Here is a 57,671-nt window from a genome sequence, read left to right on the forward strand (position 1 = left end):
TAAGAGGCAGTATCGTTGAGAATAAGATGAATAGAGCGGAAGGATGTGAGACTCCTGCGGGAAAAGCGGAATAGATGAGACCCCGCAGGCGAGAAGCGCTGAGAAAGCTCAGCATTCGCCCGCGGAAAGCGAGCATCCTGGAGCGGAAATTAACCTCTTGATTCACGAAAAAACAATAAGTATCCAAGAATAACCGTTTAAAAAATTTTTACTTTTTAAGAGGCAGTATCGTTGAGAATAAGATGAATAGAGCGGAAGGATGTGAGACTCCTGCGGGAAAAGCGGAATAGATGAGACCCCGCAGGCGAGAAGCGCCGAGGAGGCTCAGCATTCGCCCGCGGAAAGCGAGCATCCTGGAGCGGAATCAATATGCCAGTAAAAAAGATTGGAAAGGATAGAAAATAGTTAATAAAAATAATATCTTAATGACACTTTTTTTGATAATATGCTATAATGTCATAGTGAATTTAAGCGAACTGTATATAAATCCGTATATGATACGGTAGAGGTTCTAGCTACCCTCTTTAAAAAACTAAGGAAAACAGTGCTGCTTTCTTAGTAGTGCTGTTTTTCCGTATAAAAGGAGATTATGAAATGAAAAAAGATAAAGCAATTGTTGTTTTTAGTGGCGGCCAAGATAGTACGACATGTTTATTCTGGGCAATGCAGCGATTTGAAGAAGTGATTGCCGTCACTTTTGATTATAATCAAAGACATAAACAAGAAATCGAATGTGCGCAAAACATCACGAAAGAACTAGGTATCAAGCATCATATATTAGATATGGGATTGTTGAACCAATTAGCGCCTAATGCACTAACAAGAAACGATATCGAAGTAAAAGCAGGAGAAAATGGCGATCTCCCCTCAACATTTGTATCTGGACGAAATCTATTATTCTTGTCTTTTGCAGGGGTATTAGCAAGCCAGGTCGGTGCCAAACATATTGTGACAGGTGTTTGTGAAACAGATTTTAGCGGCTATCCTGATTGCCGAGATATATTTATTAAATCATTAAATGTGACTTTGAACTTATCAATGGATGAGCAATTTGTCATTCATACTCCGCTTATGTGGCTAAACAAAGCGGAAACATGGAAGCTTGCAGATGAATTAAATGCATTCGACTTTGTTCGTGAAAAAACATTAACATGTTATAACGGGATTGTTGCTGATGGATGCGGAGAATGTCCAGCCTGTAAGCTTAGAAAAAGAGGGCTTGAGGAGTATTTAGAAGAAAAATATCAAGCGTAATTTTTGAATAGATTTGGAGTGAAAGAAATGCTACAACAATTTTATCCTCAACCACCTACACATCAATATTGCTATGAGTTGAATAAAGATATGAATTTTTCTGCTGCACATTTTATCCCAAATGAGAAAGCCGGAAAATGTGCAAATGTTCATGGGCATACTTATTTTGTTAATGTTACAATTGCAGGCAATCAATTAGATGAAATGGGAATGCTTGTGAATTTCAGTGATTTAAAGAAATTAGTTCACGGCAAATATGATCATCAATTATTAAATAACTTTCAAGAATTTAAACATACGGCACCTTCAACTGAGGTTGTTGCAAAAACGGTTTATGACATCATTCAAGAATATCTTGATACTTTAGCAAATCAGCCGAAATGTATTCAAGTGTTAGTAAGGGAAACGCCAACTGCTTATGTAATCTATCGCCCTAGCAATACCGGTAAGGAGCAATCCTTTAATGAGTAGGGGGAAAATTCCTGTAATCGAAACATTTGGACCGACGATTCAAGGTGAAGGAATGGTCATTGGCAGAAAAACGATGTTTGTGCGTACGGCAGGCTGTGACTATCGTTGTAAATGGTGTGATTCTGCCTTCACATGGGATGGTTCTGAAAAACATCGTATTCGCATGATGGAGCCTGCTGAGCTGTTTGAAGAACTGATACAGTTGGCAGGAAACAATTTTGACCATGTGACGATCAGTGGTGGTAATCCGGCTTTAATAGGCGAAGCGATGAATGATTTCATCATGCTGTTACAAGAACACGGCATGAAAATTGGCTTAGAAACGCAAGGGTCAAAATGGCAAGATTGGTTTTTACTCGTTGATGATTTAACGATTTCTCCTAAACCACCTAGCAGCGGAATGGAGACAAACTTCGAAATATTAGACGAGATCATTGCTCGTTTAAATCCGGCAGCATTTAGTCTTAAAGTTGTTGTGTTTGACGATCATGATTTTGCATATGCTAAAAAAGTCCATAAACGCTATCCTGCTGCAAATTTTTATTTATCTGTTGGGAATGCTAACCCGAATGAGAAGGGTGATATTTCTTCTAGATTACTAAAGTCACTTGACTGGTTATGGGGAAAGGTCATTGAAGATCCTGAAATGAATAATGTCAAGGCATTACCACAATTACATGCATTAGTATGGGCAAATAAGCGAGGAGTTTAAAATGAACAAAATAGTTGATATCCATGCAGATCAGAATGAACTACATGATTTAAAATTAAAAAAACAAAACATATCCAATTATTTTGCAAAAATATTAGCAGAATTAGGATTAGATTTGGATGATCCTTCTATAAAAGATACACCAAACAGAGTGGCGAAAATGCTTGTAGATGAAACATGCAATGGCTTATTTACGGAGCCGCCAGAAATTACGACCTTTCCTATAGATGAACATACGTCAAGAGACTTAATTGTCATTGAAGATATTCCTTTTAGTTCTCTATGTGAACATCATTTTCAGCCGTTTATCGGCAAAGCAACTGTTGCTTATCTTCCGAATGACCGTATTATGGGGCTTTCCAAAGCGGCTAGAGTGTTAGATTACTTTGCTGCACGACCACAAGTACAAGAGAGACTTACAGGAGAAGTGGCACAGTTTTTATATGAGCAATTAAATGCAAAAGGTGTGCTTGTTATCGTTCAGGCCGAACATTTCTGTATGAAGGTTCGTGGTGTAAAAAAACATGGTTCTTCTACCATTACTACCGCAATTCGAGGTGACATTGATAAACAAGAGGTCATATCATCTTTGAAATTAGCTGGAAAAGTATAACAAGTATTGGGGAACATTAATTGGGGAAATTGATGTTCCTTTTTTATGAATATGTAGGCAACGTGCATCTCTATTTTTCAAGTCAAAACTTTTTCTTCAGTTGTTGAATAAAAGCTTTTGACTTGGAAAATATGAACGTGCACCTATTGACAAATAAAACAAATGAGTATATAGTTACCTTTGTTAACTGTTTCTGAAGGTAACTGTTTTCTAGGAGGAAAACAACTATGCAAGGTTTCTTTTATCGATATGTAAGATTATACAGGCCGCTAATTACATCACTAAATGATTTGTTAAGCGATTATGATTTGTCTTATTCTCTTTGGCAAGTCGTTTTTTACGTAAGAAACTCAGGACCGTGTACGCTTGTGGAAATTTCAAAACATTTTAATATTGAAAAGCCAAGTGTAACAAGAATGGTTCATCGTTTAGAAGAGAAAGCGATGGTTCAGCAAATACCGGGAAAAGATAAACGTGAAAAAATCATTCAAATTACTGAAGTTGGTGAAGAGACGTATCAAACGTGCCGTAAGAAAATTACGGAATTAGAGTATAAGATTATGAAAGATATTCCAGAAGCTGATCAAATGGCAGTGTTTGAGACACTTCCGAAAATTAAAGAGAACATCATTGAACTAGAGGGGGAGAAGAATGAGTAGGCCGAAATTATGGACTAAAGATTTTTTGATTGTTTCAATTGCAAACTTTTTTCTATATTTTACGTTTTATTTATTAATGGCGACGATTACGGTTTATGCCACAAACAAATTTCATGCATCACCGAGTATGGCTGGGCTTGCATCGGGGATCTTTGTCGTCGGGACTTTAATTGCGCGTCTTTTCTCAGGTAGATCGATCGAGAGAATTGGCCGTAAAAAAATGCTCTATATTGGCTTTATTTTTATCTTAATTATTACGCTGCTATATTTTTTCGTTAACAGTTTAGCATTGTTATTGATCATTCGTTTCTTAAATGGTGCGGCTTTAGGAATCGCATCAACGGCAACAGGAACAATAGTCGCTAATATTATTCCAAAAGAGAGAAGAGGAGAAGGTACTGGATATTATGCACTCAGTGTTACACTTGCTGCTGCGGTCGGTCCTTTCTTAGGAATGTCAATTACGGAACATGCAAGTTTTAATATGAATTTTATTTTATGTCTTGTTCTGTTAGCAATTAGTTTTCTTGCTTCCTTCTTCTTAAAAGTTCCGAAAGTGACATTATCAATAGAAGAATTGGAGAAAATGAAAGGCTTTAAGCTAAGCAATTTCTTCGAGCCGAAAGTATTTCCAATTGCGATTATTAGTGCGTTTATCGGTCTTGGTTATTCTAGCATTCTTTCATTCCTTACTTCCTATGCTACCGAAATCAATTTAGTAGACATTGCAAGTTTTTTCTTTATTGTCTACGCTGTAACCATTTTAGTATCAAGACCATTCACTGGTCGCTGGTTTGATTCGAAAGGCGAAAATTTTGTCATGTATCCGGCCTTCTTATTGTTTGCCATTGGTTTACTAATCCTTAGTCAAGCGAATCAAGGGTATGCAATCTTATTGGCAGGGGTATTTGTCGGACTTGGATACGGAACTTATTCATCTAGTGGTCAAGCGATTGCCATTAAAGTGTCACCGAGTCACCGTATGGGGCTTGCTACCTCTACGTTCTTTATCTTTCTAGATGCCGGTGTCGGAATTGGGCCCTTCCTTTTAGGTTTATTAGTTCCGTTTTCAGGTTATCGCGGACTTTATGTAACGATGGCAGCTGTTATTTTTGTTTGTGCGTTCCTATATTATTTTGTATATGGAAGAAAAGTAATGTTAGCTAAAAAAACGCAATCAGCGGAAATAAATTAATATAAGAAAATGGATAGAAGCTGTTCACAGCCTTCTATCCATTTTTTATATCGCGTTTGCTTCATTCAGCATTGTGTTTAAAAGTTATTGAGGAGTCTCGTTATGTAAATGAAATTTAACAAGTACTTTTTCCACATTTAACGATAATTGATGCAGATTTTCTGATTCTCCTGTAACTTCATCCATAAAGGCGCTTTGTTCTTCGGCAGCGGCTGCAACATGTTCCGTGCTAGTCGAGAATTGTTTTGCAATTTCCGCGACTTCCTCAATACTTGCCATTTTTTCCCGCGTTTGTATATTCACTTGATCCACAATGTTTGATACATCTTCTGTTTCTTTTGATACAGCTTCAACTGCATGAGCAATTCCTTCGAAAGCTTCGTCTGTTTCATTCACTTTTGTAATACCTGTACTTAAAACATCTGAACTTTCCTTCATCGATATGACAGCTTTTTTCGTCTCCTCTTGGATTTTCCTAATAATGTCCTGGATTTGCATAGCAGCTGTTTTGGATTGATCTGCTAAAGATTGCACTTCTTGGGCAACAACTGTAAACCCTTTGCCGTGTTCACCTGCTCTTGCGGCTTCGATGGCAGCGTTTAAAGAGAGTAAATTCGTTTGCTGGGCAATTTGTTGGATCATGATGATAATCGACTCAATATGCTGTGATTGCTTTTGCAGCGAAAAAATAATGTCTGATGCGGATGTAACAGATTGCTGTACGAGCTCCATTTGCTGAACAGATTGTCTAACAAACTTACTTCCATGAATTGTTTTATTCAGGACAATCGTCATCGATGATTGCATATTTTTAATAGAGTTCGCCACACTTTCCATACTTGCAGAAATTTGTGAAATTTCTTCTACAGCAGTTACTGTTGCTTCTTGTTGCCGTTCTGATCCAGCTGCGACAGTTCCAATAGCTGTAGCAATTTGTTCCGAAGCTCTCCTGGATTCCATAGAAGATAATCTTAATTTATTCGAAGCAACTGTCATATGTTTCGAGCTTTGTTCAAGATGTTCAATTAACGATGATAGCCCGCTCGTCATAAGATTAAAGCCATGAACAAGAGCGGTGATCTCTTTAGAGGCAGAATTGATAACCATTTTCTTCGTAATATATCCATTTGCAACATGCTCCATCGCTTCTTTTAATTGGCTGAATGGCTTTGTAACCTTTTTAATAATGATAAAACCGCTAATACATGCAATTAACACGGTAAGAAAAGTGATAAGAATCATCATATTCCGGCTTTGATGGACAGATTGCAAATAATCATGATCTTGCAGTGCAATGATATATGTATCGTTATTATTTAATTCGCTATTATTGGAAAAAGCGATCGTGAGCCCATTCGTATGAATGATACCTGTTTTTTTATGTTGAATTTGTTTAATGACTTCAGGTGATAATTTCAGTAATGTACTCTTATAATTTGCAAATGATTCAATTTTTCCTTGTTGATTTACTTTAAATTGCAATAGATGCAAACCGTTATTATAAAAGCTATTTTCATTCATTTTTAATGCATATGCTAAATTTTGATCGAATTCTTCTTTCGGGACAGTAGACTTTAAAATGGTAATTTTTTGTTCCATCGTATTCAACGATGAGGTCAATTCTCTTTCTACCGATTGCACGGTGACCTGTTTGTTTTTTTCAAAACTGATAAAGGCAATTAATGTAGATGACAGCGTGATAATTAGAATAAAAGGTAAAATTAAGATCGTTGATAAACTGTAGCTCCGGGTAAATTCTTTGTTCTTCATATATATTCCCCTGTTCTTTTTCTATATGCTTTAACTTCTATTAAATCTATACAATATTAAGAAATGGTGAAGAATGTGTAAAAATTTTGTTTTAGTGCACATATTAGGGGACTTACGATGCATTTCTCTGTATCCATTTTTTACGTTTTAATCATAAATAGACTGGACAAAATAAAAAACAAAGGAGGGCAAAGAATGCGAACAATAATGGTGTTATTAATGAAGTATGTTGCATGCGTCATTGCATATGCAGTGGGCCTTGATTTATTTTTTGCAGCAAATATTGTAGAAATTCTTTCATTTAGTTTATTTACAACAGTTGCTTCCTACCTGCTTGGAGATATGGTCATATTACCGCAGATTGGAAAAAGGGCTGCTCTTGTAGTAGATTTTCTCTTGGCTTATACGATGGTTTGGATTTTCGGTAATATTTTATTGGACAACTATATGCAAATTGCTTGGGGAAGCATTATCTCAGCTTTTATTATTGCGGGTGCCGAGATTTTTGTTCATCGCTATATTTCCCACCATGCATCTGACTTTCCCTTTGAAAGAGCTTCAATGAAAATGGGGAGAAATATTGCTTACAGCACTGAATTTGCTGAAGAAGATATTCATGACAGAGATAGAAAATAATAGGTTTGTTCAGGGTGTCTTGAAAGGAAGAATAGATACGACATTCACATATATGTAATGAATGTAGATCTTACCGCCGGAAGAGACATCCTTTTTGTATGGATGAAAAGAATTTTAACTTTTTGTCAAAAAAACATCCTCATGCTAAACTTAGGACGAGAAATATAAAGGCGGTATGTTAGATGAAAAAAAGGAATCAAGATTCGCCAAAAAGTAATCTTCTTTTTTTTCCAAATTTAAAAGAACGGTTATTAAAAAAAGGGCTGGACTTTATTAATCAAAAGAAGTATATAGAAGCGTCAGAATTGCTTCTTCAAGCTGCTGAGATAGATGAGGAAGACGCAGAAGTTGGGACCGCCTTAATGATTGCCCTCTATCAATGTGCGGATTATAAGAAGGCAAAAGTGCAAGGAAAAAAGATGTTGAACGAAGGCATTGGGGATTATTTCGAAATCATGGATCTTTTTTTAATGACTTTAATTCAACTGGGAGATCATGAAGAAATGGTTACAATGATTCGGGCTTTAATAGATGAAAGAGAGCTTCCTCCAGATAAACTGCAGCATTATGAAAAGCTGCTCGAATTTGGTAAAAACAGATTATCGGCATCAGATTTAGGCATTTACATACAACAAGAAAAAAGAATGCTGTTTGAAACAGATGATCTGCAAGACCAAGTCATTAGAATTTCGCAATTGGTTCATGAAAATATTCAACCGTACATAGAAGAAATTCGTTCCTATATCCAAGATCCTGACCAGCATCCATTTATACAAACATTACTCATTTCTGTGTTGCGAGAGCACGAAATTGCGGATTCGTTCGCCATTCGAAAATTTTACTTTGAAGATACGATCATTCCGAAAGAAATCATCCCGATCTTTGAAACGCCTTTTTATAATGCACTATTAGATGTATTGACGAGAGAGGTAGAACAGCAAAACCCTACATTATTTATGTCGATTAAGGCGATGATCGACAGGCATTTCTTTCTTTTGTATCCATTTGAATTAGAACCTATTGATGTCAATCTTTGGGCGGCTGCTTATTATCGCTTAGGGCAGAGGTCATTAGGGCAAGAGAATGAAGAGGTTGAATATATAGCAGACATATTTGAAGTAGATTCACTAGATTTAACAAGAGCGCTTGCATATCTGGATCAATTAGATGAAATTTCTTTACCGAATATGTAGCTCAATGTTGAAAGACAACAAACGTATGTTATAATTAAATGGTTGTATTATGTCTTTTTTCAATTTCTTTATGTTGAAAAAAGTCAATAGAGATGGAATATTGGTTGTAACAGACCGAACTATTCATTTTGTGATTAATTATTATTTATAGATTGTTGGAGGGAAAGAAATGTCAGCAAAATGGGAAAAACAAGAAGGTAATCAAGGCGTTCTTACAGTTGAAGTAGACGCTGAAACTGTAGAAAAAGGCTTAGACGCTGCTTTCAAAAAAGTTGTAAAACAAGTTAATGTTCCAGGATTCCGTAAAGGTAAAATGCCGCGTGCATTTTTTGAAAAACGTTTTGGTGCAGAAGCATTATATCAAGATGCTTTAGATATTATTCTTCCAGACGCATATGCAAAAGCTGTTGAAGAAACAGGCATTGAACCTGTTGATACTCCAAATGTTGATGTTGAACAAATGGAAAAAGGCAAAGCATTAATTTTCAAAGCAACTGTTACAGTGAAACCTGAAGTAAAATTAGGCGAATATAAAGGCTTAGAAGTTGAAAAAGTTGATACAACTGTAACTGATGAAGATGTTGAAAATGAACTAAAATCACTTCAAGAGCGCTATGCAGAACTAGTTGTTAAAGAAGATGGAAAAGCAGAAAACGGCGACACTGTAGTAATCGACTTCGAAGGTTTCGTTGATGGTGAAGCATTTGAAGGTGGAGCTGCTGAAAACTATTCACTTGAATTAGGATCAAATAGTTTTATTCCTGGATTTGAAGAACAATTAGTAGGTGTTGCAACTGGCGAAGAAAAAGAAGTAGAAGTTACATTCCCAGAAGAATACCATGCAGCAGAGCTTGCTGGTAAACCTGCTACATTCAAAGTGAAAGTACACGAAATCAAAACAAAACAACTTCCTGAATTAGACGATGAATTCGCTAAAGATGCAGACGACGAAGTTGAAACACTTGCTGAATTAAAAGAAAAAATTAAAAAAGACTTAACACATTCTAAAGAACATGCAGCAGAACATGCTCTTGAAGATGCTGTTGTAGCAAAAGCTGCTGAGAATGCTGAAATGGACATTCCAGAAGCAATGATCAATACAGAAGTTAACCGCATGTTACAAGAGTTCGAACAAAACTTAGGAGCACAAGGTCTAAACCTTGAATTATACTATCAATTCTCTGGTCAAGATGAAGCAGCTCTTCGTGCACAAATGAAAGAAGATGCTGAAAAACGCGTTCGCTTCAACTTAACTCTTGAAGCTATTGCAAATGCAGAGAACTTAGAAGCTTCTGATGAAGATGTTGAAAAAGAATTAGCTCGTATGTCTGAACTTTACAATATGAAAGTTGAAGACATTAAAAAAGCACTTGGTTCACTTGAAGGAATCAAAGGTGACTTGAAAATTCGTAAAGCAATCGAATTTCTTGTGGAAAACAGCAAAACTGTTGCATAATAGATATACAGAAAAGCAAGGCACGGCATTCGCTCGTGTCTTGTTTTCTAAAACTGTTCAATGAGCCCAGACGTTATATAAAAATACATAAAAAAAGAATATAAAGAACAATTTAGGGAAAATCTTGAATAAGTAGGATTTTTACATAAGCATGTAGAATAAAATTAAATAAATAAGCATTATCTATATAGCATAATGTTTCCTGTCCAAGATTGTTTTGTGTTACAATCCATATACATAACGATTGGATGACTTTCGAAAAGAGTTTCTATGTAAGCAGGAATAGTATGGTAACGTTTCCTAGTGGTGAATTGATTGTTTGAAAAAAAGTTAGTCCATTTGTATGAAGTATATCTAAGGGGTGAAATGAATTGTTTAAATTCAGCGATGAAAAGCAACAACTAAAATGTTCTTTCTGCGGTAAATCACAGGATCAAGTTCGTAAACTAGTCGCTGGTCCTGGCGTATATATATGCGATGAATGTATTGAACTTTGCACCGAAATTGTTGAAGAAGAATTCGGTACAGAAGAAGAAGTGGAATTCAAAGATGTTCCAAAACCACAGGAAATTCGCGGCATTCTACAAGAATATGTAATTGGACAGGATCAAGCTAAAAAAGCATTGGCAGTAGCGGTTTATAACCATTACAAACGAATCAATTCAAACAGCAAAATTGATGAAGTCGAATTAGCAAAAAGTAATATTTGTTTAATCGGTCCTACTGGTAGTGGTAAAACATTGCTTGCGCAAACATTGGCAAGAATTTTAAATGTTCCTTTTGCAATTGCAGATGCAACATCATTGACAGAAGCTGGTTATGTTGGTGAAGATGTGGAAAACATTCTGCTTAAATTAATTCAAGCTGCTGACTATGATGTAGAGAAAGCAGAACGCGGGATTATTTATATCGATGAAATTGATAAAATTGCCCGTAAATCTGAAAATCCTTCTATTACACGAGATGTTTCAGGTGAAGGTGTACAACAAGCATTACTGAAAATTCTTGAAGGAACGGTTGCAAGTGTTCCGCCTCAAGGAGGACGTAAGCATCCACATCAAGAATTTATTCAAATTGATACAACAAATATTCTCTTTATTTGTGGCGGTGCTTTCGATGGCATTGATCAAATTATTAAACGCCGTCTTGGCAAGAAAGTCATTGGATTTGGTCAAGATCAAAAACATGATGATTTAGATGAAAAAACACTTCTAAAACATGTATTGCCTGAAGATTTGCTTCAATTTGGGTTAATTCCAGAATTTATTGGCCGTTTGCCAGTAATTGCAAGTCTTGAACAATTAGACGAAGAAGCACTTATTCAAATTTTAACGAAACCAAAAAATGCATTAGTAAAACAATATAAGAAAATGCTTGAATTGGATAATGTTGAACTAGAATTTGAAGAAGATGCACTTCAAGAAATTGCGAAAAAGGCAATTGAGAGAAAAACAGGTGCTCGTGGATTACGATCAATCATTGAGGGAATTATGCTCGATGTGATGTTTGATCTACCTTCGCGGGAAGATATTGAGAAGTGTATCATCACAAAAGATTCTGTTATCAATGATGCGTTTCCAAAACTTGTTCTAAAGGATGGAACAGTCATTGAAGGCAAGGATCAAACGAAATCTGCATAAGCTTTTTAGGAGCAGCGGCATCGCTTGCTCCTTTTTTCTTCCTTGAGATCCTCATCTAATAAAAAAACAGTTTATTCCAAGTTTCTACTGGAGATACTAGAAGATACTAATAAATCGTAAAACGATTAGTACATATTGAAGAGGAACTTGGAGGGTTTAGGATGAGTTTGACAGGGATTGCGTTAATTATACAACTATTTTTTGGAGTCATTATTGGCCTTTACTTTTGGAACTTGCTTAAAAACCAAAAATCACAAAAAGTTACGATTGATCGTGAATCAAAAAAAGAAATGGAACAATTGCGTAAAATGCGGGAAAAATCGTTATCTGAACCATTATCAGAACGAGTTCGTCCAATGACTTTCGATGATATTGTCGGGCAGTCAGATGGAATAAAAGCGCTGCAAGCTGCTCTTTGTGGACCGAATCCACAGCATGTGATCATTTACGGGCCTCCTGGAGTCGGGAAGACAGCCGCTGCGAGATTAGTATTGGAAGAGGCAAAGAAAAATGTTAAATCACCTTTCAAACAAGATGCTGTTTTTGTAGAGTTAGATGCTACGACTGCGAGGTTTGATGAAAGAGGGATTGCTGATCCGCTCATTGGTTCTGTCCATGATCCAATTTATCAGGGAGCTGGAGCAATGGGGCAAGCAGGTATACCTCAACCGAAACAAGGGGCTGTAACAAATGCACATGGTGGAGTATTATTCATAGATGAGATTGGGGAATTACATCCAATTCAGATGAATAAGCTTTTAAAAGTGCTAGAAGATAGAAAAGTATTTCTAGAGAGCGCCTATTATAGTTCTGAAAACCGTGATATTCCGAACCATATTCATGATATTTTTCAAAATGGTTTGCCAGCTGATTTCAGGTTAATCGGGGCAACAACAAGGACACCAAATGAAATTCCGGCAGCAATCCGTTCTCGTTGTATGGAAGTGTTTTTCAGAGAATTGGATCAACATGAAATTACACAAGTAGCGAAAAAGGCTGCTGAAAAAGTAAACTTAATGATTCATAAAAAAGGACTAGAGATTTTATCTTCTTACGCACGCAACGGCAGGGAAGCAGTGAACATGGTGCAAATAGCATCGGGAATTGCCATTCAAGCTGAACGCGATTTTATTTTAGATGAAGATATAGAATGGATTGTGCAATCAAGCCAGCTTTCGCCGCGATATGAGAGAACAATTTCCGAACAGTCTAAAGTTGGGTTTGTTAACGGATTAGCTGTCAGCGGTCCAAATACCGGTCTACTTCTCGAAATCGAGGTAACTGTCATTCCTGCTAAAGAAAAAGGGACGATCAATATTACCGGTATCGCTGAAGAAGAAAGTATAGGCGGACAAGGGAAATCAATTCGCAGAAAAAGTATGGCAAGAGGCTCCATTGAAAATGTCATTACCGTTTTGCGGACAATGGGTGTTCCTGCAGATCAATATGATATTCACGTCAATTTTCCTGGTGGGATTCCAATAGATGGACCATCTGCCGGAATTGCAATGGCAACAGGCATTTATTCAGCGATCTATAAAATCCCTGTAAATCATATGATTGCGATGACGGGGGAAATCAGTATTCATGGTCAAGTAAAGCCTGTCGGCGGTGTCTATACAAAAGTAAAAGCAGCCCAACGCGCAGGAGCAAAAACAGTCATCATTCCTGCTGAAAACATGCAGTCCATGTTAAATGACATCAAAGGAGTTACCATCATTCCAGTTCAGCAAATTGAAGAAGTGTTTGATATCGCTCTCGATGGTGAATCACGCATTAATTCTTTAAAGAGCTAAAGGGGTCAGGCACCTATAAATGGACACGTTTTTCTAAATAGGATAGAATGATTAAATGGTTAGGTATCAAAAGACATAACAATTTTGCTTATTGAGGGTAAAGTTCAAAAATAGATATGCAAAGAATTTTAAAATGGGGGTGCTTTATTTGAGTAATTCCACGTATACAGTTCCTCTTCTTCCGTTAAGAGGATTAATTGTATATCCTACGATGGTTTTACATCTTGATGTAGGAAGAGATTATTCCGTTCAGGCGTTGGAGAAAGCAATGATGAATGACCAGATGATTTTTTTAACAACGCAAAAAGATATGAACATTGATGATCCAAAGCAAGATGATCTTTATCAAATTGGGACATTAACAAAAGTAAACCAAATGCTTAAACTACCTAACGGAACATTCCGGGTGCTCGTTGAAGGATTACAGAGAGGAAAAATTGTTCAATTTGATGATGAGGGTACGTATTTTTCAGTAGAAATTGAAGCCTATGATGACGAATCGACGACCGTTGTAGATTCCGAAAATCGGGCATTAATGCGAATGATGCTTGATCGTTTTGAGCAATACATAAAGCTTTCGAAAAAGATATCCTCCGAGACATTTGCAACCGTCGCAGACATAGAAGAACCAGGAAGAATGGCAGATATTATCACATCGCATTTGCCGTTAAAATTAGTTCAAAAACAAGAGATTTTAGAAACGATTGATACGAAAGAACGCATTGAGAAAATTATTCAATTAATTGCTGATGAGCAAGAGATTTTAAATCTTGAAAAAGCGATTAGTCAACGTGTGAAAAAATCGATGGAAAGAACGCAAAAAGAGTATTATTTGCGGGAACAAATGAAGGCAATTCAGCAAGAATTAGGTGACAAAGAAGGTAAATCTGCTGAAATTCAAGATTTAAAGGAAAAAATATTAAATGCAGGCATGAGTGAACAAGTTGAGAAAACGGCTTTAAAAGAATTAGACCGTTACGAAAAAGTTCCTACTGCTTCTGCAGAAAGCTCGGTCATTCGCAATTATTTAGATTGGCTTATTTCTTTGCCATGGTCGAAAGAAACCCGTGATGATCTAGATATTTTAAAAGCGGAACGAATTTTAAATAAAGATCATTATGGCTTAGAAAAAGTAAAAGAAAGAATTCTTGAGTATTTAGCTGTACAACAATTAACGAATTCGATTAAAGGGCCAATCCTTTGTCTTGTTGGACCGCCAGGAGTCGGAAAAACAAGTTTGGCAAAATCCATTTCTAAATCGCTTGGCAGAAAATTTGTAAGAATTTCCCTTGGCGGCGTTCGTGATGAATCTGAAATCCGCGGACATCGCAGAACATACGTCGGGGCAATGCCAGGCCGCCTTATTCAAGGAATGAAAAAAGCAGGTACGATTAATCCCGTATTTTTGTTGGATGAAATTGATAAAATGTCCAATGATTTCCGGGGAGATCCTTCTTCTGCCATGTTAGAAGTGCTAGATCCTGAACAAAATCATACGTTTAGTGATCATTACATTGAAGAGCCTTATGACTTATCTAAAGTTTTATTTATTGCAACAGCCAATGATTTATCAACGATCCCTGGTCCATTAAGAGACCGGATGGAAATCATCTCTATTCCAGGCTATACAGAACTGGAAAAAATTGAAATTGCGAAAGCCCATCTACTTTCAAAGCAAATAAAAGAGAATGGGCTTAATGGCAATCAATTACGTGTTCGTGATGAAGCTATCCAGCAAATTGTACGTCGCTATACACGTGAAGCCGGTGTCCGCACTCTGGAAAGAATGCTTGCAACGATTTGCCGAAAAACAGCAAAATTGATTGTCTCCGGTGAAAAAAAACGTGTAACAGTAACAGATCAAAATGTACACGAATTTTTAGGAAAGCCCATTTTCCGCTTCGGACAAGCTGAACTAGAAGATCAAATAGGTGTTGCGACTGGTTTAGCTTATACTGTTGTTGGCGGAGATACATTACAAATTGAAGTTTCCCTTTCACCTGGAAGTGGAAAACTACTGCTGACAGGAAAACTTGGGGATGTGATGAAAGAGTCTGCCCAAACAGCGTTTAGCTACGTGCGCTCAAAGGCAGAAGAATTAAAGCTTCCTAAAAATTTCCATGAACAGTATGATGTCCATATTCATGTTCCTGAGGGAGCAGTACCAAAAGACGGTCCTTCTGCAGGCATTACCATTGCAACTGCGCTAATTTCTGCCTTAACAAAGCATGCTATTCGGAAAGAGGTTGGCATGACAGGTGAAATTACATTAAGGGGAAGAGTGTTGCCAATTGGTGGTTTAAAAGAAAAATCATTAGGCGCGCATAGAGCAGGATTAAAGAAAATTATTATACCAAAAGATAATGAAAAAGATTTAGATGATATTCCAACAAGTGTACGTGAAGATTTAACCTTCTACCCCGTTACAAGTATGGATGAAGTCATCAACATTGCCATAGTAGGTGAGGAGAAATGAAAGTTAACGAAGTGGAGCTTGTAATCAGTGCAGTTAGACAAGAACAATACCCAGATGATTACTTGCCGGAATTTGCCTTAGCAGGTAGATCAAATGTCGGAAAATCATCATTTATCAATAAAATGATTAATCGCAAAGCACTTGCTCGGACATCATCCAAACCTGGTAAAACACAGACACTCAATTTTTATAAAATTGAGCAGCAGCTTTATTTTGTCGATGTTCCGGGATATGGATTTGCCAAAGTCTCGAAAGTTGAACGTGAAAAATGGGGGAAAATGATTGAAACGTACATCACTTCGAGAGAGCAACTGAAAGCAGTATTATTAATCATTGATGTGCGGCATGCGCCAACAAAAGATGATCGTCTTATGTATGATTTTCTAAAGCATTACGATATTCCGTGTATTGTAATAGCAACAAAAGCAGATAAAATCCCTAAAGGTAAATGGGATAAACATTTAAAGATCGTCAAAGAAACGTTAAATTTAGATAAGCGGGATGAGATGATTCTATTTTCATCTGAAACTGGTGAAGGAAAGAATCAAGCTTGGGCTGCATTGACGAAGCGAATGAATGATTAATAGAAAAAGGACTGATCTCTGAATAATTATGAGTTCAGTCCTTTTCTCTATGTACAGAATAGGCTTTTCTTTATAGGAGCCGTTCAATATCTTGTTTTAGTTGCTCTGGCTTTGTAGAAGGAGCAAATCGGGCAACAACTTCTCCATTTCGATTGATTAAAAACTTTGTGAAATTCCATTTGATCGCTTTACTTCCTAATAAGCCTTTCTCTTGTTCTGTTAAATAAGTATACAGCGGGTGTGCATTTGGTCCTTTAACATCAACTTTAGCAAATAGCGGGAAAGAGATATGATACTGAAGTGAACAAAATTGCTTTATTTCTTCGTTAGTATTAAATTCTTGATTCATAAATTGTCCGCAAGGGAACGCCAAAATTTCAAAACCACGCTCACGATATGTATCATATAATTCTTGCAATGCTGCGTATTGAGGAGTAAATCCGCATTTACTTGCGACATTCACAATAAGCAACACTTTTCCGGTAAATTGGCTTAAAGAAATTTCTTCTTGATCAATCGTTTTTACAGTGAAATCTGTGATTTTCGTCATTTATCTTTTCCCTTTCCCTTTTCGTTTAATAATTAATAAATAAAAGCCAATAATAACTAAAATAGCCGGCCAAAAATTCCATAGCGATGATACATTGTTTTCAACGAGACCAAACCAGCTTAATGTTTTATCAGAGAATAACAGGACAACGGACAGCAATAAAAATAACAAACCGTACAGCAAGCCATCACCCGTTTTTTGATATCTTAGCAGAAAGCCTAGCGAAATGATCAAAATAAATATGCCAATATTGTCAGGCCATATGGCAATTTTGTGAACGATATGGAAATGGAGGCCGAAGCCGACGAGAATGACACCTGGTAAAATGGCTTCATAATCATTACCCCAATAGCCTTGTCCTAGAAATGCGAGCCCAACAATGATCAGCAAAGTCGGCCATGTAAAGTATTGTGCCATTCCTTCCAAGTGATATCGTTGTAAATAAAAATACAATCCAAACCCTATTAAAATAACAGCAGGGAAAATTTTTTGGTTCTTCATTTTATCACTACTTTCAATCTAGTTACTTGAACATATCCAATATTTTTGGTATTTTACTTTAGTAAGGTCAATAATTTATACAAAGAAAATGAATCATTGTTTTATTCATATCATAACACATGTAATATTTACATTTCATTTATTATAATGAATATAGATTAGAATTGTGGGGGTGCCAAAACTCATCATGAGAACTATCGTTGTAGGGTTAAATTATCGCACGGCCCCTGTGGAAATCCGTGAACGTTTATCATTCGATGAGAATGATCTTGCTCAGGCTATGATTGCATTGAAAAAGAAAAAAAGTATTCTTGAAAATGTAATTGTTTCAACTTGCAATCGAACGGAAATTTACGCAGTCGTCGATCAAGCACATACAGGACGTTATTACATTAAAGACTTTTTATCAGAATGGTTTCAGATTGACAAAGAGGAAATTGCATCGTACTTGTTTATTTATGAACAAGATGAAGCAATTAATCATTTATGCAAGGTGATTTGCGGACTAGATTCAATGGTTATCGGGGAAACACAAATATTAGGACAAGTAAAAGATAGCTTTTTGCTCGCACAGCAGTCTCATACGACAGGAACGATTTTTAATCGTTTATTTAAAGAGGCGATTACACTAGCGAAAAAGGCGCATTCGCAAACAGAAATTGGTGCTAATGCAGTTTCTATAAGTTATGCAGCTGTTGAACTAGCAAAGAAAATTTTTGGTAGTCTAGAAAATAAACATGTTTTGATTATTGGTGCAGGGAAAATGGGAGAACTTGCGCTGGAAAATCTTCAAGGCAGTGGCGCAACAAAAGTAACGGTTTTGAATCGGACATTTGAAAAAGCGCAAACATTAGCTGAACGTTTTCATGGACATGCAAAAACAATGAATGAGATGCAATGTGCAATTGTTGAAGCAGATATTTTAATCAGTTCAACTTCTGCAAAAGATTATATTATCACGAAAGAAATGATGGCTGAAGTTGAAAAGATGCGCCATAATCGTCCGTTGTTCATGGTTGATATTGCTGTTCCACGTGATATTGATGCAGCGGTGGGCGAATTAGAGAGTGTATTTCTTTATGATATCGACGATTTAGAAAATATCGTCGAAGCCAATTTAGCTGAGCGTAAAAAAGCGGCTGAAAAAATTATGGTGATGATTGCGGATACGATTTCAACCTTTAATGAATGGGTGAATATGCTCGGCGTTGTACCTGTTATTACTGAATTACGTGAAAAAGCATTGGCAATTCAAGCTGAAACGATGAAAAGTATTGAACGGAAAATGCCTAACTTAACAGAACGTGAACGAAAAGTAATAAGTAAGCATACGAAAAGTATTATTAACCAAATGTTAAAAGAACCTATTTTGCAAGCAAAAGAATTAGCAGGCCAACCAAATGCTGCTGAAAACCTCGAATTATTCAAGAAAATTTTTGGTTTGCAAGAGCCGTTTGAAACGGTGGAGGATGAAACGAAGGAAAAGAGGCCAGCAATCAGCGTTAAGATGCAGCCTTCCATTTCATCATGAGCGAGGAAATATACGATGTTCACGATTGAAATGACTCGATTACATGAAATTATGATCGTTTTATATGCATTCAGCATTTTATTATATTTCTTAGACTTTTTACATCAAAACCAGAAGGCGAATCGTTTTGCTTTCTGGTCACTTTCAATTGTTTGGTTATTACAAACAATTTTTTTCTGTTCATATATGTATCATACAGGGCATTTCCCTGTGCTTACACTATTTGAGGGACTTTATTTTTATGCGTGGATATTATTAACATTATCCCTCGTGATGAACCGCTTTTTACGAATAGATTTTACTGTTTTCTTCACAAATGTTATCGGCTTTTTAATAATGACGATCCATACATTTGCACCGGAGCAGACAGCAACAAGAGAAGTTGGCAATAAAATGATCTCTGAATTGCTGCTTATACATATTACAATGGCGATCGGATCCTATGTATTATTCTCGTTTTCCTTTGTTCTTTCGATTCTATATTTACTGCAATATAAATGGCTAAAGGAAAAGAAATGGAGTCATCGTTTGTGGAGATTACAAGATTTAAATAAATTAGAAAAAATATCAACGATTGTAAATGCGATCGGCGTTCCCATTTTGTTATTAAGTTTAATTTTAGGGCTACAATGGGCATATTTAAAATTAGCGAATGTTCATTGGTTTGACCCAAAAATTATCGGTTCCTTTATTGTATTTATTGAATATAGTGCTATTTTATATTTGCAAGAGCGTAAATATATTTTCGGCCGAACGTTAGCTTATTGGAATGTAGGCGCTTTTTTGTTTATATTTGTTAATTTCTTTTTAGTATCGCGTTTTTCACAATTTCATTTATATTTTTAGGAGGAAAAAATGAGAACAATTATTGTAGGATCTAGACGCAGCAAACTGGCGATAACACAGACGAAATGGGTAATTAACCAGCTTAAAGAGTTAGGCGTTCCTTTCAATTTTGAAACTAAAGAAATTGTAACAAAGGGAGATAAAGTGCTGGATGTAACGCTATCAAAAGTCGGGGGAAAGGGCTTGTTCGTTAAAGAGATAGAGTCTGCTCTCTTGAACAAAGAAATTGATATGGCAGTACATAGCATGAAGGACATGCCTGCAATGTTACCGGAAGGATTAACAATTGGCTGCATTCCGCCTCGTGAAGATTATCGTGATGTAGTTATTTCAAAAAATAATACAAAGTTTGCTGATCTTCCAAAAGGCGCAAAAATTGGAACAAGCAGTTTAAGACGCAGTTCCCAGCTGCTCGCTTTGCGCGATGATTTAGAAATGAAATGGATTCGAGGGAATATTGATACGCGTTTAGATAAATTAAAACATGAAAACTATGATGCCATCATTCTTGCAGCGGCAGGTTTAAAAAGAATGGGATGGAGCGAAGAAACTGTAACTGAATTTTTAGAGCCTAATGTTTGTTTGCCTGCAATTGGACAAGGGGCATTGTCTATCGAATGCCGTGAAGATGATTCCGCATTACTTCAGGAGCTTGCAAAATTGAATTGTGAAAAAACGGCGCGTACTGTCCAAACAGAAAGAGTTTTCCTTGATAAAATGGATGGTGGTTGCCAAGTGCCTATTGCAGGTTTAGCAAAACTAGAAGAGGACAATAGCATTTCTCTTACTGCATTGGTTGCTTCACCAGACGGAAAAACCGTTTATAAAGAAACAGTCGTTGGTCACAATCCGCAAGAAGTCGGGGAAAAGGCGGCAAACATTTTAAGTGAGCAAGGTGCAAAAACATTAATTGACCGTGTAAAAGCGGAGCTGGATCGATCATGACATCGGATCGCCCGCTTGCTGGTTATCATATACTTGTTACACGCGGGGGCACGAGCGGGCAGCGCTTGGCGGCTGAGATTCAATCACTTGGCGGCAAAGCGTTTATTGTGCCCCTTATTGATTTTAAACAATATATTGATCGCCAAGCTGCTCACTTTATCCAACAGTTGGATCACTATGATTGGCTCGTTTTTACAAGTCAAAACGGTGTGAAGTTTTTCCTTAAGCAATTAAAGGAATATGGCATTCATATTCAAGACTTACATATGAACATGGCGGCAGTTGGAAAAAAGACAAAGGAATATCTAGAAACATATGGGATTCAAGTCGACTTTGTTCCCTCCCGTTTTACAGCAAAAGCGTTTGCTGAAGAATTTTTTGAACAAATTGTGTCAATTAAGCGCATTTTGCTCCCAAAAGGCAATTTAGCAAGTGCAACGATTGCCGATTTTTTTCGAAAAAGAGGTATAATGGTAGATGAGTGGATTGTTTATGAGACCTATTTACCAGAGAAACAAAAAAAGATACTTGCAAAACTACTAAAATCGACAAACATTCATTTTGCATGTTTTACAAGTCCATCGTCGTTTCAACATTTTATGAAAGTGATTGAAGAATTTCATTTTGATTTAAATCAGTTAGCAATTAAATTTGTCAGCATTGGTCCAGTGACGGATCATACAATAGAAAACTACGGATTGAAAGCAGCAGTGAGTCCTGATGTGTATACGATCCCGACGATGTTGGATGCACTATGTCAATATATATGCAAGTAAAGTAAGACAGGAGGAAAAAGAAACATGAATGAACTACAATTTAAACGTCACCGCAGACTTCGTCAAAGTGCCAATATGCGTGCGTTAGTACGGGAGACTATCTTAAATGTTAATGATTTTATTTATCCGATTTTTGCTGTTGAAGGAGAAAATATTAAACAGGAAGTTTCATCAATGCCAGGTGTTTACCAATTTTCTCTTGATCGACTACAAGAAGAAATGGATGAAGTAGTTTCGCTCGGAATTAAATCCGTTCTTTTATTTGGCATTCCAGATCATAAAGATGCAGTCGGTACGGAAGCTTATCATAGCCATGGGATTGTTCAAGAAGCTACCCGTTTTATTAAACAACATTATCCGGATGTACTTGTTGTGGCGGACACTTGTTTATGCGAGTATACAGACCATGGTCATTGCGGTGTGATCGAAGGCGAAAAGGTTTTAAATGATGCGAGTCTAGACCTACTTGTGAAAACAGCTGTCAGTCAAGCAGAGGCAGGGGCAGATATTATTGCACCGTCTAATATGATGGATGGATTTGTTGTAGCTATTCGCAAAGGATTAGATGAAGCAGGTTTTGAAGATGTACCAATTATGAGCTATGCTGTCAAATATGCATCTGCCTTTTATGGTCCTTTCCGCGATGCAGCAGATAGTGCACCGCAATTTGGTGATCGTAAATCGTATCAAATGGATCCTGCCAATCGTTTAGAAGCGCTGCGTGAAGCAGAATCAGATGTTGAAGAAGGTGCTGATTTTCTTATCGTAAAACCAACGCTTTCTTATTTGGATATTGTCCGCGACGTCCGCAATGAATTCCGCTTGCCAGTTGTTGGCTATAATGTTAGTGGGGAATATTCATTAGTTAAAGCAGCTGCTTTAAATGGCTGGGTCGATGAAAAAACAATCGTATTGGAAATGCTAACAAGCATGAAACGTGCTGGCTGTGATTTAATTATCACTTATTTTGCAAAAGATGTAGCACGCTGGATTTCAAATAGTGATAAATAAGATCGGCTTTTTTTAAAGTCTTACAGAAAAGAAGTTGGAGGGTTAACATGCGTTCTTACGATCAATCAGTAGAAGCGTACAAAGAAGCAGTAACATTAATGCCAGGTGGTGTAAATAGCCCAGTTCGTGCTTTTAAAGCGGTGGATATGAACCCGATTTTTATGGAACGGGGTAAGGGCTCAAAAATATACGATATCGATGGCAATGAATATATCGATTACGTCTTGTCTTGGGGACCGCTCATTCTTGGACATGCAAATAATCAAGTTGTTGAAGCAATTAAAAAGGTTGCCGAAAATGGTACGAGTTTCGGAGCACCGACATTAATAGAAAATAAATTAGCAAAGCTTGTTCAAGAACGCGTGCCATCAATTGAAATTGTCCGCATGGTTTCATCCGGAACGGAAGCAACGATGAGTGCATTACGTTTAGCGAGAGGATATACTGGCCGCAATAAAATTTTGAAGTTTGAAGGCAGTTACCATGGTCATGGTGATTCATTGCTTATTAAAGCTGGTTCTGGAGTAGCAACATTAGGATTGCCAGATAGTCCAGGTGTACCGGTTAGCATTGCTCAAAACACGATAGCTGTTCCATACAATAATGTTGAAGCTGTTGAAGCTGCATTTAATGAATATGGAGATGACATCGCTTGTGTGATTATCGAGCCTGTAGCTGGTAATATGGGCGTTGTTCCGCCAAAGGAAGGATTTTTACAAATGTTGCGCGACATTACAAACAAATACGGCTCCTTGTTAATATTTGATGAAGTAATGACAGGCTTCCGTGTTGATTACAATTGTGCACAAGGGTATTTTAATGTGACGCCGGATTTAACTTGTCTTGGAAAAGTGATCGGTGGAGGTCTTCCAGTAGGCGCTTTTGGTGGAAAGGCAGAAATTATGGAAAAGATTGCGCCGACAGGTCCTGTTTACCAAGCAGGAACATTATCAGGAAATCCTATTGCGATGACAGCTGGATATGAAACGTTAAGTCAATTGACTCCAGATACGTATAAAGAGTTTATACGTAAGGCAGATCGTTTAGAAGAAGGATTTCATCAAGCTGCAATGAAATATGATATTCCTCATACTTTTAACCGTGCCGGGTCGATGATTGGTGTTTTCTTCACAAATGAGGAAGTTTACAACTTTGAAACTGCAAGAACATCTGATTTAGAGTTATTTGCAAAATATTATCGTGGTATGGCGGAGAATGGTGTATTTTTACCTCCTTCTCAATTTGAAGGCATCTTCTTATCAGCGGCACATACTGATGAGGATATTGAGAAAACCATTAAGGCGGTTGAAAAAACTTTTCGTAAGATTCGCAGCTGAATCAGTATATGTTAGTTAAGAGTCAAGAGTAATCATCTATGATGATGATCACTCCTGACTCTTTTTTATGTTTTCGTACATGCGGGAAGCATATTTATTCTTTCTCAATCATAAAGTGTAAATGACATATTGATTGATGTATTTGGAGGAATGAAGGGAGGAGCCCAACTTGTCGCAAAATCAATCGTCCATACGATTTTCACTAGAAGAAACGATTTGGTTCAAAAAAGGACAGGAAGTTGAGGAACTATTATCTATATCGTTAGATCCACATATAACAATACAGGAAAGTGACCAATATGTAGTCATCAAAGGTGATTTGCATTTATCAGGAGAATATATTGGTAACAGCGAAGATGGTGTGGGAGAGCAGGATCTTCTTAAAAATTATGTTCAATCGACGCAATTCCGTGAAGAAGACGGTGTGTTTGAATTTTATCAATCGATCCCTGTAGATGTAACAATTCCGATTGCAAGAATAACGAGTTTAGAAGAATTAGATGTGAATATTGATTCGTTTGATTATGAAATCCAAAGTAGTGAATGTATTAAGTTAAATACTGATTTGTCCATCAACGGAATTGTTGAATACGAACCGCAGATTTATAGACAAGAAGATATATTAGGTATCGGAGATCAAGAAGCACAAGCTGAGTTCGAAGCAGAGCCACGCGATGAGCAGCCATTTGCAAATGAGTTATTAGAAACAGCCGAATATGAGTATGATGAGGAAAGCCTAGAAGTTCCAGAAGAGGTCCGCTTTGAACATGAGGAGGAACAGCAAGACGTTGATCAACAATCCGCCTTGCATTCAGAATCGGAAGAAGAGTTGTATGAACCATTTAGTGTAGAAGCGCGTATAAGCTCAGAAGAAGTAGAGGTCCCGATTGATATTCAAGATGAGCACGATGATAATAGCGGTATACAGACACTTGAACCGGTTGATTTTGATTATTTAGATGAAGAAGATAATCATGAAGACGTTTATGATGCTGAAGATGAAATAGAAGAAGAGCCGACAATTCATTTTGTTCGTGGAGAAGAAGAAAAAGAAGCGGATGAAGATAATGCTGTATTCTCAAGTTTTGCAGTAAGAAATGACCCTGTAGATGAATACGAGTATGAGGAAGATCATGTTGAGGAAGAGCAGTATGATGTAGAACCGGTGATTCATTTTGCACGTTCAGAGAAAGCAGAAGATAAAAAACATAATTATGCATTTGAATCATCATCTTCTTTTGAGTCAGTGAACGAAACTGAAAGTGAAAAGGAGAGTCCTGTTGAAGCTCAATTTGAAGAAGAAACAGAAGAGGAGCAAATAGAGGTAAAGGAAGTGAAGAAGAAAAAGAAATCAAAATACGAGGCCATTTCCTTAACAGATTTTTTTGCCCGAAAGGAAGAAGAACAGCCAGCAAAATTAAAAGTATGCATTGTTCAAAATGGAGAAACATTGGATCTGCTAGCGGAAAAGTATGATATTCATGTGCAACAAATTATACGCATGAACCATCTTGAGGCGAATCAAGATGTATATGAAGGTCAAGTACTTTACGTGCCTTCTTATGCTTCAACACATAAAAAGGGCAACGATTAATCGAGGTGTGTGAATTTCAATCGTTTAAAAGCACCGCAAGCAGGTGGTTAAGTTGAATGAGTTGACGCAGCAAGAAATAGAAAACGTAATTCAAGTGTATGGCATCCATGCAAACTATGTGGATCAGTATGGAAAAACTTATAAGATTTATTCTGATCACGGAATATTTGCGCTGAAGAAAATTTTGCCAGCAAATGGGATGGACTTCATTAGACATGTGCAATTTTTATATCAGCGCGGTTATAACCGTATTATTCCGATTTATCCAGCACCAGATGGTCGCTACGGTGTTCTTTATAAAGGTTACTTATTTTATTTGATGCCGTGGCTTCCAAATGAAGAAAAAGAAGATCGTTCGGAAAAACATCAAAAAATGTTTAGAGAATTAGCTCGTCTTCATTCATTATCTGTAAAGGAAATAGCTGTTAGTACGGAAAGAAGACAGGAGCATTATGATGAAACAATTGATGAGTGGGATCGGCAACGCGACTTCCTAGAAGAGTTTATTGAACGCTGTGAACAGCAATGGTATATGTCTCCATTTGAACTTTTATTTTGTACTTTTTATAAGGAAATTACGCAAGCACTTGCTTTCTCTAAACGGCAGCTAGAAGAATGGCTTGAGGAATCAAAAGAAGTGGAGAAAGTGAGAACGGTTGTAGCGCACGGAAAAATATCGATTGAACATTTTTTATATGATGAGCGCGGTCGCGGCTATTTCGCTAACTTTGAGAAAGCGAAAATTGCGGCACCGTTCCATGATATATTGCCATTTCTAGCAAGGACGCTTCATACGTATCCGAAACGATTTGACGATTGTGTAGATTGGATTAAAACATATATGAGCTATTTTCCATTACGTGCAGAGGAAAAACATCTATTTTTCAGTTATTTAGCGCATCCAGGTCCAATTATAAAAGTCGTTGAAGATTATATGGGAAATCAGGAAAAACGCAATGAAATAAAATATGTTAAACGGTTGCAAGAAAAATATTGGCTTTTAAAAAATACTGAATATGTCGTGATGAATTTTGTTGAGCAAAATAATCAACAAACGAATTAGCAAAAACAGAGGTTGTTGACAAAGTAGCTACTTTGCAACAACCTCATTTTTTTATGCTCTTTTCTAAACAATTATTATATTTTTAGATTTGTTTTCATCAAATTGATTGGAGCTTGCAACGCGGAGTCTTTCTGACCGCCCGCGGAAATCAACCACTCTTTTTGACTAGCAACAAAGTTTAAGAAAAAAGCTTTTTTATAATAAGAGAATAAAAGTATGAGTCCGTCCGTAAATGTTAAAACCATTCATAATGAAAACCGAGTGCAATTAAAATAAAGATGGCTAATAAAAGAACATCGAGTGTCGTAGGGAAGAGAACCGTCCGTATGCCTTGAAAGATAGCAAAGGGGATAATAAGCTGGCGGCAAATTCCGCGAATATTTCTAAACCAAGATTGGACAGTGTACTTGTTAAACTTTTTATTCAAATCGATCACCACACTTGAGTAAAAAAGTATTTAGTTATTCGTAATATATGACGAGTTGTTCAATTCCGTTCGAAAGTGGAGAATATTTATTGTGAAATAAGGAAATCATATTGACGAAAATACATAAAATAGATACTATAATCTATAGTCAATGGAAAACTTTATGAGATTGAAATACTATGAATGGGAAGAGTATAATTCGTGTTCCTTTTAGAGAGGGAGATCATTAGCTGAAAGATTTCCTAAGTGAAGCGGTTAGAAGGTCGCCCATGAGTAGCTTCTATGAACATTTTGAGTAGTAGGAGCCGGTCTAGAACCGTTATCAGCATTTGAGAGCCGAGCAATGCTTTTTTAAGCTCGTGAAAAAAGGTGGTACCGCGAAATTCACTCCCTTCGTCCTTTTGACGGAGGGAGTTTTTTGCTTGTTTAGCACGTAGGAAAGGAAGGATAATAATGGATCAAAAAGAAATCAATATGCCAACAAAGTACGATCCAAATGCAATTGAAAAGGGACGTTATGAATGGTGGGTAAATGGGAAATTTTTCGAAGCGAAAGATGACCCTGCAAAACAGCCGTACACGATTGTTATTCCACCGCCAAATGTAACGGGAAAATTACATTTAGGACACGCGTGGGATACAACATTACAAGATATTTTGACAAGAATGAAAAGAATGCAAGGTTATGACGTATTATGGCTTCCGGGGATGGACCACGCAGGAATTGCAACACAGGCGAAAGTTGAAGCAAAACTTCGCAGCGAAGGTAAATCCCGCTATGACTTAGGCCGTGAAAATTTCTTGAAAGAAACTTGGAAATGGAAAGAAGAATATGCGGAATTTATTCGTAAGCAATGGTCAAAACTTGGCTTAGGTCTTGACTATTCCCGCGAACGCTTCACTTTAGATGAAGGATTATCAAAAGCTGTACGAGAAGTATTTGTTTCACTTTATAAAAAAGGCTTAATCTATCGCGGGGAGTATATTATTAACTGGGATCCGGCAACAAAAACGGCATTATCTGATATTGAAGTCATTTACAAAGATGTTCAAGGTGCATTCTATCATTTGGCCTATCCGTTAAGTGATGGATCAGGTGTTATTGAAATTGCGACAACAAGACCGGAAACATTATTAGGTGATACAGCAGTAGCAGTTAATCCGAAAGATGACCGATATAAACATTTAATTGGTAAAAAATTAATTTTGCCAATTGTTGGCCGTGAAATCCCGATTGTTGGTGATGACTATGTAGATATGGAATTTGGATCAGGTGCGGTAAAAATTACACCTGCCCACGATCCTAATGATTTTGAAGTAGGAAATCGCCATAATCTTGAAAGAATATTAGTAATGAATGAAGACGGCACAATGAATGAACGTGCAGGAAAATATAATGGAATGGATCGCTTTGAGTGCCGGAAACAAATTGTTGAAGATTTAAAAGAACTAGGCGTTTTAATAAAAATTGAAGAACATACTCATTCTGTCGGCCATTCCGAACGAAGCGGCGCCGTTGTTGAACCTTATCTATCAACACAATGGTTTGTTAAAATGCAGCCACTTGCAGACGCAGCGGTTGATTTACAACAAGCGGAAAATAAAGTGAATTTTGTTCCCGACCGTTTTGAAAAAACATATTTACATTGGATGGAAAATATTCGTGACTGGTGTATTTCAAGACAGCTTTGGTGGGGACACCGTATTCCTGCCTGGTATCATAAACAGACAGGAGAAATTTATGTTGGGACAGAAGCACCAGAAGATCTTGAAAACTGGGAACAAGACCCAGATGTTCTCGATACATGGTTTAGCTCTGCATTATGGCCGTTTTCAACAATGGGCTGGCCTGATACTGATGCAAAAGATTATGCACGATACTATCCAACAGCTGCGCTTGTTACAGGGTATGATATTATCTTTTTCTGGGTATCACGCATGATTTTTCAGGGATTGGAATTTACTGGAAAAAGACCATTTAAAGATGTACTCATTCACGGATTAGTTCGTGATGAACAAGGAAGAAAAATGAGTAAGTCGCTAGGAAACGGTGTAGATCCAATGGAAGTCATTGATCAATATGGGGCAGACTCTTTACGCTACTTCCTTGCAACAGGCAGCTCTCCGGGGCAAGATTTACGCTTCAGCTACGAAAAAGTTGAGTCAATCTGGAATTTTGCCAACAAAATTTGGAATGCTTCCCGCTTTGCTTTAATGAACATGGATGGCCTAACGTATGAAGAAATCGATTTAACAGGTAAAAAATCTGTTGCTGATAAATGGATTTTAACAAGATTAAACGAAACGATAGACACGGTAACAAAACTTGCTGATAAATATGAATTTGGTGAAGTTGGCCGTGCGTTATACAACTTCATTTGGGACGATTTCTGTGATTGGTACATTGAAATGGCTAAATTGCCGCTTTACGGTGATGATGAAGCAGCGAAGAAAACAACTCGCTCCATCCTTGCATATGTGCTTGATCAAACGATGAGATTATTACATCCGTTTATGCCATTTATTACCGAGGAAATATGGCAAAATCTTCCACATGAAGGCGAGTCCATTACGACTGCGAAATGGCCGGAAGTAAATCAAGCATTACATGATGAACAGGCAAGTGAAGAAATGAAATTACTTGTAGAAATTATTCGCTCTGTTCGTAATATACGTGCTGAAGTAAACACACCATTAAGCAAAAAAATTAAATTGCTGTTAAAAGCAAAAGATGAACAAATTTTACAAGCTTTAAAACGGAATGAGGCCTATATTGTTCGTTTCTGTAATCCTGAAGAATTAACATTAGACACTGATTTGGAAGCACCGGAAAAAGCAATGACAGCAGTTGTGTCAGGTGTTGAATTATTCTTGCCGCTTGAAGGATTAATTAATATTGAAGAAGAGCTTGCACGTTTACAAAAAGAATTAGAAAAATGGACGAAAGAAGTAGAACGTGTACAGAAAAAATTAAGCAATGAAAACTTCACGAAAAAAGCTCCTGAAAAAGTTGTCAATGAAGAGAGAGCAAAGGAAAAAGATTATTTAGAAAAACGTGATATCGTGCAAGCACGAATTAACGAATTGCAGAATTAATGTAACATCATATCAAAAAGTGAAAGACGAATCTTAATTCCAAACGATAGTTGTTTGGAAAATATAGATTCGTCTTCGCTATTCATGTCTGGCTGATCTGCTAATAAGAAGTATAATTGAAAACAGCGGAGCAGAATGCGCATTATGTAAACTATCAGAAAAACATGATATGAACAAGAACAGGACAATAGGCTAAATGCGCAGTTTTCATTTTTATGGGAGGAATCATCATGATCGAGACATATGAAGAAGCGATTGCTTGGGTACAAGGGAGATTAAAGTTGGGGATTAAACCTGGTCTTGAGCGAATGCAGTGGCTGATGGAAAAATGGAATCATCCGGAAGATAACATCAAAACCATTCATATTGCAGGGACAAATGGAAAAGGTTCAACGGTTTGTTATTTGCGCAATATTTTACAGCAGGCCAAATATGAAGTTGGGACGTTCACTTCTCCTTACTTGGAACAATTCAATGAAAGAATTAGCATTAATGGGGTTCCAATTCAAGATCATGAGTTAGTGCTGTTAGTAAATGCAATCAAGCCATTGGCGGAGGAGTTGGAAGAAACGGATCTTGGTTCTCCTACCGAGTTTGAAGTCATTACAGCAATGGCGATTTATTATTTTGCTGCCATTCATCCTGTAGACATCGTATTATTTGAAGTCGGTTTAGGAGGAAGGTTAGATTCTACTAATGTGATTTCTCCATTAATGAGCATTATTACAAATATCGGACATGACCATATGAATATACTTGGGAATTCGCTTGCTGAAATTGCCTATGAAAAAGCGGGGATTATTAAGCATAAAGTCCCTGTTATTACAGCTGTCGAACAGCAAGAAGCTTTACATGTAATTGAACAGAAGGCTTCTGAACAACGGTCGAGCCTTTACCGGGCAAATCAAGAATTTACGGTTGTACATAAGCAATCAACAGGAAACGGCGAAATGTTCTCTTTGATATCTCCGCTTATAAACGAAGAGAATATGCAAATTTCGATGAAAGGCCATCATCAAGTTTATAATGCTTCTTTAGCTGTAATTGCAGTGACATTGTTAAATCAGTTGGATGATTTCCATATTGATCAGCATGCAATTCAAACGGGTTTAATAAACAGCAGATGGAGCGGCAGGTTTGAACAGCTTTCCAAACATCCGCTCATTATTATTGACGGAGCACATAACCCTGAAGGAATCAAAAGCTTAGTAGAAACGATTCAAACACATCTTAAAGATAAAAACATACGAATTGTTTTTTCAGCGCTTGGTGATAAAAGCCTGCATGAGATGATTCCCCAATTAGATGACGTTGCAGACAGCATATTATTTACAACCTTTGATTTTCCTAGAGCCATCCCTGCAAAAGCACTGTTTGACATAAGCCATCATGAGCATAAAACGTATATAGAGGATTGGCGAGCTGGTATCCAGCAAATTGTGAAGGAATTACAGGAAACAGATGCATTAGTTATTACTGGTTCACTATATTTTATTGCCGAAGTAAGAAAATATTTATTAGAACAATAGCGAGAGCAGAATGAATTGTCGGACAGATCATCGCGGTCTGTCTTTTTTTGTGCCACAAAATGGATGTGTTAGTAGGGGTAAAGTCCTGAATAAAAAGTGATAGGAACGTGTTCGTATTGTGCTCGTATACACTTGATATGTTTGCCCATTTTATGGTTTCCCATTTAGAGCAATGCAGACTTTATCTAATTTAAAAATAATTTTTTCCATTTGATGAAAATGAGCTTTTTCTTTATTTTTTTTGGTAGAATGATTAAAGTAGTAGAAAAATAGGACTATATGCCTTTCTGGGGGTTGCAATGAATACATTATTAAACAAGAATCGAGGTTTTACGCTAGTAGAAGTGCTATTGTCGATTACGATCCTAAGTATTGTTATTCTTGTTGTAGGCTCTGTTCTAGCGAATAATGCTACATATACGAAAATGGCTGATAATAAGCTGCCCGCGATTCAAATTGCGAATAGTATATTGCAAGTCTACCAACAAAAGAGTTTTACCGATTTAGAACCAGAAATAGGAAAAAAAGAACAAGTAAATATTCAAGATGTGCTAGGATTAGATTCTTCTTCTGAAGTTTCGCAATATAAAGCATATGTAGAAATCTCAAAAAATGAAGATAGCCGCCTCACCAATCGCCTATTACTCGTAAAAGTGTCGGTAGAAACTAATGGAGATAGCGGCAATGCAACCGAGCTGGAAGGGTATGTAAAGCAATGAAGATACATAATGAAAAAGGGGTAACGTTAGTCGAGCTATTGGCGGCCATTTTAATTTCGACGATTATTATTGGTGTGATCTACTCAGTGTTTATAATGACGATTACAAAAACAAAAGAAGATATGAATCAAAAATCTTTTATTAAAGATCAAACAGCAATCCTCCAGTATATGGATAGGACAATGGAAAATGTTGATGATGTGGAAGTTGTTAGTGATACAGACGATAGTGGAAGATTTACAAGTTTTAATGCGATAAATATAAAAACGGTTGAAGGCGCGGATCATTCCTTTACACAGCAAGAGACAAGTGTACCAATTGCTATTGCGAATAATAATTTAGAGATTGACAATACAATGATAAACAATGATGGCATTTCATTGGATGGTACGACATTTGTCATTAAAAATGGCACTTTGCAATGTAATTTTGTCATGAAAGACACAAAAAACAATCTTACAAAGCAGTTTTTTGCTTCTTATAAATTAAGAGGGGAGGGGGATTAATACATGAAGCTTCGCCGTCGAGAAGAAGGTTATACACTTATTACAGTGTTATTGATTTTTACAGTCGTCACCATTATTGCGGTTACTTTAATGGCGGCATCTGTCAGTACATTTAAATTTGTAAAGTCATCGGAAAATAAAACGAAGGACAAGCTAAATGCAGAAATGGTGTTAGATGAAGCAACAGCACTAATTCAAAATGAACTAGATGGAATTAATTCGACATTAAGTACTGGCTCTATCCTCCCCAATCAATTGTTGACAATGATGCAAAATTCGCTCAATCGTGTTGCACAAGAAAAAAAGAACCAATGTACGATTACGTATGATACGTTGAAAGACGGCTCAGATGCGGATGGCGTTGTTCTAGAAAAAGTGACGATTACCGTGCCTGTTGGTGATTCTGGGAAAGTATTGAAAAAGGTTATAACGCTATCAACAGTATCGAATGCTTTACAATATACTGCTGTTACGCCTTCCAATTTATATTTATACGGCGCTCCATATATTGACGGGGATGTGAATGTTGGTGGTGACTTATTTACTTCAAATTATGGAACATACATTTTAGGACAAACTAATTATGTGCGGACTTCTTATCCAGCAATTAACGGGAGTCTAACAGTCAAGGGAAAATATTATTATTCGGATAGAGCTCCGTATATTTGGAAAAATTTTAATACAACGAATATGCAAAACTATTTTTCCGTTGTACCAAAAATAGCCGATCGAAATTTGTCAGTTGATACGATTGATGTGGGCGGGATTATTGATAAGAAAAAGCTTTCATGGCCGAATAATATACCGCCACAAATTCCAATTTTAGGGGATAAAGTTATTTATGGAAATCAATCAGATTCAACAAGTAAGTATTTTAGTAGTTTAACCCTTCAAACAAACAGCAGTTATACAGTAAATGGGAACCTATATATCAATAATCTTCTTAATTTCGGCGGAAATTTGACGATTGGAAAAAATAGCAGTTTAGTCGTCAACGGTGATTTATACATTGACAATGATTTAGTTTCGGTCGGAAATCTAAAAGTAAACGGAAATATATATGTTAGCGGTAATGCTGATATAAGCGGAAATTTAACCATTACGGGTAATAATCATTATATTTATATTGACAATAGCACGAAAACATTACTTGGCATTTCATTGGATCCTATCCAATCAGATGTAACGCTGCACGACTTAACATTAGATGGAGTGATGTATATAAATAGAAAGGCATATCTTCGGGATGATGTTAATACAAACGGCAGCATTTACGTACGCAATAGTATTGATGTACAAAACTTATCTAATAATGATGGAACACTCGTATTATTATGTGATGGTGATATTCAGCTCGCTAATAATAATGAATTTAATGATAACCCTAAAGTGATAGATGCCTTTTTTTATTCAAACGAAGAACTATTTATTTATGGAATTGGTTCTAATTTGAAAATTAATGGAGGCATATACGGTAATCCAATAAAATTAAGTGCGTCAAAAGGTACAACCTATGAAAACTGGAACAGCTTAACTTTTCAAAAGCAACAGGAAACAATAGATCCGACAAAGTCTAGACTGTCCATTTATTTCAAACCGGACTTAATTTTAAACTTGCCAAAAGGAGTACCGACTGTTAATAAGGTTACTTTAAAAGAGATAGATACGTCATTTGATGATAAATAATGCTGGAAATTTCTAAAAAAATTTAGCACTATCTTCCCATTCTGATTTATTTATAATACAATTACTTTAGTTGAATTTCGACAATAATAGCGTTTTTTTTGAGACCTTATTCTTACAAAAATATTATAACTAAGGAAAGGGGTGAGAATTTGGACTTACTCACTCTAGCAGTTTCCATAATCGCTTTTGCGATTGCATGTGCCGTCTTTTTTATTTTTCCTTTCGGATTTTCCAAAAAGGGTATTACCATCATTGTGATTACTGCATTTTTATTATCATTATTTAGCTTTCTGACAACGACGTTATTTTCAATATCGCTTAGTCTAATGATTACATTTTTATTAGTATTATGTATATCCTATATCGTCGGAAAACGACTAAACCGCGTTATATTTACAGAGGACGAAAACGATGCAGAAGCAGATGTTGCAGTAGAGTATCAGTCTTTCTATCATAAACAATCTGAAGGAATAGAAGACATCCAAAGCAATACAATCCAATCGATTCAAACTGAATCAAGCATTCAAACAACTGATAAGGAACATATGCAGCCTGATATAATAGCTAGCAATGAACAAGATGAAGATAAAGTTCAGCATCAAGACGAAAAATTGGTTGAGGATATGGAAGATTGGGAAGAATTACTAGATCAATCATCTCAGCACGAACAACTAGAACAGGAAGTTATTGCAGAGCAGTCGGTTGAACATGCAATAGTAACAAGTCCATCTTCCAACATTGATGATGAAAGTGAAACAAGCTTTTTAGACAATCGAATTTCATCGCTTGAATGGCAAGATGAAATAGAAGTTTCTAATGAAGAAAAGCAAGCTGAGAGTGAAATCGCTGCACATGTGGAAGACTGGATCATAGAGGTTGAACAACCGCTACCACCTACTGAAGAAAATATTGAGGAGATTCATGATCTTCCGCAAGAAGAATCACTATCTTCAAAGGAAGATAGTATTATTTCTTTATCGCAGTCAAATGATGATGCGGATGATCACGAAGAAAGGCATGATCAGCCTGCAATAGAATTAAAGACTGTAGAAGTACAGCAATATGTTCATGAAGATGATGAAATGTCCAAGGAAGATGCAGCACTTTCAAGTGAAGACGGATGGACACAAATGGCTGAAGAAGACAGTTCTTTACTCGAGGATATGGGGCAACCGTTGGAGAATGATGCACAACCATTAGTAGAGAATAACGAGGAGCAAAGCCAAGATGAATTGCCTGTGGACGAAGACGGGCATCAAGACAATCAATTGCTTGCTTCACAAACAGAAGAACATTCGAGATTGCAGAAGCAGCTTATCAAAACACTTCTTGAACAGCTACATATATATAAGAGTGCATTGCCTGCACACGAATATGAGCAATTAGTAATAGATCATCTCAAACCCGCACTTTCGAAACAAGACTATTTTACGTTTGCAAGCTTGTTAATTGAACATTATATTACGAGTCATAATCGTGAGAAGCTATCGAAATTATTAGATGATTTATTAAGTAAATATGTACAATTCCCAGTGATTCAAGAAGAACTTTTATTTATAAAGAATAAATATTGTTAGATTGACTGCTTATTTTAGCTAATGAAATACATGAAGACAGAATATGAAGATTACAGGTGTGGTGAACAAAATGAAAAAGAGCTTACAAATTTTAGGACAACCGATTATTAGTATTTTAGATGGTACGGAAATAGGAAAGGTGAAATCTCTAGTCATTAATCCGGATAAGGGGGCTATTGATTTTTTAACAATTGAACACGAGGATTGGCAAGTAAGCGTCAAGGCGATTCCATTTAAAAAGGTAATTGGAATTGGCGCATACGCCGTAACAGTCGATAGCGACAGAGCAGTTATTGATTTAAATGAAATTCCGATTGCTAATCAGCTCGTCAATAAAAAAATTAAAATTATTGCGACGAAAGTAATGACGCGTAAAGGTGAACTTCTTGGCGAAGTGAAAGAATATTATGTTGATGATGAAACAGGCAATCTTCTCGGACTTGTTTTACAAATTCATGAACAAGAAGTGGTAATGTCTTCTGAGTTTGTGCTGACGTATGGAAAAGATATTATCATCGTTCAAGAAGAGGCAGCTTCGCATTTCTTAAATTCAGCTGAACAGTTGATTCAACTGGAAAGTGAGGAAGCGAGTGAACTACACCATGAAGCTGACCAAGTAGAGAATGGCGAACTCAATTTGTTTAAAGAGAAACAAGTTCAGCTTTTGAAAGGAAAAAAAGTAAAAGAAGACATTTTGAATCATGATGGTGATGTGATCATTGCAGCTGGTACCATTTTGACAGCTGAAGATGTGGTACGGGCGCAAAATGCGGGGGCCGGTGTGGTTGTTGAATTATCGATGAACGTAGAAGAATAAAGAGAGGTGGGGGTGAAGTGTGGGAAACAAACATTTTTTCAAAATATTTCTGGCGTTGTTTTTCAGCACGTTCTTCATTTTTAGTTTCTCACATTTCGGGGTTTTCGCAGTGAAAAAAGGATTTGGAATGAATGATCAATTTGCAGACGGCACATCCATCGGAGGTGTCGATATCTCTGGCATGACGAAAAACGAGGCGCAGCAAAAACTAGAAAAATCTGTACAGTCATGGGAAAAGTCGAGTCATATTACGATTAATTATTTAGATCAGTCTATCAAACTACCAACAAGTAAACTGCAATTTAACATTGATGAAAGTTTGAATCAAGCGAGGGACGGGAAAGCATCACCCCTTACCGTTACTTTAGACAGCAGTAACCTGATGGATGAAATTTCAAACACTTTTAAATCGATAAACCTCGAAGATTGGAATATTGCTAGATTAAATGAAAATATATGCAAAGTGGCTTCGAATTTACAAACAGGCAATCACGATTACCATCTAGTTGATTATGCCATCGACGGCGACAAAAAGAGTAAAATTGTTGCAAAGGCTGAATTAACTAGTATACCTGAAGACGCTCAATATGATATTGCAGCTTGGGTTAAGCAATTCAAGCAGATTAAAATCCCTGCGCAATCGGCTTTTTCTTTATTAGATGTTACAAAAATGGATCCAGCAGTGACCTATTCTGAAAATGATCTTAGTATGATTGCAACGACGATTTATCAAGCCATTTTACCGACAAATTTTGAAATAATCGATCGCTATATAAGCAGTGAACTTCCTTCCTATGCAGTGCTTGGCGAGGAAGCAAAAGTTGTGCCAAATAAGCTTGATTTTGTCTTTATCAATCCGAATACATCTGCTTATAAGCTTCATTTTGCATATAGCAATCATACATTGTCCGTTTCTGTGGTCGGAACTCCTTTTTTGGAAAAATATAAGATTTTGAAAAAGAATTACAAGACGTTTTCTCCAAAAACGGTCGTTCATTATAATAAGACGTTAAAAGCGAGCCAATCGGTCGTTTTACAGGCGGGAAAAGCAGGGCAGTATGTGAAATTGTATCGGAAAATATATGATCAAAATCATGCATTGCTAAAATCGGAACTCATCTCAGAAGATTTTTATCCGTCTGTCCCAAAAATTATTTCTAAAGCATATCCAGAAGAAACAACAACAGATACAGCTGGAACGGACCAGCAATCAACGGACGGCAATAGTGAAGCACAAAATACAGTTACAGATTCGGCACAGACAAACCAGCAGCAACATTCAGATGAAAAGACATCAAGCAATGATTCATCAAGTCAAAAGGATAAAAGTGCAGATTCAGCATCAACAGATTCTGCTAAATCTGCAAGCGTAAAAGCTGACAACTCGAAAGATGATAAAAGTGGGGAATGATGATGAAGGTACAACGTAAACGGCTAGGAGATTTATTGATTGAATCAGGTCTTATTACCTCTGAACAGTTGGAAATGGCGCTTCAGGAAAAAGGGGAGGGTCAAAAATTAGGTGATGTCCTTTTGCAGCGCGGATATATCACAGAACAGCAGCTTATAGAAGCGTTGGAGTTTCAGCTCGGAATACCGCATGTCAGTCTTTTCCGCTATCCTTTTGACCAAAAATTAATGAATCTCGTTCCTAAAGAAGAAGCGAAACGGAATTTACTTATCCCGCTAAAAAAAGAGGGGGATAAGCTATTCGTTGCGATGGCCGATCCAATGGATTTTTATGCAATTGATGACTTACGGTTATCTACCGGTTTTCACATTGAACCGGTGATTGCCTCAAAAGACGATATTCTTCGGGCAATTGGAAAGTACTACGATTTAGATGACAGCATGGAAGAGATGCTGAATGAAATGCTGGCCAATGAGGATGCCCCGGATGATCAAACGGGTGAGGAAGATTCCCCGGTTGTTCAGCTAGTAAACCAAATATTACAACTTGCAATTCAACAACGAGCCAGTGATATTCATTTAGATCCGCAGGAAACAAAATTAATTGTCCGCTATCGGATCGACGGTATATTACGGACCGAGAGAGTTTTGCCGAAACATATGCAAAGCGTCCTAACGGCACGGATTAAAATTATGGCGAATCTTGATATTACTGAGCATCGCGTCCCACAAGATGGGCGCATCAAAATTGATTTTGATTTTCATCCGGTGGATATTCGCGTTTCCACTTTACCGACGATTTACGGGGAAAAGATCGTTTTACGTATTCTTGACTTAACGAGTGCCGTGAACGATATTCATAATTTAGGCTTTAACAAGCTAAATTTAAAACGGTTTTCAAAACTAATTGAGCGTCCAAACGGCATTATTTTAATTACAGGACCGACTGGTTCTGGAAAATCATCAACTTTATATGCGGCACTTAATCAATTAAATAATGAAAAAGTAAACATCATTACCGTTGAAGATCCAGTAGAATATCAGCTTGAAGGTGTGAATCAAATTCAAGTGAATCCAGCAATAGGCATGACTTTTGGACAAGGTTTGCGCGCGATTTTACGTCAAGATCCAAATATTATTATGATTGGTGAAATTAGGGATAAAGAAACAGCTGAGATTGCCGTACGTGCCTCGCTTACTGGACATTTAGTCTTAAGCACGTTACATACGAACGATGCTCTAGGAACGATTACACGTTTAATCGATATGGGAGTGGAGCCATTCCTTGTTGCCTCTTCGCTTAGTGGTATCGTATCACAGCGTTTAGTACGGAAAGTTTGCCGCGATTGTGCAGAAGAACAGCCGCCTAGTCAACGGGAAATCGAAATCTTTGCAAACCGTGGGATGAAAATAGATAAAATCGTTCGAGGACGCGGCTGCGGCAATTGCAATATGACGGGCTACAAAGGTCGAATTGCGATTCAAGAGTTGCTTACAATCGATGAAAATATTCGGCGTGGGATTATGAATGCAGAACCAGGTTCAAAGCTTAAGGAATATGCGATTCTCAATAAAACGATTTTTTTAATTGATGATGGATTATTAAAGGTAAAGCAAGGTTTAACAACAACAGAAGAAATTTTACGTGTTGCTTTACCAGAGTAGGTGAAAAGATTGAAGGAAAAAATTGAGTATTTATTGCGAGTTTCCTTTGAATTAAAGGCATCAGATCTTCATTTAACAGTTGGTGTTCCGCCGATTATGCGCTTGAACGGTCAGTTAAAAAAATATGGGAAAGAACCGTTAACACCGCAATTGACAGAGGCGATGGCAAAAGCGATTATATCAGAGTCAATGTGGTCGGTCTTTGAAGAACGCGGTGAACTCGATTTTTCTTATGGCATTCCAGGCGTTTCCCGCTTTCGTATCAATGCATATCGGCAAAGATCATGCATTTCATTAGCAATCAGGATTGTTCCAACAAAAATTCCGACAATAGATGAGCTGCAGTTGCCGGCGATATTGCATTCGATTGCTGAAAAACCTCAAGGACTCATATTAGTGACAGGACCGACAGGAAGCGGAAAATCGACAACGCTTGCTGCCATGATTGATTATATGAATAAAACGGTTCACAAACATATCATCACATTAGAAGATCCGATTGAGTATCTTCATAAACATGGCAATTGCATTATTGACCAGCGAGAAGTTGGCTTCGACACGAAAAATTTTGCGAATGGCTTGCGGGCAGCACTACGTCAAGATCCTGATGTCATCTTAGTTGGAGAGATGCGTGATTTAGAAACGATTCATACCGCAATTACAGCGGCAGAAACAGGGCATTTAGTATTCGGAACGTTGCATACATCAAGTGCGCCTTCAACGATCGACCGTATTATTGATGTCTTTCCACCTGCCCAGCAGCCGCAAATTCGTATTCAATTAGCATCCGTGTTAGTAAGTATTATTTCACAACGCTTATTCCCTACTGCTGATCGTAAAGGAAGGCGGGCAGCGACAGAAATTTTAATAAATAATTCGGCGATTTCTAATTTAATTCGCAATGAAAAAATCCACCAAATTGTGAATGTCCTACAGACGAGTCGTTCACAAGGCATGCATACACTCGAAACAAATATTAAAGAATTATTGCAGCAAGGTGTGATTACGCGGGAAGCGGCAGAACCTTATTTACAGGAGATCGTGCAAAATGCCAAGATTTAAATATCAAGGAAGAGATAAATCAGGGAAAAAGAATGGAACAATTACGGCATCGTCAAAACGGGAAGCGCTGATGAAGCTTCGCGAGCAAGGCATTCGCGTTGCGCAAATGGATGAACTTCCTGAGACATTGATGACAAAAGAAATTACATTTGGCAGTAGAGTTAAATTGCAAGACTTTGTCATTTTCTTGCGTCAATTTTCAACGTTATTAAAGGCCGGCGTCACTGTAGTAGATTCGACAAGGATATTGGCGAGTCAAACGAGCAGCAAAACATTGAAAAAGGTGCTGCTAGAGGTTGAGGAAGATTTGCGGGCTGGGAATGCCCTATCAGCTGTAACGGCTAAGCATAAAAAAATCTTTACACCGATGTTTGTGAATATGGTGCGCGCTGGTGAAGCCGGGGGAAATTTAGACGACACGTTGGAGAGGCTAGCAACCTATTACGAAAAGCAGCATCGTACACATCAAAAGGTGCGTTCTGCGCTGACGTATCCAGCTTTCGTTGCCATTATGGCAATCGTCGTAGTCATTTTCTTGCTCGTCAAAATTGTACCAACTTTTGTATCGATGCTCGATAGCTTTAATACAAAACTGCCGGCGATTACCCGCTTCGTTCTATCGGCAAGTAGTTTTATGCAAACATATTGGTGGCTTGTCGTACTAGTATTTATTGGACTTTATGTCTTGCTGATTATGGTGCGCAAAAATAAAACGAGCAAATATTATTTAGATTACGTTCTATTAAAAATGCCGATTTTCGGTAAACTTGTGCAAAAATCGATCATCGCGCGCATGACAAGGACGTTGAGCTCGCTGTTTTCAAGCTCTGTACCGATCCTACAGGCGTTATCAATCGTAGAAAAAATCGTAGAAAATGAGATTATGGCAAAGGTCATTCGCGAATCGCGTGATGCTTTAGAGCGCGGGCAATCGATGACAGAGCCGATGCGGCGCCATTGGGTGTTCCCGCCGCTCGTTACACAAATGATTGCGATCGGTGAAGAAACAGGTGCTTTAGATGGCATGCTTGCAAAAGTTGCCGATTTCTATGAGGCTGAAGTGGAAGCAGCGACAGATCAGCTGAAATCTTTGATAGAGCCTTTTCTAATCGTCTTTTTGGCAGGAATAGTCGGAACAATTGTAGCAAGTATAATGGTGCCAATGTTCGATATTTATAATAATGTGCAATAATTGTCAAAAAAAACACTATTTTTATAGATTGGATATGTAGTATAATGTAGTCTGATTGTACTATTACTTAAGGAGGAGAAAGAATGTTAAGAAAGAAGCGTAAACTATTAAAAAGTGAAAAAGGATTTACACTCATTGAATTGCTTGCTGTTATCGTTATTTTAGCGATTATCGCAGCAATCGCAATTCCGGCAATTGGAAATATTATAAAAAATTCTCGGATTGATGCAATTAAATCAGATGCGACTCAAGTGTTGGAAGCTGCTAAGTTATATGAGGCTAGCAATAACGATGCAGGTTCAGCAACGAATAATACTACAACTTTGGACAAGGATAAATTAAGCTCATATTTAGATGATAACGATGTGAGTAAACTTCAAGATGGTTATTCGGTTACTGTGACAGAAGATTCTACTTCTCACAAACTAACTTATAAAATTACTGCTACAGGTAAGGATGGTAGTGTAACAGTGAACTTTAAGGATGCTACTTTAAACGATATTAACAGCGCTAAAAAAGGTGCTACAGATATTCCAGCTCAGTAATTTTTAAATTTATATAGAACAATTTTATTATTAAAAGGAAGTATGCCATTTGGACATCTTTCACAATCTTTATTTGATTTTGATTGCTATTTACGGACTGATCCTCGGTTCTTTCTATAATGTTGTTGGGCTTAGGGTTCCGGCAGGGGAGTCGATTGTTTCTCCCCGCTCGGCATGTCCAAAATGCCATCATACATTAACAGCAGCGGAGCTGATCCCTGTTGTTTCTTTTATGCTGCAACGGGGAAAATGCCGCAGCTGCGGGGCCAAAATATCTCCGCTATATCCAGCATTCGAACTGTTGACAGCTTTTCTTTTTACAATTTCACCTCTCTTGCTAGGTTGGTCCAAAGAATTAATCGTTGCGTGGACGCTTATTTCTCTATGCATGATTATTTTTGTATCAGATATGACCTATATGATCATTCCAGATAAGGTTTTACTCGTCTTTTTACCATTATTTATCATTGAAAGAATATGGGTACCCGCTTCGCCAATATTTGATCCGCTTTTCGGTGCGCTTGCAGGTTTTGCCGTTCTATATGGTATTGCGTGGATTACAAATGGCGGTATGGGGGGCGGCGATATTAAACTTTTTGCCGTTCTAGGTATTCCGCTTGGCTGGAAGCTTGTACTGCTTGCTTTTTTGCTTGCTACTTTTTTCGGCGCGGCATTTGGCGCAATCGGAATGATGATCGGAAAGGTGAAAAAAGGTGTGCCTTTTCCTTTTGGACCATACATTGTATTAGGAACGCTTATTGCCTATTATTTTGGATATGATTTGTTGCATTGGTATATTTCTATTTTAAAAGGATTTTAATTTAAGGGGTTTTCTCTATGACTCTTTCGTTTTTTCCAACTTCAAAGAAAATCGGTAATATCATTATGAAAGACCATGTTATTCGCTATCTTGAGTTAAAGCAAACAGAACCACCAATCATTCAAAAATGCGGGGAGCGCTATCTTCCAGAAGGAATTATTCGTGATGGGAGAATAATCGATATCGAAACATTATCTATGATTGTTGAAGAATGTATGGGTGATTGGGGCTTGAAAGGGAAGCGCCTAGTCCGATTTACAATTCCAGACAATTTTGTAGTGGTGCGTAAAATTTCGATTCCAACCGAGGTGGAAAGCGATGAAATCGAAGGGTATATTTATTTAGAAATCGGTTCATCCATTCATTTGCCTTTCGAGGATCCAGTTTTTGATTATGTTGAATTGCCTTCAGAAACTACTGAAAAGGAAATTCTCCTATTTGCTGCACCTAAAGACATCGTATTAGATTACGTGGAATTTTTTAAAGAGATGAAATTAAATCCAGCTGCGGCTGATATATCTCCATTATGTTTATATCGTTCGTTTTTTTACTTAAATCACGTTAATCCACAGGATCATCATTTATTGCTGCAATTTGATTTAACGATGATCAATGCAGCTATTATTTACCAGCATCGACCTGTTTTTATTCGAGAAGTAGAGATGGATATTCCTTTTTCAAAATGGGAAGAGGAGATAAATTCGCAAGGTGAAAAAAACTTTAAATGGCCAACGGAAGAACCACCGATTTCATTTGATTTTATATTGAAAGAGTTGGAAAGGGTAATGAGCTACTACCGATTTTCAATGAACCAAGGCAAAGCAGGCGTAACGAAAATTCTTCTAAACGGTGATCATCCGTTATTAGAAGAGATTGAGAAAACGCTCACCGAACAATTTGATCTCCCTGTCATCACGATTCAGTCGCAGCAAAACTCACGGCTAGCTTATCCAACATTTCATGCTCGCTTTGCTCCTGTTTTAGGGCTTGCATTGAAAGAGGTGAAATAAATGCTAGTAGAGATTAATCTGTTACCAAAAAAAGAACCTAAAAATATCGCCCTTCTTTTTTGGGGCGGAATAATATTTGTAGTAATCATCGTATTTGTTATGTTCTTTTTCTTCACCCTGCAAGATTCTAAGCAGCAATTAACTCATATCGATCAAAAGATTAAGCATGTACAGGCATTGCAAGCAACCGAGCAAGCAAAGAAAAATAGCGACAATACTTATCAAGATTCACAAAAATTACAATCTGTCGTTGATTGGGCGAATCAATATCCAATTAAAACGGTGCCAATCTTGCAGAAGCTAACAAACTTACTTCCAAAATATGGGTATATGCAATCATTCTCTTATACAGACAAAGCAGTGTCGGTTGTTGTTCAATTTGATACAAATGAAGAAACAGCTTATTATTTGAAACGTCTTGTTGATAGTAAGTATTTTAATAATGTAACGCTTGTAAGTGTAAAAACAGCGAGTATTCAAGTTGGGAATGACCAAACAACAACAAATAATGCTAACACAGCGAATCAAGCAAATGCAGAAGATAGCTCCAATACAACGAGTGATTCAGAAATGAGCAAACAAGCGGATGAGGCAAAGCAAACAGATACGACAAATCAAACAAGTACTGAAAATAATGAAGACGTTACAGATACATCGGGTACAGTGAGTGCTTCGAAAACAGCCGATACGACAGATTCAGGAGATGAAAGCGGGGATTCTAGCGATCTGTTACGTTATACGGCTACTTATACATTACAGTTAAATCAATCTACACTAAAAGAATTGTCGAAGGAGGAGAAAAAATGAGCCTCCGATTAAATAAGAAACAGCTGATCGTCTTTATTATTCTTTTATGTATTTGTGCTATTGGTTTTGCCTTAGCCTATTACCTCTTATTAAAGCCGATGCAAGCGGACATTGCAGGAAAAAAGGAAAGTTTAAAAACAGAAGAAGTACTGTTGAGCTCTTTACAGTCTTCGCAAAATAAGCATTCTGATTTACAAATCGGGAACATTGTACAGTTGCTGAAAAAAGTCCCGACAGAGCCTCTAACTGAACAGTTTTTGCTCGATTTTCAAAAGGCTGAGGCATTATCAAATAGTTCTATTTCTGATGTAGAATATCAAGATGAAAATAAAGCGGACAATCAGACTTCTACTAATAGTTCCAATAATACGGATAGTACCAAATCGGAACAGCAATCATCAAATTCAACTGCAAGTAATAATCAAGAAAGCTTTCCTGCTGGTGTAAATACAGTCACTTATACGTTGACTGTCCAGTCCCCAACATATGAAGATATGAAAACTTTCTTAACAACAATCGAGAACCTATCGAGGATTACGATGATCGATGCCATAGAGTTTGATGTTTCTAATGAGTCAGGAACTGATTCGACGAATTCAACGGATACTGCTTTGAAATATACAGTGACCGTTTCATCTTTCTATTATCCAGAGCTAAAGAATTTTACAGCTAGCTTGCCAAAAATTGATGTTCCATCGCCTAGCAATAAAACAAACCCGCTCTCAAGTGAAAATAGTGATAGCCAATGAACAAGTCAAAAAAAATGACGAAATTCTTTCTGAACAAGACGACAAAAGTCTTGTTCTTTTTTTTCTAAATTATGTTAGGATATAACAAATTGCGAGGGCAAAAGAGGTGGGGAAAGTGGACAAGCAAGATGGACAATCAACAATTAAAGTGAAAATAAATGGAGAAGAACCGAAAAGCCAACAAGAGGTAGCTGTTCATGATTGGGAAATTGTAGATCAGGAAGTTGCAGCAGCTGCTGATGAGAAACAGGATGATGAATCCTTTGATTGGGTTTTACCAGAAATCGACGAAATCGAAGTAAAAGAATTTAAGCCAAATTACTATGCGCCAGTTACTGAAAAGAAGAAATTTCAGTTTCAATTTAAGAGGCCTTCAAAAGGCTACGGATTGACAGTTGTGATTTCAGCAATTATCGCCATTTTCGTAGGGGTCTTTTTCGGTTTTAGTATATTAAAGTTTATTGTGAGTGAGGAAGATCATTTATCAAGCAGGGCAACGGGTGCGGCATCAGGAACTTCATCAGTTGCGAGCAATGCGGCTGCCTCCTTACCTTCATTAAAATTTGGCGTTGTGCAAGCAGGTGTTTTTAATAGTAAGGATACTGCACAGACAGTACTTGATCAGCTTGATCAGAAAAACCTTCCATCTGCACTCGTTCCTTTAGATGGACAGGACTATATTTTTATCGGTATTACAAGCAATACAACTGATGCAAGTGCATTAGCCGCAAAATATAAGAAAAAAAATGTTGATGTATACGTGAAAGAATTGACACTTTCTAGCAGTCAGCTTCAAAATCTTACGAAAGATGAACAAACTTTTACGACCTTGACCACATCTTTATTTCAATCACTTTCTTCTGAAGTTTCTAATGGAATCCTAACAGGACAAATATCATCCACCAATATGAAATCCATTGAAGCAAATGTAAAAAAATTGAATGCACTCGTTCAAATTAAGCAAACAAAATTAGTAAATTTAAAAAAAGATCAGCTAAGCTGCTACCAATCACTTCTTAATTTCCAAAAAAATAAACAAACATCCGATTTGGTGAAAGCAGAACAATCGATGCTTTCCTATATTCAAACGTATAGCAGTAAGTAAATATGGTAAAAAGCTTCTCCTTCTTAAAGAAATTATATAGGAAGGAGAAGCTTTTTAATGAATACTTTCTTGTACAAAATTTGCTTCCATTCATGTCGAACTTTCATTGTTTAATCCGTTTTCTTTTGGTAATATACAAATGTATCCCCTTTAAAAATGGAAAGGAAGATGTCGAATGTCTAACCTCATATTAGCTTCAAGCTCTCCTCGTAGAAAGGAACTTCTCCAAACATTACAAATTCCCTTCGATATTGTAACAAGCAACGTAGATGAAAGCTTTCAACCAAAGACAGCACCAGAAACAGTCGTTATGGACCTTGCATGCAGAAAAGCAGAAGCGGTAGCAAAGCATCATCCAGAAAGTGTAGTTGTCGGTGCGGATACACTTGTAGTATTTGAAGAGCAATTTCTTGGAAAACCGAAAGATCGTGAACATGCGCTCCATATGTTGCAAACATTATCTGGCCGTACCCACTCTGTCTATACAGGTGTTGCGGTTTATTTTCAACATGAGATGGAAACTTTTTATGAGCTAACAGAAGTAACCTTCTGGAATCTTTCTCTTCACGAAATCGAACACTATTTGAATAGTGGTGAATCGTTTGATAAAGCAGGAGCATATGCCATTCAAGGTTTAGGTTCTTTATTTGTCCGAAACATACACGGTGATTACTATAATGTTGTTGGCTTACCGATCTCTCGTCTGAATCGTTTGTTAGCAAATCCCCGCTATTCATGTCTTCATAAGCCTTTCACCTCCTGAATCAAATAAGATAAGGAGGAGTTTTGTTGGAGCATTTAATGATCAGCGATTTTCCGATTGAAGATCGCCCGCGTGAAAGATTTATTCAATATGGTGCTACAAGTCTTTCTAATCAGGAATTGCTTGCAATTTTACTCAGAACAGGTACAAAAAAAGAATCTGTAATACAGTTAGCAAACCGTTTATTACAATATTTTGAAGGACTAAATTTATTGAAAGACGCCTCGATTGAAGAAATGACTGCTATTAAAGGGATAGGAACAGCTAAGGCAGTGCAGGTATTAGCAGCCATTGAATTAGGAAGAAGAATTAGTAATTTAAAATATAATGATCGTTATGTCATTCGAAGTCCTCAAGATGGGGCAAACTATGTCATGAACGATATGCGTTTTCTCACACAGGAGCATTTTGTCTGTCTTTACCTCAATGTAAAAAATCAAGTCATTCATCAGCAAACGATTTTTATCGGAAGTTTAAATGCATCGATTGTTCATCCGCGGGAAGTATTTAAAGAAGCATTTAGACGTTCTGCCGCCTCAATTATTTGTTTTCATAATCATCCGTCTGGAGATCCCTCTCCATCACGAGAAGATATTGAAGTGACGAAACGCTTAGTTGAATGTGGAAAAATAATGGGAATTGAAGTGCTAGATCATATGATTATCGGTGATAAAAAATATATCAGTTTGAAAGAAAAAGGATACTTGTAAGTCTTTGATTTTCTGTATTTGTACGATATAATATTAGTTATGATTTTTACTAAAAAATTTGTGGCAAACAACTATGAACGATGAACAGGGAAACGTGTATGAAAAGAGGAGAATGACATTACATTAAAATAGAGGAATCTAGTATATTCAAATATGACATCAAAACCATTGTAGAAAGGGAGATACTTGAATGTTCGGAAGTAAAGATCTTGGCATTGATCTCGGTACGGCTAATACACTCGTATTTATGAAAGGAAAAGGAATTGTTGTTCGTGAACCTTCAGTGGTAGCCGTTCAAACAAATACAAAACAAATAGTAGCAGTTGGAAATGACGCTAAAAAAATGATCGGACGTACGCCAGGAAATATCGTGGCAACACGCCCAATGAAAGATGGAGTCATTGCTGATTATGAAACAACTGCTACAATGATGAAATATTATATTCAACAAGCTGGAAGTAAAAAGGGACTTTTTTCAAGAAATCCATATGTAATGGTTTGTGTTCCGTCTGGTATTACAGCTGTTGAAGAAAGAGCTGTCATTGATGCGACTCGTCAAGCAGGTGCACGTGATGCCTTCACGATTGAAGAACCTTTTGCCGCTGCGATTGGTGCAGAACTTCCAGTATGGGAGCCAACAGGCAGTATGGTTGTTGACATTGGCGGCGGAACAACTGAAGTTGCTATTATTTCCTTAGGTGGAATTGTTACAAGTCAGTCCATTCGCGTTGCGGGGGATGAAATGGACGAAGCCATTATCAGTTATATTCGTAAGAAGTATAATCTGTTAATTGGTGACCGCACAGCTGAAACAATTAAAATGGAAATTGGTTCAGCAGGTGAACCTGAAGGTATTGAACCAATGGATATTCGCGGCCGTGATTTGCTGACAGGTTTGCCAAAAACGATTTCAATTACTGCAGAAGAAATTTCAACAGCATTGCGTGATACAGTATATGCTATTGTCGATGCTGTTAAATTTACGTTGGAACAGACGCCTCCTGAATTGGCAGCAGATATTATGGATCGTGGTATCGTGCTGACAGGCGGTGGTGCTTTACTTCGTAACTTAGACAAAGTGATCAGTAAAGAAACAGAAATGCCTGTGTTAATTGCTGAAAATCCTTTAGACTGTGTTGCAATTGGAACAGGACGAGCTTTAGAACATATTGAATTATTTAAAAACAAAGCGAAAGAATCAAGATAGAGTTCTTTTTCTCCTGCTTTTAAAGTCTTGTTAAGATGAATGACAGCAGGAGAAAAAGCTCATAATTGAATGATTACTGTAAAATAATGTAGAGTTTTATAAAATAGGAGTGGACCTTATGCCACAATTTTTTCTGAATAAACGTTTAATTGTTTTGTTAATCAGCGTCATTTTGTTAGTGGCGTTAATTGGTTTTTCCCTGAGAGAGCGTGATCGTATTTCAAAGCCTGAGCAATTCGTAAGGGATATTGTTGGATTTGGACAATCGATCATTGCTAAGCCTGCTACTGGTATTGCTGGATTTTTCGATGATGTAAAGGATTTAAAGCATACATATGAAGAAAATCAAAAGCTAAAATCACATTTAGATAGCATGGCAAGTCTTGAAGCAGAAAATCATGATTTGAAAAAAGAAAACGAAAGCCTTAGAGCAGTTCTAAAGAAGAAAAATAGTCTTCGAGATTCTCAATCCATTCAAGCACAAGTAATTGCTCGAAACCCAGATCAATGGTACGAACAAATTGTCATTGATAAAGGTGAAGTGAACGGTGTAGCAAAAAATATGGCCGTTATCACCTCGACTGGGTTTTTAGGTAAAATTACCCAAGTTGACAAATTTTCTTCAACTGTTGAATTGTTAAGCTCACCAGATACGACGAATCGTGTTTCTGCCAAAATACAAAGCAGCAAAGATGTATTTGGGCTTATTGAAGGCTACGATGAAAAAACAAAAATGCTGATGCTAAAAGGTTTAGACTATAATATTAAAGTGAAAAAAGGCGACAAAGTTGTCACTTCAGGATTAAGCGGACTTTTCCCAAGCGATTTATTAATTGGAAAAGTATCGAAAATTGTCCCAGATGATAATGGGCTTACACAAACGGCTTATGTGAAGCCAGCAGCTGATTTCTATAATGTTTCTGATGTAATTGTTGTCAATCGTCTTGCACAAAAAGTCAGCTCTAGTAACAATGGGGGGTGAAAGTGATGAAACGAGTATTGATCCCCCTTATTTTAAGTTTATGCTATATAGCTGATAGTTTATTTGTACAATTTTTTTCACTTGAATCTTTTGGGGGCACGTATATTCTTGTTCCCCACTTTCTATTAGTTGTTTTAGTATTAATGGGAATCTTTTATCGGCCAAAAACATCGATTATGTATGCTTTTATATTTGGTATGTTGTATGATGCATTTTATACAGGGGTGCTAGGGATTTATTTGTTTTTCTTCCCGCTTGCTGTATATATTACTACGAAAATGATGAAAGTCCTGCAATCAAACTTAGTAATTTCTGGAATTGTTGTCTTATTTAACATTACGATTGTAGAGTTTCTTGTATACGGTGTTAATTTATTAATAAATCATGATTTAATGAATTTAGCTGATTTCTTGAACTTACGGCTATGGCCAACGCTTGTATTAAACTTAGCCTTTTTTATTGTGATTGGTTTACCAATGAGAAATTTCCTTACTCGGCGTGTTCGAGAAGAAATGATTGATTAAAGAACAGGCATGTATCATGAATGGTGGAGTAAAGAAAAGAGGGAAATTGCATGTCATTGTTGAATTAAATAGCCACTGAGGTGAGCACTGAAAGATGAAAAAAATGCAAAATGTCATGATTAAAGGGACTAAGGACGGATTAACGCTGCATTTAAATGATCAATGTGCGTATGATGACCTTTTAAAAGAACTAGAAAATAAATTATCTGGACATAAATCTATTCACGATGAAGAAAGTCCATTGATTTCAGTTAAAATTCAAATAGGGAACCGTTATTTAACAGAAGAACAAGAAGAAGAAATTAAAGCGTTCATTCGTCATCAACGGAATCTTGTTGTTGATGAAATTATTAGCAACGTCGTTACAAAAGAAGAGGCATTGAAAGAACGTAAGGAGAATGAAATTGTCTCCGTTACGGCTATTGTTCGCTCGGGACAAGTACTAGAAGTACCTGGAGACTTACTTTTAGTAGGTGATGTCAATCCTGGCGGAACGGTTATTGCAAATGGCAATATTTTCGTTTTAGGGAATCTAAAAGGAGTGGCACATGCTGGCTTCAGCGGTAAGCGAGATGCCATCATTGTCGCTTCGAATATGATGCCGACCCAATTAAGGATAGCTGATTGTTTAAATCGGGCACCTGATCAATATGCAAAAGAAGATCGTCACGAAATGGAATGTGCGTACATAGATTCATCCAATCAAATGATTATAGATAGATTACAAGTTTTAAAATCAATTAGGCCGAATATTACTAGATTACAAGGAGGATTTTGACATGGGTGAAGCAATTGTCATTACATCCGGTAAAGGAGGAGTCGGTAAAACGACAACCTCTGCCAATCTAGGGACAGCTCTTGCTCTTCAGGGGAAAAAAGTATGTCTTGTTGATACAGATATTGGACTTCGAAATCTAGACGTTGTATTAGGTTTAGAAAACCGGATTATTTATGATTTAGTTGATGTAGTAGAGGGAAGATGTAAGATCCATCAGGCGATTGTAAAAGATAAACGTTTTGATGATAAGTTATTTCTTCTGCCAGCTGCGCAAACAAGTGATAAAACAGCTGTAGCTCCTGATCAAATGAAGAAATTGATCAATGAGTTAAAGCAAGACTTTGATTATATTTTAATTGATTGTCCAGCAGGGATTGAACAAGGCTATAAAAATGCTGTCGCTGGTGCGGATAAAGCAGTTGTCGTGACGACACCAGAAATTTCAGCTGTCCGTGACGCTGATCGAATCATTGGGTTGCTTGAGAGTGAAGAACATATTGACTCACCAAGATTAATTATCAATCGTATTCGCAATCATATGATGAAAAATGGTGATATGCTAGATATTGATGAAGTGACAACACAGTTATCGATTGATTTATTAGGCATTGTGATAGACGATGATGAAGTGATTCGTGCTTCAAATCAAGGGGAGCCGATTGCGTTAAATCCGAATAATCGTGCATCTATTGCTTATCGTAATATTGCACGAAGAATTTTAGGAGAATCTGTTCCGTTGCAGCCATTGGACATGCCTAAAAAAGGAATGTTCGCGAAATTCAAGCAATTGTTTGGAGCAAAATAGTATGCATTATGAAGAAATTGGCGCTTGCCAGTTTCTTTTTTTAGTCTTTTTCAAAAACTTTTAACTTGATATCGTAACAGATATTTTCCATTCTTATTGAAAATTGATTGACTTGTAGATTAAAGCGGGGTAGGACTCCTGCGGGATCAGCATGTCAATGGGAGACCCCGCAGGCTTGAAGTGTAGCCGAGAAGGACTCCCGACCGCCCGCGGAAAGCGAACCCCTGAAGCGAAAAAACTTACTCCTTCTTGAAGCGGAAATTGCCATCTGTTAACTAGTAGTAAGTTAGATTTCTATTTAAATCTAACTGATAAGCTTGTCATATCCATATCGGACTAGTCATACATTAGTAGCAAACGAGTCTTCGAGCTGACGAAGGGGGCAAGCTGTCTTGAGCAATCGCGCAGATGAAATAAGAAAACAAATTGAAAAGCGACGAAAAACGAAGAAAATCCCTGTAACCTCAATTAAAGAAATGATGGAGCCTAATGTGTATGAAGACGAATCAATGATTTTTGAATCTCCTCCACCAAAGCAAACACATCCGCTTTTTAAAAAAGAAACGATTTTGCTAAAGATTTTAATTTCGGCTGTCATGGTTTTAGCTGTTGCGATTATTTTTAAGTCGACAAATCCGATGTTACACAAGACAAAATCAGTGATTTCGCAAACGATGAAGCAGGAATATCAATTTGCAACTGTTGCGAATTGGTATGAAGATAAGTTTGGCAAGCCTTTAGCGATTTTGCCTATTAAACCCGAAAAGGAACAGTCTGCAACAGTGAATAAGCAATCATATGCACTGCCTGTTTCAGGAAAAATTTTAACAAATTTCTCTGCTGATGGCCGCGGTGTGATGATTGAAACAAAGTCTGATTCTGCTGTAAAAGCAATGAATGGCGGGACTGTCATTTTTGCTGGGAAAAAGAAAAACATTGGGAACACAGTCATTATTCAGCATTCAGATTCATCAGAATCATGGTATGGAAATTTAGCCTCGATTGACGTGAAAGAATACGATCAAGTAAAGACAGGCAAACAGGTTGGAACTGTAAAAAATGAAGAAAACGGGGATAAGGGAGAATTTTATTTTGCACTTAAAAAAGGTAATGGTTTTATAGATCCTATCCAGGTGATTAAATTTGAATAATTGGTTCCAGCTGTTTATGAAAATTCGCATTCATCCACTTTTTTGGTTGATTGCTGGTATTTCAATATTAACCGCCCGTTTTCAAGAATTATTAATATTGTTCAGTATCATTTTTATCCATGAAATGGGTCATGGAATAATGGCTCATTTTTTTTCATGGCGTATAAAAAAAATCTTACTTTTACCGTTTGGTGGCGTTGCAGAAATGGATGAACATGGCAATCGCCCATTTAAGGAAGAATTGCTTGTTGTTTTAGCAGGACCGCTACAGCATGTGTGGATTGCTTGTCTTGCCGTTCTTTTATATCATGGTCATCTAATTGAAGTGGATCAATACGAGATGATGATGGGCTGGAATATGATGATTTTGCTATTTAATTTATTACCGATTTGGCCACTGGACGGCGGCAAGCTCATTAATTTATTGTTTTCCCGAAAGTATCCTTTTTTAAATGCATTTCGAATGACGATTGTAAGTTCTATCGTTTTCCTCATTGTGTTTCATTGTATTTCACTTATTTTGACGCCATTTAACATAAACATTTGGGCCATTGTACTGTATTTGTATGTTGCGCTTTGGAAAGAATGGAAACAGCTGTACTATGTATTTATGAGATTCTTATTGGAAAGATATTATGGAAAGAAGCGTATACTTAAAGGGCTAACACCGCTTAAAGTCGATGGAAACACATATTTATATGAAGTGCTGGAAAAATTTAAGCGTGATTGTAAACATCCGCTCATTGTAGTTGAAAAGGGAGAAAAAATTGGAGAATTAGATGAAAATGAATTATTATTTGCCTATTTTGCGGAAAAACAAACAAATGCGAAAGTGAAGGATATCTTGTATAGTTATGAATAAGAGCAATGAAGTTTATTGGTGGTGTTAAAGTGTCAAATTCTATTATTGTGAATGCAAAAACGAGAGAAAAGCGATATGCTGTGATCCAACATGAAAAAGTGAGTAAAATTATTATTCAACAGCCTCAAGATATTACAAAAGTTGGGAATGTTTATATCGGGAAAGTAATGTCAATAAAACCAGGTATTAATGCTGCTTTTATTGATATTGGTGAAGGACGACATGGCTATTTACACCGTGACCAGCTGCCAAGTTTTCTTCATCAAGATGATGACCGTAAACATTCCTATCCTATTTCAAAATATGTAACAGTAGGACAAAAAATCATTGTACAAGTAAAGAAGGATGAAACATCTTTTAAAGGTCCTTTGCTGACGGCAATTATTGAAATACAAGGAGATAGATTGATTTATTTGCCAGAGGGAAAGTATATCGCAGTATCTAAAAAGAGTGATGAAACAACTAGAAAGGAATGGCGTAAACGGGCTAATCAATTTATAAAAGATCCAGAGGGATTAATTATTCGTACAGCTGCGTTTCAAAGTTCACAATCGGAATGGGAGCAAGAGCTTGAAAAATTACGAAATACATATTCGAATTTGCTGAAGCAGGCGGCGACAAAGAAAGTGCCGTCTTTGCTTTTTGAAAATAATAATTTGGAAACAGCGGTATTTCAAGAAATGGTAAGGTTAAAATCAGGAGAAATCATTGGTGATGATACTGGGTTTATACAAAGATTAGAAACAAGGATTCAAACACATCCTCATTTGAGTTGGTCGTTTCAATATTATAATGAGCGCCAAAATATTTTTTCATCGTATCATATTGATGGTGAGATCCAGCATGCACTAAAACGGATTGTTTGGCTGGAAAATGGTGCATATCTTGTGATTGACGAAACAGAGGCATTGATTAGTATTGATGTGAATACAGGAAAATTTACAGGCAAACAGAATCAAAAAGAAACGGTTCTAAAGACGAATATTCTTGCTGCTAAAGCAATTGGTACCCAATTGAAATTACGTGATTATGGCGGTATGATTTTAATAGATTTCATAGACATGCAAGTTGATTCGTACCGTGAAGAAGTACGGCGGGTTTTACAGGAAGAATTAAAAAAAGATCCGAGGCAGACAAAAATAATCGGATTCACGCCGCTTGGAATTCTTGAAATGACAAGGAAAAAAACAAGAAAATCTCTAGCTGAAACATTACTAATGCCTTGTCCGGTTTGTAAAGGGAGCGGCAAAATTGAAAGTCCTGAGACTCTTGCATTTCGATTGGAACGTGAATTATGGGAAATGCTTTCTTCTGAATATGATGCTGTTTTAATTGAATGTACGGAAGATGTGAAGGATTGTTTTTGTGGAGACAATCAAATTCATTTGCAGCGCTTAGAGACGTTTCTTCATATGAAACTGTTATTTCATGTGAAACAGGATGCACACCCGTTCTACTCTATTCGTCAATTCGGTCGCTATGAAGATTTAAGAGGAAAATTAAAACTCAGTCATGCTGATTGACAGATTGTATGCAGCATGTTAGAATCTATATGTTGTATTTGTAGCGCCTATGCTACAACCGCACAAGTACAGGCTCTATCATAAGTGTTTACATATGTAAAACGCCTGTCTTTGGCGAGTCTTAGACTTGAGGAGGTGCAGAGATGTACGCAATTATTGAAACTGGTGGAAAACAAATCAAAGTTGAAGAAGGCCAAGCAATTTACGTTGAAAAACTAAATGCTGCTGAAGGTGAAGTTGTTACTTTTGATAAAGTTCTTTTCGTTGGTGGCGAATCTGTAAAAGTAGGAAGCCCTGTTGTTAAAGGTGCTACTGTTACAGCTAAAGTTGAAAAACAAGGCCGTGCGAAAAAATTAGTTGTATTCAAATACAAAGCTAAAAAGAACTATCATAAAAAACAAGGTCATCGTCAACCATACACAAAAGTTGTTGTTGAAAAAATCAATGCTTAAGGTTGATAAAACATGATTGATGTTCGTATACATCGGCGGAAATCTGATGGCAACATTTTATCTTTCAAGATGAAAGGCCATGCGGATTTTGCTGAATACGGTCAAGACATTGTTTGTGCAGGGGCATCTGCGGTTTCTTTCGGTACCATTAATGCCATTATGGAATTAACCGAAGTGGAGCCAATTATTCGCCAATCTGATAGCGGTTTGTTGGAATGTATGTTTCCAACTGATTTGCCTAAAGAAGTGAATGATAAGATTCAAACCTTGCTTCAAGGAATGATCGTTTCATTGCAAACAATTGAACGAGATTATGGAAAATATATTAAAATAACCTTCCAATAGGAGGTGAATCAAATGCTAAGACTAGATCTTCAATTTTTCGCATCTAAAAAAGGGGTAGGTTCTACAAAGAACGGTCGTGATTCAATCGCGAAACGCCTTGGTGCTAAACGTGCAGACGGTCAATTTGTAACTGGTGGTTCTATTCTTTACCGTCAACGCGGTACAAAAATTTTACCAGGTACAAATGTTGGTCGTGGCGGTGATGACACTCTTTTCGCTAAAGTTGATGGTGTTGTTC

General features: G+C 37.1%; 55 protein-coding genes, 1 riboswitch and 2 other annotated features (1 of these 58 running past the window's edge). Of the genes, 51 read left to right on the forward strand and 4 right to left on the reverse strand.

What is annotated here, in order from left to right; genetic code table 11:
• Nucleotides 1-499 precede the first annotated feature (499 nt).
• Nucleotides 500-542: riboswitch (PreQ1 riboswitch) on the forward strand.
• A gap of 52 nt (nucleotides 543-594) precedes the next feature.
• The 6 genes from queC (at nucleotide 595) to G4D61_RS10575 (ending at nucleotide 4,904) form a co-directional block, all read left to right on the forward strand.
• On the forward strand, nucleotides 595-1,254 hold the full coding sequence (queC, locus tag G4D61_RS10550) for a 7-cyano-7-deazaguanine synthase QueC (RefSeq protein ID WP_035352557.1): 660 nt from the start codon (nucleotides 595-597) through the stop codon (nucleotides 1,252-1,254).
• Nucleotides 1,255-1,281: 27 nt separating this feature from the next.
• Entirely contained in the window at nucleotides 1,282-1,725 is a 444-nt protein-coding gene (gene queD, locus G4D61_RS10555) for a 6-carboxytetrahydropterin synthase QueD (protein WP_025728480.1), read from the forward strand.
• On the forward strand, nucleotides 1,718-2,437 hold the full coding sequence (queE, locus tag G4D61_RS10560) for a 7-carboxy-7-deazaguanine synthase QueE (RefSeq protein ID WP_025728478.1): 720 nt from the start codon (nucleotides 1,718-1,720) through the stop codon (nucleotides 2,435-2,437). Before queD ends, queE begins: the two co-directional genes overlap by 8 nt.
• 1 nt (nucleotide 2,438) lies before the next feature.
• The gene (gene folE, locus G4D61_RS10565) at nucleotides 2,439-3,050 is read left to right on the forward strand and encodes a GTP cyclohydrolase I FolE (RefSeq protein WP_025728476.1); all 612 of its coding nucleotides are present in this window, start codon (nucleotides 2,439-2,441) and stop codon (nucleotides 3,048-3,050) included.
• Nucleotides 3,051-3,277: 227 nt separating this feature from the next.
• On the forward strand, nucleotides 3,278-3,709 hold the full coding sequence (locus tag G4D61_RS10570) for a MarR family winged helix-turn-helix transcriptional regulator (RefSeq protein ID WP_025728474.1): 432 nt from the start codon (nucleotides 3,278-3,280) through the stop codon (nucleotides 3,707-3,709).
• Nucleotides 3,702-4,904: an MFS transporter gene (locus G4D61_RS10575; protein WP_025728472.1), complete on the forward strand. Its 1,203-nt coding sequence runs from the start codon at nucleotides 3,702-3,704 to the stop codon at nucleotides 4,902-4,904. Before G4D61_RS10570 ends, G4D61_RS10575 begins: the two co-directional genes overlap by 8 nt.
• A gap of 84 nt (nucleotides 4,905-4,988) precedes the next feature.
• Here the strand turns inward: G4D61_RS10575 and G4D61_RS10580 are convergent, their stop codons facing one another.
• Nucleotides 4,989-6,674 (reverse strand): methyl-accepting chemotaxis protein, encoded by a 1,686-nt coding sequence (locus G4D61_RS10580; protein WP_163173888.1) that lies wholly within the window; start codon nucleotides 6,672-6,674, stop codon nucleotides 4,989-4,991.
• 195 nt (nucleotides 6,675-6,869) lie between these two features.
• On the opposite strand from G4D61_RS10580, the gene G4D61_RS10585 reads away from it, so the two are divergent.
• From G4D61_RS10585 to yihA, 7 genes are all read left to right on the forward strand, one after another.
• A complete protein-coding gene (locus tag G4D61_RS10585) occupies nucleotides 6,870-7,310 on the forward strand; it encodes a YndM family protein (RefSeq protein ID WP_025728469.1) in 441 nt (146 codons plus the stop codon).
• A gap of 182 nt (nucleotides 7,311-7,492) precedes the next feature.
• Entirely contained in the window at nucleotides 7,493-8,503 is a 1,011-nt protein-coding gene (locus G4D61_RS10590; protein ID WP_163173890.1) for a tetratricopeptide repeat protein, read from the forward strand.
• A gap of 169 nt (nucleotides 8,504-8,672) precedes the next feature.
• Nucleotides 8,673-9,959, forward strand: coding sequence for a trigger factor (tig, locus tag G4D61_RS10595; RefSeq protein WP_163173892.1), 1,287 nt, complete (start codon nucleotides 8,673-8,675; stop codon nucleotides 9,957-9,959).
• 371 nt (nucleotides 9,960-10,330) lie between these two features.
• Nucleotides 10,331-11,599 (forward strand): ATP-dependent protease ATP-binding subunit ClpX, encoded by a 1,269-nt coding sequence (gene clpX, locus G4D61_RS10600; RefSeq protein ID WP_035352554.1) that lies wholly within the window; start codon nucleotides 10,331-10,333, stop codon nucleotides 11,597-11,599.
• Between the two features lie 161 nt (nucleotides 11,600-11,760).
• The gene (gene lonB, locus G4D61_RS10605) at nucleotides 11,761-13,395 is read left to right on the forward strand and encodes an ATP-dependent protease LonB (RefSeq protein ID WP_035352551.1); all 1,635 of its coding nucleotides are present in this window, start codon (nucleotides 11,761-11,763) and stop codon (nucleotides 13,393-13,395) included.
• Nucleotides 13,396-13,606: 211 nt separating this feature from the next.
• Entirely contained in the window at nucleotides 13,607-15,871 is a 2,265-nt protein-coding gene (gene lon, locus G4D61_RS10610) for an endopeptidase La (protein ID WP_371316440.1), read from the forward strand.
• Nucleotides 15,868-16,455: a ribosome biogenesis GTP-binding protein YihA/YsxC gene (yihA, locus tag G4D61_RS10615; RefSeq protein ID WP_025728457.1), complete on the forward strand. Its 588-nt coding sequence runs from the start codon at nucleotides 15,868-15,870 to the stop codon at nucleotides 16,453-16,455. The genes lon and yihA overlap by 4 nt, the downstream gene beginning before the upstream one ends.
• Before the next feature lie 70 nt (nucleotides 16,456-16,525).
• Here yihA and G4D61_RS10620 read toward each other — a convergent pair whose 3' ends face one another.
• Together G4D61_RS10620 and G4D61_RS10625 are read right to left on the reverse strand one after the other, a co-directional pair.
• Nucleotides 16,526-17,005, reverse strand: a complete 480-nt coding sequence (locus G4D61_RS10620) for a glutathione peroxidase (RefSeq protein WP_025728455.1) — start codon at nucleotides 17,003-17,005, stop codon at nucleotides 16,526-16,528.
• Complete coding sequence (locus tag G4D61_RS10625; protein ID WP_025728453.1) at nucleotides 17,006-17,506, reverse strand: LiaI-LiaF-like domain-containing protein; 501 nt, start codon at nucleotides 17,504-17,506, stop codon at nucleotides 17,006-17,008. It abuts the gene before it with no gap.
• A 187-nt stretch (nucleotides 17,507-17,693) separates the two neighbouring features.
• Here G4D61_RS10625 and hemA point away from each other — a divergent pair, with 187 nt between their 5' ends.
• The 8 genes from hemA to ysxE all read left to right on the forward strand — a co-directional run bounded on the left by hemA (nucleotide 17,694) and on the right by ysxE (nucleotide 26,609).
• Nucleotides 17,694-19,037: a glutamyl-tRNA reductase gene (gene hemA, locus G4D61_RS10630; protein WP_025728451.1), complete on the forward strand. Its 1,344-nt coding sequence runs from the start codon at nucleotides 17,694-17,696 to the stop codon at nucleotides 19,035-19,037.
• 15 nt (nucleotides 19,038-19,052) lie between these two features.
• On the forward strand, nucleotides 19,053-19,883 hold the full coding sequence (locus G4D61_RS10635) for a cytochrome C assembly family protein (RefSeq protein ID WP_025728450.1): 831 nt from the start codon (nucleotides 19,053-19,055) through the stop codon (nucleotides 19,881-19,883).
• A gap of 9 nt (nucleotides 19,884-19,892) precedes the next feature.
• Nucleotides 19,893-20,828 (forward strand): hydroxymethylbilane synthase, encoded by a 936-nt coding sequence (hemC, locus tag G4D61_RS10640; RefSeq protein ID WP_163173894.1) that lies wholly within the window; start codon nucleotides 19,893-19,895, stop codon nucleotides 20,826-20,828.
• Nucleotides 20,825-21,604, forward strand: coding sequence for a uroporphyrinogen-III synthase (locus G4D61_RS10645; RefSeq protein WP_025728446.1), 780 nt, complete (start codon nucleotides 20,825-20,827; stop codon nucleotides 21,602-21,604). Before hemC ends, G4D61_RS10645 begins: the two co-directional genes overlap by 4 nt.
• Nucleotides 21,605-21,628: 24 nt before the next feature.
• Nucleotides 21,629-22,615, forward strand: coding sequence for a porphobilinogen synthase (gene hemB, locus G4D61_RS10650; protein ID WP_025728444.1), 987 nt, complete (start codon nucleotides 21,629-21,631; stop codon nucleotides 22,613-22,615).
• Nucleotides 22,616-22,662: 47 nt separating this feature from the next.
• On the forward strand, nucleotides 22,663-23,952 hold the full coding sequence (hemL, locus tag G4D61_RS10655) for a glutamate-1-semialdehyde 2,1-aminomutase (protein ID WP_025728442.1): 1,290 nt from the start codon (nucleotides 22,663-22,665) through the stop codon (nucleotides 23,950-23,952).
• Nucleotides 23,953-24,121: 169 nt separating this feature from the next.
• Nucleotides 24,122-25,546 carry a LysM peptidoglycan-binding domain-containing protein gene (locus G4D61_RS10660; RefSeq protein WP_025728440.1) on the forward strand — a complete coding sequence of 475 codons (1,425 nt, stop codon included), beginning with the start codon at nucleotides 24,122-24,124 and terminating at the stop codon, nucleotides 25,544-25,546.
• Nucleotides 25,547-25,589: 43 nt separating this feature from the next.
• Nucleotides 25,590-26,609 (forward strand): spore coat protein YsxE, encoded by a 1,020-nt coding sequence (gene ysxE, locus G4D61_RS10665; protein WP_025728438.1) that lies wholly within the window; start codon nucleotides 25,590-25,592, stop codon nucleotides 26,607-26,609.
• A 235-nt stretch (nucleotides 26,610-26,844) separates the two neighbouring features.
• On the opposite strand, the gene G4D61_RS10670 is transcribed toward ysxE, so the two are convergent.
• Nucleotides 26,845-27,036, reverse strand: coding sequence for a YszA family small membrane protein (locus tag G4D61_RS10670; protein ID WP_081750007.1), 192 nt, complete (start codon nucleotides 27,034-27,036; stop codon nucleotides 26,845-26,847).
• Nucleotides 27,037-27,206: 170 nt separating this feature from the next.
• Nucleotides 27,207-27,440, forward strand: a binding site (T-box leader).
• Nucleotides 27,441-27,489: 49 nt separating this feature from the next.
• Between G4D61_RS10670 and G4D61_RS10675 the strand changes: the two genes are divergently transcribed.
• From G4D61_RS10675 to rpmA, 30 genes are all read left to right on the forward strand, one after another.
• Nucleotides 27,490-30,132, forward strand: a complete 2,643-nt coding sequence (locus G4D61_RS10675) for a valine--tRNA ligase (RefSeq protein ID WP_163173903.1) — start codon at nucleotides 27,490-27,492, stop codon at nucleotides 30,130-30,132.
• Between the two features lie 230 nt (nucleotides 30,133-30,362).
• A complete protein-coding gene (locus G4D61_RS10680; RefSeq protein ID WP_025728434.1) occupies nucleotides 30,363-31,661 on the forward strand; it encodes a bifunctional folylpolyglutamate synthase/dihydrofolate synthase in 1,299 nt (432 codons plus the stop codon).
• Nucleotides 31,662-31,960: 299 nt separating this feature from the next.
• Complete coding sequence (locus G4D61_RS10685) at nucleotides 31,961-32,380, forward strand: type IV pilus modification PilV family protein (RefSeq protein ID WP_035352536.1); 420 nt, start codon at nucleotides 31,961-31,963, stop codon at nucleotides 32,378-32,380.
• Nucleotides 32,377-32,886 carry a PilW family protein gene (locus G4D61_RS10690; RefSeq protein WP_035352533.1) on the forward strand — a complete coding sequence of 170 codons (510 nt, stop codon included), beginning with the start codon at nucleotides 32,377-32,379 and terminating at the stop codon, nucleotides 32,884-32,886. Before G4D61_RS10685 ends, G4D61_RS10690 begins: the two co-directional genes overlap by 4 nt.
• 3 nt (nucleotides 32,887-32,889) lie before the next feature.
• Nucleotides 32,890-34,572: a hypothetical protein gene (locus G4D61_RS10695; RefSeq protein ID WP_025728428.1), complete on the forward strand. Its 1,683-nt coding sequence runs from the start codon at nucleotides 32,890-32,892 to the stop codon at nucleotides 34,570-34,572.
• A 149-nt stretch (nucleotides 34,573-34,721) separates the two neighbouring features.
• Nucleotides 34,722-36,149 carry a hypothetical protein gene (locus G4D61_RS10700; protein WP_163173905.1) on the forward strand — a complete coding sequence of 476 codons (1,428 nt, stop codon included), beginning with the start codon at nucleotides 34,722-34,724 and terminating at the stop codon, nucleotides 36,147-36,149.
• Between the two features lie 70 nt (nucleotides 36,150-36,219).
• Nucleotides 36,220-36,966: a PRC-barrel domain-containing protein gene (locus G4D61_RS10705; protein ID WP_163173907.1), complete on the forward strand. Its 747-nt coding sequence runs from the start codon at nucleotides 36,220-36,222 to the stop codon at nucleotides 36,964-36,966.
• Nucleotides 36,967-37,075: 109 nt separating this feature from the next.
• Nucleotides 37,076-38,377, forward strand: coding sequence for a VanW family protein (locus G4D61_RS18515; RefSeq protein WP_052137745.1), 1,302 nt, complete (start codon nucleotides 37,076-37,078; stop codon nucleotides 38,375-38,377).
• A 2-nt stretch (nucleotides 38,378-38,379) separates the two neighbouring features.
• Nucleotides 38,380-40,041: a GspE/PulE family protein gene (locus G4D61_RS10715; RefSeq protein WP_025728420.1), complete on the forward strand. Its 1,662-nt coding sequence runs from the start codon at nucleotides 38,380-38,382 to the stop codon at nucleotides 40,039-40,041.
• Nucleotides 40,042-40,050: 9 nt separating this feature from the next.
• On the forward strand, nucleotides 40,051-41,103 hold the full coding sequence (locus G4D61_RS10720; RefSeq protein WP_025728418.1) for a type IV pilus twitching motility protein PilT: 1,053 nt from the start codon (nucleotides 40,051-40,053) through the stop codon (nucleotides 41,101-41,103).
• A complete protein-coding gene (locus G4D61_RS10725) occupies nucleotides 41,090-42,295 on the forward strand; it encodes a type II secretion system F family protein (RefSeq protein ID WP_035352527.1) in 1,206 nt (401 codons plus the stop codon). Before G4D61_RS10720 ends, G4D61_RS10725 begins: the two co-directional genes overlap by 14 nt.
• Before the next feature lie 83 nt (nucleotides 42,296-42,378).
• Complete coding sequence (locus G4D61_RS10730) at nucleotides 42,379-42,840, forward strand: prepilin-type N-terminal cleavage/methylation domain-containing protein (RefSeq protein ID WP_035352524.1); 462 nt, start codon at nucleotides 42,379-42,381, stop codon at nucleotides 42,838-42,840.
• 49 nt (nucleotides 42,841-42,889) lie between these two features.
• Nucleotides 42,890-43,660: a prepilin peptidase gene (locus G4D61_RS10735; protein WP_035352521.1), complete on the forward strand. Its 771-nt coding sequence runs from the start codon at nucleotides 42,890-42,892 to the stop codon at nucleotides 43,658-43,660.
• Nucleotides 43,661-43,677: 17 nt separating this feature from the next.
• Nucleotides 43,678-44,670, forward strand: a complete 993-nt coding sequence (gene pilM, locus G4D61_RS10740; RefSeq protein ID WP_025728410.1) for a type IV pilus biogenesis protein PilM — start codon at nucleotides 43,678-43,680, stop codon at nucleotides 44,668-44,670.
• Nucleotides 44,671-45,477: a PilN domain-containing protein gene (locus G4D61_RS10745; protein WP_035352519.1), complete on the forward strand. Its 807-nt coding sequence runs from the start codon at nucleotides 44,671-44,673 to the stop codon at nucleotides 45,475-45,477.
• Nucleotides 45,474-46,226 (forward strand): hypothetical protein, encoded by a 753-nt coding sequence (locus G4D61_RS10750; RefSeq protein WP_035352513.1) that lies wholly within the window; start codon nucleotides 45,474-45,476, stop codon nucleotides 46,224-46,226. Before G4D61_RS10745 ends, G4D61_RS10750 begins: the two co-directional genes overlap by 4 nt.
• A gap of 115 nt (nucleotides 46,227-46,341) precedes the next feature.
• Complete coding sequence (locus G4D61_RS10755) at nucleotides 46,342-47,331, forward strand: hypothetical protein (RefSeq protein ID WP_035352510.1); 990 nt, start codon at nucleotides 46,342-46,344, stop codon at nucleotides 47,329-47,331.
• A 175-nt stretch (nucleotides 47,332-47,506) separates the two neighbouring features.
• Complete coding sequence (locus tag G4D61_RS10760) at nucleotides 47,507-48,094, forward strand: Maf family protein (protein WP_035352508.1); 588 nt, start codon at nucleotides 47,507-47,509, stop codon at nucleotides 48,092-48,094.
• A 38-nt stretch (nucleotides 48,095-48,132) separates the two neighbouring features.
• Nucleotides 48,133-48,804 (forward strand): RadC family protein, encoded by a 672-nt coding sequence (gene radC, locus G4D61_RS10765; protein ID WP_163173911.1) that lies wholly within the window; start codon nucleotides 48,133-48,135, stop codon nucleotides 48,802-48,804.
• Between the two features lie 190 nt (nucleotides 48,805-48,994).
• Nucleotides 48,995-50,011: a rod shape-determining protein gene (locus G4D61_RS10770; RefSeq protein WP_025728397.1), complete on the forward strand. Its 1,017-nt coding sequence runs from the start codon at nucleotides 48,995-48,997 to the stop codon at nucleotides 50,009-50,011.
• 118 nt (nucleotides 50,012-50,129) lie between these two features.
• Entirely contained in the window at nucleotides 50,130-50,993 is an 864-nt protein-coding gene (gene mreC, locus G4D61_RS10775) for a rod shape-determining protein MreC (RefSeq protein WP_025728394.1), read from the forward strand.
• Nucleotides 50,994-50,998: 5 nt separating this feature from the next.
• Nucleotides 50,999-51,517 (forward strand): rod shape-determining protein MreD, encoded by a 519-nt coding sequence (mreD, locus tag G4D61_RS10780; protein ID WP_035348580.1) that lies wholly within the window; start codon nucleotides 50,999-51,001, stop codon nucleotides 51,515-51,517.
• A 94-nt stretch (nucleotides 51,518-51,611) separates the two neighbouring features.
• Nucleotides 51,612-52,295 (forward strand): septum site-determining protein MinC, encoded by a 684-nt coding sequence (gene minC / locus G4D61_RS10785; RefSeq protein ID WP_035348578.1) that lies wholly within the window; start codon nucleotides 51,612-51,614, stop codon nucleotides 52,293-52,295.
• 1 nt (nucleotide 52,296) lies between these two features.
• Complete coding sequence (minD, locus tag G4D61_RS10790) at nucleotides 52,297-53,100, forward strand: septum site-determining protein MinD (protein WP_025728390.1); 804 nt, start codon at nucleotides 52,297-52,299, stop codon at nucleotides 53,098-53,100.
• 392 nt (nucleotides 53,101-53,492) lie between these two features.
• Nucleotides 53,493-54,251 (forward strand): M23 family metallopeptidase, encoded by a 759-nt coding sequence (locus tag G4D61_RS10795; RefSeq protein ID WP_025728388.1) that lies wholly within the window; start codon nucleotides 53,493-53,495, stop codon nucleotides 54,249-54,251.
• On the forward strand, nucleotides 54,244-55,113 hold the full coding sequence (locus tag G4D61_RS10800) for a M50 family metallopeptidase (RefSeq protein ID WP_025728386.1): 870 nt from the start codon (nucleotides 54,244-54,246) through the stop codon (nucleotides 55,111-55,113). Before G4D61_RS10795 ends, G4D61_RS10800 begins: the two co-directional genes overlap by 8 nt.
• 29 nt (nucleotides 55,114-55,142) lie before the next feature.
• Nucleotides 55,143-56,636, forward strand: a complete 1,494-nt coding sequence (locus tag G4D61_RS10805; protein ID WP_152604222.1) for an Rne/Rng family ribonuclease — start codon at nucleotides 55,143-55,145, stop codon at nucleotides 56,634-56,636.
• 46 nt (nucleotides 56,637-56,682) lie between these two features.
• Nucleotides 56,683-56,768, forward strand: a sequence feature (ribosomal protein L21 leader region).
• Between the two features lie 11 nt (nucleotides 56,769-56,779).
• Nucleotides 56,780-57,088, forward strand: coding sequence for a 50S ribosomal protein L21 (rplU, locus tag G4D61_RS10810; RefSeq protein ID WP_035352505.1), 309 nt, complete (start codon nucleotides 56,780-56,782; stop codon nucleotides 57,086-57,088).
• Nucleotides 57,089-57,100: 12 nt separating this feature from the next.
• Nucleotides 57,101-57,433: a ribosomal-processing cysteine protease Prp gene (locus G4D61_RS10815; RefSeq protein WP_035352503.1), complete on the forward strand. Its 333-nt coding sequence runs from the start codon at nucleotides 57,101-57,103 to the stop codon at nucleotides 57,431-57,433.
• Between the two features lie 12 nt (nucleotides 57,434-57,445).
• Nucleotides 57,446-57,671: the 5' portion of a 50S ribosomal protein L27 gene (gene rpmA / locus G4D61_RS10820; protein WP_025728378.1), read on the forward strand. The gene runs 65 nt beyond the window's last position; 226 of the gene's 291 nt are visible here — the first part of the coding sequence; the start codon lies at nucleotides 57,446-57,448; its stop codon lies off the right edge, out of view.

The organism is Heyndrickxia ginsengihumi (genome assembly GCF_011008565.1).
Classification (GTDB): Bacteria; Bacillota; Bacilli; order Bacillales; family Bacillaceae_C; genus Weizmannia; species Weizmannia ginsengihumi.

Coding starts and splice junctions, on each gene's coding strand:
- queC (WP_035352557.1), top strand. CDS start 595: ATGAAAAAAGATAAAGCAATTGTTGTTTTTAGTGGCGGCCAAGATAGT.
- queD (WP_025728480.1), top strand. CDS start 1,282: ATGCTACAACAATTTTATCCTCAACCACCTACACATCAATATTGCTAT.
- queE (WP_025728478.1), top strand. CDS start 1,718: ATGAGTAGGGGGAAAATTCCTGTAATCGAAACATTTGGACCGACGATT.
- folE (WP_025728476.1), top strand. CDS start 2,439: ATGAACAAAATAGTTGATATCCATGCAGATCAGAATGAACTACATGAT.
- G4D61_RS10570 (WP_025728474.1), top strand. CDS start 3,278: ATGCAAGGTTTCTTTTATCGATATGTAAGATTATACAGGCCGCTAATT.
- G4D61_RS10575 (WP_025728472.1), top strand. CDS start 3,702: ATGAGTAGGCCGAAATTATGGACTAAAGATTTTTTGATTGTTTCAATT.
- G4D61_RS10580 (WP_163173888.1), bottom strand. CDS start 6,674: ATGAAGAACAAAGAATTTACCCGGAGCTACAGTTTATCAACGATCTTA.
- G4D61_RS10585 (WP_025728469.1), top strand. CDS start 6,870: ATGCGAACAATAATGGTGTTATTAATGAAGTATGTTGCATGCGTCATT.
- G4D61_RS10590 (WP_163173890.1), top strand. CDS start 7,493: ATGAAAAAAAGGAATCAAGATTCGCCAAAAAGTAATCTTCTTTTTTTT.
- tig (WP_163173892.1), top strand. CDS start 8,673: ATGTCAGCAAAATGGGAAAAACAAGAAGGTAATCAAGGCGTTCTTACA.
- lonB (WP_035352551.1), top strand. CDS start 11,761: ATGAGTTTGACAGGGATTGCGTTAATTATACAACTATTTTTTGGAGTC.
- lon (WP_371316440.1), top strand. CDS start 13,607: ATGGTTTTACATCTTGATGTAGGAAGAGATTATTCCGTTCAGGCGTTG.
- yihA (WP_025728457.1), top strand. CDS start 15,868: ATGAAAGTTAACGAAGTGGAGCTTGTAATCAGTGCAGTTAGACAAGAA.
- G4D61_RS10620 (WP_025728455.1), bottom strand. CDS start 17,005: ATGACGAAAATCACAGATTTCACTGTAAAAACGATTGATCAAGAAGAA.
- G4D61_RS10625 (WP_025728453.1), bottom strand. CDS start 17,506: ATGAAGAACCAAAAAATTTTCCCTGCTGTTATTTTAATAGGGTTTGGA.
- hemA (WP_025728451.1), top strand. CDS start 17,694: ATGAGAACTATCGTTGTAGGGTTAAATTATCGCACGGCCCCTGTGGAA.
- G4D61_RS10635 (WP_025728450.1), top strand. CDS start 19,053: ATGTTCACGATTGAAATGACTCGATTACATGAAATTATGATCGTTTTA.
- hemC (WP_163173894.1), top strand. CDS start 19,893: ATGAGAACAATTATTGTAGGATCTAGACGCAGCAAACTGGCGATAACA.
- G4D61_RS10645 (WP_025728446.1), top strand. CDS start 20,825: ATGACATCGGATCGCCCGCTTGCTGGTTATCATATACTTGTTACACGC.
- hemB (WP_025728444.1), top strand. CDS start 21,629: ATGAATGAACTACAATTTAAACGTCACCGCAGACTTCGTCAAAGTGCC.
- hemL (WP_025728442.1), top strand. CDS start 22,663: ATGCGTTCTTACGATCAATCAGTAGAAGCGTACAAAGAAGCAGTAACA.
- G4D61_RS10675 (WP_163173903.1), top strand. CDS start 27,490: ATGGATCAAAAAGAAATCAATATGCCAACAAAGTACGATCCAAATGCA.
- G4D61_RS10680 (WP_025728434.1), top strand. CDS start 30,363: ATGATCGAGACATATGAAGAAGCGATTGCTTGGGTACAAGGGAGATTA.
- G4D61_RS10685 (WP_035352536.1), top strand. CDS start 31,961: ATGAATACATTATTAAACAAGAATCGAGGTTTTACGCTAGTAGAAGTG.
- G4D61_RS10690 (WP_035352533.1), top strand. CDS start 32,377: ATGAAGATACATAATGAAAAAGGGGTAACGTTAGTCGAGCTATTGGCG.
- G4D61_RS10695 (WP_025728428.1), top strand. CDS start 32,890: ATGAAGCTTCGCCGTCGAGAAGAAGGTTATACACTTATTACAGTGTTA.
- G4D61_RS10705 (WP_163173907.1), top strand. CDS start 36,220: ATGAAAAAGAGCTTACAAATTTTAGGACAACCGATTATTAGTATTTTA.
- G4D61_RS10715 (WP_025728420.1), top strand. CDS start 38,380: ATGAAGGTACAACGTAAACGGCTAGGAGATTTATTGATTGAATCAGGT.
- G4D61_RS10725 (WP_035352527.1), top strand. CDS start 41,090: ATGCCAAGATTTAAATATCAAGGAAGAGATAAATCAGGGAAAAAGAAT.
- G4D61_RS10730 (WP_035352524.1), top strand. CDS start 42,379: ATGTTAAGAAAGAAGCGTAAACTATTAAAAAGTGAAAAAGGATTTACA.
- pilM (WP_025728410.1), top strand. CDS start 43,678: ATGACTCTTTCGTTTTTTCCAACTTCAAAGAAAATCGGTAATATCATT.
- G4D61_RS10745 (WP_035352519.1), top strand. CDS start 44,671: ATGCTAGTAGAGATTAATCTGTTACCAAAAAAAGAACCTAAAAATATC.
- G4D61_RS10750 (WP_035352513.1), top strand. CDS start 45,474: ATGAGCCTCCGATTAAATAAGAAACAGCTGATCGTCTTTATTATTCTT.
- G4D61_RS10760 (WP_035352508.1), top strand. CDS start 47,507: ATGTCTAACCTCATATTAGCTTCAAGCTCTCCTCGTAGAAAGGAACTT.
- radC (WP_163173911.1), top strand. CDS start 48,133: ATGATCAGCGATTTTCCGATTGAAGATCGCCCGCGTGAAAGATTTATT.
- G4D61_RS10770 (WP_025728397.1), top strand. CDS start 48,995: ATGTTCGGAAGTAAAGATCTTGGCATTGATCTCGGTACGGCTAATACA.
- mreC (WP_025728394.1), top strand. CDS start 50,130: ATGCCACAATTTTTTCTGAATAAACGTTTAATTGTTTTGTTAATCAGC.
- mreD (WP_035348580.1), top strand. CDS start 50,999: ATGAAACGAGTATTGATCCCCCTTATTTTAAGTTTATGCTATATAGCT.
- minC (WP_035348578.1), top strand. CDS start 51,612: ATGAAAAAAATGCAAAATGTCATGATTAAAGGGACTAAGGACGGATTA.
- minD (WP_025728390.1), top strand. CDS start 52,297: ATGGGTGAAGCAATTGTCATTACATCCGGTAAAGGAGGAGTCGGTAAA.
- rplU (WP_035352505.1), top strand. CDS start 56,780: ATGTACGCAATTATTGAAACTGGTGGAAAACAAATCAAAGTTGAAGAA.
- G4D61_RS10815 (WP_035352503.1), top strand. CDS start 57,101: ATGATTGATGTTCGTATACATCGGCGGAAATCTGATGGCAACATTTTA.